Source organism: Moritella sp. F3, from assembly GCF_015082335.1.
In the GTDB taxonomy this organism is placed as follows: domain Bacteria; phylum Pseudomonadota; class Gammaproteobacteria; order Enterobacterales; family Moritellaceae; genus Moritella.
Genome location: NZ_BLRL01000006.1, coordinates 1 through 57,671 on the forward strand (window position 1 = coordinate 1; position 57,671 = coordinate 57,671).

The 57,671-nt window shown below is 38.4% G+C and carries 57 protein-coding genes (1 of these 57 running past the window's edge); 47 read left to right on the forward strand and 10 right to left on the reverse strand.

Features of this window, described 5'->3' with window-relative positions; genetic code table 11:
- The 19 genes from JFU56_RS11460 to JFU56_RS11555 all read left to right on the forward strand — a co-directional run.
- The coding region (locus JFU56_RS11460) for a hypothetical protein (RefSeq protein WP_198437424.1) at positions 1-2,355 on the forward strand (2,355 nt) is incomplete at its 5' end.
- A gap of 586 nt (positions 2,356-2,941) precedes the next feature.
- Positions 2,942-3,247, forward strand: a complete 306-nt coding sequence (locus JFU56_RS11465; RefSeq protein ID WP_198437425.1) for an RAQPRD family integrative conjugative element protein — start codon at positions 2,942-2,944, stop codon at positions 3,245-3,247.
- Between the two features lie 329 nt (positions 3,248-3,576).
- Complete coding sequence (locus JFU56_RS11475) at positions 3,577-3,933, forward strand: TIGR03745 family integrating conjugative element membrane protein (protein WP_198437427.1); 357 nt, start codon at positions 3,577-3,579, stop codon at positions 3,931-3,933.
- Positions 3,934-4,002: 69 nt separating this feature from the next.
- Entirely contained in the window at positions 4,003-4,365 is a 363-nt protein-coding gene (locus tag JFU56_RS11480) for a DUF3487 family protein (RefSeq protein WP_198437428.1), read from the forward strand.
- Positions 4,362-4,988 (forward strand): PFL_4703 family integrating conjugative element protein, encoded by a 627-nt coding sequence (locus JFU56_RS11485; protein ID WP_198437429.1) that lies wholly within the window; start codon positions 4,362-4,364, stop codon positions 4,986-4,988. Before JFU56_RS11480 ends, JFU56_RS11485 begins: the two co-directional genes overlap by 4 nt.
- Before the next feature lie 11 nt (positions 4,989-4,999).
- On the forward strand, positions 5,000-5,785 hold the full coding sequence (locus JFU56_RS11490; protein WP_198437430.1) for a TIGR03749 family integrating conjugative element protein: 786 nt from the start codon (positions 5,000-5,002) through the stop codon (positions 5,783-5,785).
- A 10-nt stretch (positions 5,786-5,795) separates the two neighbouring features.
- Positions 5,796-7,286 carry a TIGR03752 family integrating conjugative element protein gene (locus JFU56_RS11495; protein ID WP_198437431.1) on the forward strand — a complete coding sequence of 497 codons (1,491 nt, stop codon included), beginning with the start codon at positions 5,796-5,798 and terminating at the stop codon, positions 7,284-7,286.
- Positions 7,240-7,635, forward strand: a complete 396-nt coding sequence (locus tag JFU56_RS11500; protein ID WP_198437432.1) for a hypothetical protein — start codon at positions 7,240-7,242, stop codon at positions 7,633-7,635. The genes JFU56_RS11495 and JFU56_RS11500 overlap by 47 nt, the downstream gene beginning before the upstream one ends.
- Positions 7,636-10,407: a conjugative transfer ATPase gene (locus JFU56_RS11505; protein ID WP_198437433.1), complete on the forward strand. Its 2,772-nt coding sequence runs from the start codon at positions 7,636-7,638 to the stop codon at positions 10,405-10,407. It abuts the gene before it with no gap.
- Between the two features lie 74 nt (positions 10,408-10,481).
- Positions 10,482-10,979 carry a DUF1525 domain-containing protein gene (locus JFU56_RS11510; RefSeq protein ID WP_198437434.1) on the forward strand — a complete coding sequence of 166 codons (498 nt, stop codon included), beginning with the start codon at positions 10,482-10,484 and terminating at the stop codon, positions 10,977-10,979.
- Entirely contained in the window at positions 10,976-12,259 is a 1,284-nt protein-coding gene (locus JFU56_RS11515; protein ID WP_198437435.1) for a TraU family protein, read from the forward strand. The genes JFU56_RS11510 and JFU56_RS11515 overlap by 4 nt, the downstream gene beginning before the upstream one ends.
- Before the next feature lie 211 nt (positions 12,260-12,470).
- Entirely contained in the window at positions 12,471-13,805 is a 1,335-nt protein-coding gene (locus JFU56_RS11520) for a hypothetical protein (RefSeq protein ID WP_198437436.1), read from the forward strand.
- Positions 13,806-14,102: 297 nt separating this feature from the next.
- Positions 14,103-15,905 (forward strand): conjugal transfer protein TraG N-terminal domain-containing protein, encoded by a 1,803-nt coding sequence (locus tag JFU56_RS11525; protein ID WP_198437437.1) that lies wholly within the window; start codon positions 14,103-14,105, stop codon positions 15,903-15,905.
- 279 nt (positions 15,906-16,184) lie between these two features.
- Positions 16,185-16,400 (forward strand): hypothetical protein, encoded by a 216-nt coding sequence (locus JFU56_RS11530; protein WP_198437438.1) that lies wholly within the window; start codon positions 16,185-16,187, stop codon positions 16,398-16,400.
- Between the two features lie 448 nt (positions 16,401-16,848).
- Complete coding sequence (locus JFU56_RS11535; protein WP_198437439.1) at positions 16,849-17,271, forward strand: CFI-box-CTERM domain-containing protein; 423 nt, start codon at positions 16,849-16,851, stop codon at positions 17,269-17,271.
- A 16-nt stretch (positions 17,272-17,287) separates the two neighbouring features.
- Positions 17,288-17,845 carry a hypothetical protein gene (locus JFU56_RS11540; RefSeq protein ID WP_198437440.1) on the forward strand — a complete coding sequence of 186 codons (558 nt, stop codon included), beginning with the start codon at positions 17,288-17,290 and terminating at the stop codon, positions 17,843-17,845.
- A gap of 399 nt (positions 17,846-18,244) precedes the next feature.
- Positions 18,245-18,796: a hypothetical protein gene (locus JFU56_RS11545; protein ID WP_198437441.1), complete on the forward strand. Its 552-nt coding sequence runs from the start codon at positions 18,245-18,247 to the stop codon at positions 18,794-18,796.
- Between the two features lie 153 nt (positions 18,797-18,949).
- The gene (locus tag JFU56_RS11550; RefSeq protein WP_198437442.1) at positions 18,950-19,504 is read left to right on the forward strand and encodes a hypothetical protein; all 555 of its coding nucleotides are present in this window, start codon (positions 18,950-18,952) and stop codon (positions 19,502-19,504) included.
- An 88-nt stretch (positions 19,505-19,592) separates the two neighbouring features.
- Complete coding sequence (locus tag JFU56_RS11555; protein ID WP_198437443.1) at positions 19,593-20,669, forward strand: recombinase RecT; 1,077 nt, start codon at positions 19,593-19,595, stop codon at positions 20,667-20,669.
- Positions 20,670-20,693: 24 nt separating this feature from the next.
- On the opposite strand, the gene JFU56_RS11560 is transcribed toward JFU56_RS11555, so the two are convergent.
- Positions 20,694-21,467: a hypothetical protein gene (locus JFU56_RS11560; protein WP_198437444.1), complete on the reverse strand. Its 774-nt coding sequence runs from the start codon at positions 21,465-21,467 to the stop codon at positions 20,694-20,696.
- A 476-nt stretch (positions 21,468-21,943) separates the two neighbouring features.
- Here JFU56_RS11560 and JFU56_RS11565 point away from each other — a divergent pair, with 476 nt between their 5' ends.
- The 10 genes from JFU56_RS11565 (at position 21,944) to JFU56_RS11610 (ending at position 33,217) form a co-directional block, all read left to right on the forward strand.
- The gene (locus JFU56_RS11565; protein WP_198437445.1) at positions 21,944-23,251 is read left to right on the forward strand and encodes a ParA family protein; all 1,308 of its coding nucleotides are present in this window, start codon (positions 21,944-21,946) and stop codon (positions 23,249-23,251) included.
- Between the two features lie 14 nt (positions 23,252-23,265).
- On the forward strand, positions 23,266-24,393 hold the full coding sequence (locus JFU56_RS11570) for a hypothetical protein (protein WP_198437446.1): 1,128 nt from the start codon (positions 23,266-23,268) through the stop codon (positions 24,391-24,393).
- Positions 24,394-25,011: 618 nt separating this feature from the next.
- Positions 25,012-25,161, forward strand: coding sequence for an HU family DNA-binding protein (locus JFU56_RS23240; protein ID WP_198437743.1), 150 nt, complete (start codon positions 25,012-25,014; stop codon positions 25,159-25,161).
- Between the two features lie 306 nt (positions 25,162-25,467).
- Positions 25,468-26,211 (forward strand): zinc-finger-containing protein, encoded by a 744-nt coding sequence (locus JFU56_RS11580; RefSeq protein ID WP_198437447.1) that lies wholly within the window; start codon positions 25,468-25,470, stop codon positions 26,209-26,211.
- Positions 26,212-26,560: 349 nt separating this feature from the next.
- The gene (locus JFU56_RS11585) at positions 26,561-27,610 is read left to right on the forward strand and encodes an AAA family ATPase (protein ID WP_198437448.1); all 1,050 of its coding nucleotides are present in this window, start codon (positions 26,561-26,563) and stop codon (positions 27,608-27,610) included.
- Complete coding sequence (locus tag JFU56_RS11590; protein ID WP_198437449.1) at positions 27,603-28,052, forward strand: hypothetical protein; 450 nt, start codon at positions 27,603-27,605, stop codon at positions 28,050-28,052. The genes JFU56_RS11585 and JFU56_RS11590 overlap by 8 nt, the downstream gene beginning before the upstream one ends.
- Before the next feature lie 74 nt (positions 28,053-28,126).
- Entirely contained in the window at positions 28,127-29,092 is a 966-nt protein-coding gene (locus JFU56_RS11595) for a DUF3150 domain-containing protein (protein ID WP_198437450.1), read from the forward strand.
- Positions 29,093-29,157: 65 nt separating this feature from the next.
- Positions 29,158-30,966: a VWA domain-containing protein gene (locus tag JFU56_RS11600; RefSeq protein ID WP_198437451.1), complete on the forward strand. Its 1,809-nt coding sequence runs from the start codon at positions 29,158-29,160 to the stop codon at positions 30,964-30,966.
- Positions 30,967-31,134: 168 nt separating this feature from the next.
- Complete coding sequence (locus tag JFU56_RS11605) at positions 31,135-32,295, forward strand: toprim domain-containing protein (RefSeq protein WP_198437452.1); 1,161 nt, start codon at positions 31,135-31,137, stop codon at positions 32,293-32,295.
- A 121-nt stretch (positions 32,296-32,416) separates the two neighbouring features.
- Complete coding sequence (locus JFU56_RS11610) at positions 32,417-33,217, forward strand: hypothetical protein (protein WP_198437453.1); 801 nt, start codon at positions 32,417-32,419, stop codon at positions 33,215-33,217.
- An 85-nt stretch (positions 33,218-33,302) separates the two neighbouring features.
- On the opposite strand, the gene JFU56_RS11615 is transcribed toward JFU56_RS11610, so the two are convergent.
- The 7 genes from JFU56_RS11615 to JFU56_RS11645 form a co-directional block, all read right to left on the reverse strand.
- Positions 33,303-33,773, reverse strand: a complete 471-nt coding sequence (locus JFU56_RS11615) for a hypothetical protein (RefSeq protein ID WP_198437454.1) — start codon at positions 33,771-33,773, stop codon at positions 33,303-33,305.
- A gap of 100 nt (positions 33,774-33,873) precedes the next feature.
- The gene (locus JFU56_RS11620; protein WP_198437455.1) at positions 33,874-34,122 is read right to left on the reverse strand and encodes a hypothetical protein; all 249 of its coding nucleotides are present in this window, start codon (positions 34,120-34,122) and stop codon (positions 33,874-33,876) included.
- A 410-nt stretch (positions 34,123-34,532) separates the two neighbouring features.
- Complete coding sequence (locus JFU56_RS11625; protein WP_198437456.1) at positions 34,533-35,027, reverse strand: hypothetical protein; 495 nt, start codon at positions 35,025-35,027, stop codon at positions 34,533-34,535.
- Positions 35,028-35,434: 407 nt separating this feature from the next.
- Positions 35,435-35,710 (reverse strand): hypothetical protein, encoded by a 276-nt coding sequence (locus JFU56_RS11630; protein ID WP_198437457.1) that lies wholly within the window; start codon positions 35,708-35,710, stop codon positions 35,435-35,437.
- Positions 35,711-35,908: 198 nt separating this feature from the next.
- Positions 35,909-36,253: a hypothetical protein gene (locus JFU56_RS11635; RefSeq protein ID WP_198437458.1), complete on the reverse strand. Its 345-nt coding sequence runs from the start codon at positions 36,251-36,253 to the stop codon at positions 35,909-35,911.
- Positions 36,254-36,631: 378 nt separating this feature from the next.
- Complete coding sequence (locus JFU56_RS11640) at positions 36,632-36,880, reverse strand: hypothetical protein (protein WP_198437459.1); 249 nt, start codon at positions 36,878-36,880, stop codon at positions 36,632-36,634.
- Positions 36,881-36,907: 27 nt separating this feature from the next.
- Positions 36,908-37,312 (reverse strand): hypothetical protein, encoded by a 405-nt coding sequence (locus tag JFU56_RS11645; protein WP_198437460.1) that lies wholly within the window; start codon positions 37,310-37,312, stop codon positions 36,908-36,910.
- 380 nt (positions 37,313-37,692) lie between these two features.
- Between JFU56_RS11645 and JFU56_RS11650 the strand changes: the two genes are divergently transcribed.
- Genes JFU56_RS11650 through JFU56_RS11670 form a run of 5 tightly spaced genes read left to right on the forward strand, consistent with a single transcriptional unit; the run spans position 37,693 to position 43,064 of the window.
- Complete coding sequence (locus JFU56_RS11650; RefSeq protein WP_198437461.1) at positions 37,693-38,481, forward strand: hypothetical protein; 789 nt, start codon at positions 37,693-37,695, stop codon at positions 38,479-38,481.
- 1 nt (position 38,482) lies between these two features.
- Positions 38,483-39,064, forward strand: coding sequence for a type I-E CRISPR-associated protein Cas6/Cse3/CasE (locus tag JFU56_RS11655; protein ID WP_198437462.1), 582 nt, complete (start codon positions 38,483-38,485; stop codon positions 39,062-39,064).
- Positions 39,064-41,169, forward strand: coding sequence for a DEAD/DEAH box helicase (locus tag JFU56_RS11660; protein ID WP_198437463.1), 2,106 nt, complete (start codon positions 39,064-39,066; stop codon positions 41,167-41,169). The genes JFU56_RS11655 and JFU56_RS11660 overlap by 1 nt, the downstream gene beginning before the upstream one ends.
- The gene (locus JFU56_RS11665; protein WP_198437464.1) at positions 41,160-41,900 is read left to right on the forward strand and encodes a hypothetical protein; all 741 of its coding nucleotides are present in this window, start codon (positions 41,160-41,162) and stop codon (positions 41,898-41,900) included. Before JFU56_RS11660 ends, JFU56_RS11665 begins: the two co-directional genes overlap by 10 nt.
- 42 nt (positions 41,901-41,942) lie before the next feature.
- Positions 41,943-43,064 carry a FlxA-like family protein gene (locus tag JFU56_RS11670; RefSeq protein ID WP_198437465.1) on the forward strand — a complete coding sequence of 374 codons (1,122 nt, stop codon included), beginning with the start codon at positions 41,943-41,945 and terminating at the stop codon, positions 43,062-43,064.
- Positions 43,065-43,589: 525 nt separating this feature from the next.
- Here JFU56_RS11670 and JFU56_RS11675 read toward each other — a convergent pair.
- Together JFU56_RS11675 and JFU56_RS11680 are read right to left on the reverse strand one after the other, a co-directional pair.
- The gene (locus JFU56_RS11675) at positions 43,590-44,054 is read right to left on the reverse strand and encodes a hypothetical protein (protein ID WP_198437466.1); all 465 of its coding nucleotides are present in this window, start codon (positions 44,052-44,054) and stop codon (positions 43,590-43,592) included.
- Positions 44,055-44,071: 17 nt separating this feature from the next.
- Positions 44,072-47,614 (reverse strand): phosphoadenosine phosphosulfate reductase family protein, encoded by a 3,543-nt coding sequence (locus JFU56_RS11680; protein WP_198437467.1) that lies wholly within the window; start codon positions 47,612-47,614, stop codon positions 44,072-44,074.
- 164 nt (positions 47,615-47,778) lie between these two features.
- Here JFU56_RS11680 and JFU56_RS11685 point away from each other — a divergent pair, with 164 nt between their 5' ends.
- The 13 genes from JFU56_RS11685 to JFU56_RS11745 form a co-directional block, all read left to right on the forward strand.
- Positions 47,779-48,939 carry a DGQHR domain-containing protein gene (locus tag JFU56_RS11685; RefSeq protein ID WP_198437468.1) on the forward strand — a complete coding sequence of 387 codons (1,161 nt, stop codon included), beginning with the start codon at positions 47,779-47,781 and terminating at the stop codon, positions 48,937-48,939.
- A 13-nt stretch (positions 48,940-48,952) separates the two neighbouring features.
- On the forward strand, positions 48,953-49,276 hold the full coding sequence (locus JFU56_RS11690; protein ID WP_198437469.1) for a hypothetical protein: 324 nt from the start codon (positions 48,953-48,955) through the stop codon (positions 49,274-49,276).
- Between the two features lie 78 nt (positions 49,277-49,354).
- Positions 49,355-49,693, forward strand: a complete 339-nt coding sequence (locus JFU56_RS11695; RefSeq protein ID WP_198437470.1) for a hypothetical protein — start codon at positions 49,355-49,357, stop codon at positions 49,691-49,693.
- Between the two features lie 207 nt (positions 49,694-49,900).
- The gene (locus tag JFU56_RS11700) at positions 49,901-50,479 is read left to right on the forward strand and encodes a hypothetical protein (protein WP_198437471.1); all 579 of its coding nucleotides are present in this window, start codon (positions 49,901-49,903) and stop codon (positions 50,477-50,479) included.
- A gap of 705 nt (positions 50,480-51,184) precedes the next feature.
- Positions 51,185-51,775 carry a hypothetical protein gene (locus JFU56_RS11705; RefSeq protein ID WP_198437472.1) on the forward strand — a complete coding sequence of 197 codons (591 nt, stop codon included), beginning with the start codon at positions 51,185-51,187 and terminating at the stop codon, positions 51,773-51,775.
- Between the two features lie 170 nt (positions 51,776-51,945).
- Positions 51,946-52,566, forward strand: coding sequence for a hypothetical protein (locus tag JFU56_RS11710; protein ID WP_198437473.1), 621 nt, complete (start codon positions 51,946-51,948; stop codon positions 52,564-52,566).
- A 439-nt stretch (positions 52,567-53,005) separates the two neighbouring features.
- Positions 53,006-53,737 carry a hypothetical protein gene (locus tag JFU56_RS11715; RefSeq protein WP_198437474.1) on the forward strand — a complete coding sequence of 244 codons (732 nt, stop codon included), beginning with the start codon at positions 53,006-53,008 and terminating at the stop codon, positions 53,735-53,737.
- A 381-nt stretch (positions 53,738-54,118) separates the two neighbouring features.
- Positions 54,119-54,376: a hypothetical protein gene (locus JFU56_RS11720; RefSeq protein ID WP_198437475.1), complete on the forward strand. Its 258-nt coding sequence runs from the start codon at positions 54,119-54,121 to the stop codon at positions 54,374-54,376.
- 74 nt (positions 54,377-54,450) lie between these two features.
- Positions 54,451-54,879 carry a hypothetical protein gene (locus JFU56_RS11725; RefSeq protein ID WP_198437476.1) on the forward strand — a complete coding sequence of 143 codons (429 nt, stop codon included), beginning with the start codon at positions 54,451-54,453 and terminating at the stop codon, positions 54,877-54,879.
- Positions 54,880-54,965: 86 nt separating this feature from the next.
- Positions 54,966-55,256, forward strand: a complete 291-nt coding sequence (locus tag JFU56_RS11730; RefSeq protein ID WP_198437477.1) for a hypothetical protein — start codon at positions 54,966-54,968, stop codon at positions 55,254-55,256.
- A gap of 137 nt (positions 55,257-55,393) precedes the next feature.
- Positions 55,394-55,942: a hypothetical protein gene (locus tag JFU56_RS11735; protein ID WP_198437478.1), complete on the forward strand. Its 549-nt coding sequence runs from the start codon at positions 55,394-55,396 to the stop codon at positions 55,940-55,942.
- A 39-nt stretch (positions 55,943-55,981) separates the two neighbouring features.
- On the forward strand, positions 55,982-56,542 hold the full coding sequence (locus JFU56_RS11740) for a hypothetical protein (protein ID WP_198437479.1): 561 nt from the start codon (positions 55,982-55,984) through the stop codon (positions 56,540-56,542).
- A 530-nt stretch (positions 56,543-57,072) separates the two neighbouring features.
- A protein-coding gene (locus tag JFU56_RS11745; protein ID WP_198437480.1) for a hypothetical protein crosses the window boundary here: on the forward strand, positions 57,073-57,671 show its start. 892 nt of this gene lie beyond the right edge of the window; the window shows 599 of its 1,491 coding nt (coding positions 1-599); it begins with the start codon at positions 57,073-57,075; the stop codon falls past the right edge of the window.

Here is a 57,671-nt window from a genome sequence, read left to right on the forward strand (position 1 = left end):
ACAGCGACGGGTTTCGACATAGATATTAGCTTACCTGCTGGCTCTAGTAGTGAAGTGATTAGCAAAATGATTGCAGTGCAATCTAGTGCGAAGCAAAACGCTGGTAAAGTTCAAATGTCTGTCTCGGCACCATCTTCTGCAATCATTGTTGAATCTATGCTGTCACGAATTCCAGATGCAAGTAACCCAAACAGTAACAAGATGATGCAGGGAATCAACCTTAACAACTTTGACTTAGACAATGTAAAGCACATCGATGCGAACAACATTGACGTGTTAAACATGAAGGTTGGTGAAGACTTGTTTGTATCAAGAGATACGACCATTGGTCGTGATCTAGTGGTAACCGGTAATCAGAAAATCAAGGGTGACCAAACGGTAGCTGGTAACCAAACGATAACTGGTAAGTCAACGTTCAAATCAGATGCGACGTTTGATAAAGATGTTGTAATAAATGGCAAGATCGATGCTAAGGGTGGAATTTCATCTGGTTCAACACAGATTGTCGATGCTGACGGAACGCTGTATGACCAGGGGGTTAAAGTCAGAGACATTTATTCCCAACTTAAGGGGGATAACAAGTTTGATGGAAACAATTCCTTTACTGGTGAAACATCATTTGTTGGTGGTATTAATTCTGTCGGAGACATTATATCGACAGGTGCTGTTAAGGCGTCATCATTTGTCGAAAATGGCCTTAATCTAGAATCTAAATACCTGGGTATTAGCGCCACTGCTGTTAACGCAGATAAATTGGGAGATGTAGCCGCTAATCAATATTCGCGTATTGATCAGCAAAATACATTTACTGCTGTTAACCGATTTCTTAATAATGTAGTTGTTGACAAAAAGATCACAGCTGCTTCCTTTAAGGGCGGTACTTTTGACGGTACAGAAATTAGTGGTACAGAATTCATTGAGAATGGCCAATCACTTAAAGATCGTTATTTAGGTGTTGATGCCACAGCAAAAAATGCACTTAATGCAGATAATGCGGATAATCTTGGTGGGGTAGCTGCAGAAAAGTTCGCTCGTCGAGATCAGTTTAATAAGTTTATTGAAAACGCCGAATTTGAAAAAAACTTAACTGTGTCAGGTTTACTTAATGCTGATCAAGGTATCAAAGTAGGCGGTACAACGGTTATTGATAAAAACGGTGTGTTTTACGATAACGGTAAAAAACTGAGTGATATATACAGTAAACTTAACGGTAATAATGAGTTCAACGGTTCGAATTCTTTTGTTGGAAATACCGAGTTCAAAGGTCGTGTAAATTCAACGAGCACAATTAACGCCGCACGTTTATCTGAAAACAATGTGTTACTGAGTAAGAAATACCTTGGTATAAATGCAACTGCAGCAAACTCTCATCAATTAGGTGGAGTCGCTGCGGGTAATTATGTGCGTCGTGATGCAGAGAATGTTTTCTTTAAAACACAGCGATTTAAAGAAAATGTAAATGTAGATAATGATATTACTGCAAATGCAGTAACAGCACGTACTCTTAGAGCTTCTGGTAAAGTTGTTACTGCTTCAGTTGAAGCGAGTGATGTGGTAGAAGGTGGTGTTTCGCTAACGGATAAATACTTAGGTATTGATGCGACAGCGAATAAAGCCTTAAACGCTGAGAAACTTGGTGACATAGCAGCAGCTAATTACGCTCGTCTTGATGTAGGTAATACTTTTCAAGGTGTTAGCATTTTCAATAGTCAGGGGCAGTTTAAGCAAAACGTTGTTGTTGGAGGCATGCTGACGGCTTCAAGTATTAATGTCGGTGGCGTTGTTACTGCGGCGGACTTTAGCCTTAAAACAGCTATTGGTGGCAAAAAATCATTAACTGAGGCACTAACCTGGATTAAAGATTGTGAATCACAAAAGATTGATGCTTGTAAATCTAAACAGTCATCAACACCACCACCTGTTCAGAACTATGCCTTCGGATTTTATTTAGGTTCATCTGGCGGCGCTCTTTTCACTGCATCGTCTGGTGATAAAGCTAACCGAGTATTACTCAATAAGGCGCACTATGGATCTAGAGTTAAACAAACGAGACGCGTTCGTAAAGGTAGTGGGCGTGAAGGTTACTGGGCAACAGAAACATATTATGTGAATGGAGGTAGATCTAGTGGATCGTACTCGATTAGAAACTCAACGATTAAAGGTGCTAAAGTACAGTGGAAAATTGGTAATTCGGTTAAATGGACTGGTAACATAGGGCAGCAGTATACGCCTCTACGCGGCTTATATAGTTGGACTGTAAGTGTTTTAGACAGTAAAAATAAAGTCATATCTTCGTCATTGGTTAGAATTGGTAACCATGGTTATCAACATGCTAATGGTGGGGTCTATTATTAATGTAATGATATAAATTCAAAACTCTAAGGCCGCTAACATTATTGTTAGCGGCCTTTTTCATGTCTTGAATTAACCAATCTTACAATAAAGAGCCTTTCAATAAACTCTCATTATCACCATTAGCCAGTCCTATCTAGGCGTCGAAAAAACAAACTAATATATAAGCAAACTCCCAATTAAATTCACTAGTTTTTAACACCGAAATCTCAATATTCAGCCGATCCACATTTCTCGTTTTTAATCGTTTATTATTGGTCGTAGTTAACAGTGAGGTCAGGTCAGTGATAAAAATATACATGGTACGTCGAATGACTGCCCGAAAGGATTATCAGTTCGTAGGTCTATTTTGTGTTAACAACGTGAGTATGTTGAGCCGTTCCCTTCGTGATACCGGTGTAGACCCTAAATATTGTGATTCACTATCTCTTAATGACCTCAACGATTTCGCTATAAAATTAGTTGGTAATATACGTAAAAATGGCCGGTTTTTTGTTAGCAACACAATTTTTGACAATCAGGTCGAATCATTGATTAAAGATGGTGATTGGAAGTCCGTTTTAAACTCTATAGAACTTAAGGATGTCGTGTGAAAAAAATATTGGCGTTGGCATTAACATTGTCGTTTGTTAGTGCTCCATTAAGCGCATTGACGTGGGAGGAGGCTGAATATCTCAATAAGCTAAAGCAACACTTAGCCGCCTCAATACCAATCGCTGAAAGAGCTTCGGCTGCCGCATCATCAGGTAGAGTTCATTTTAAATACGGGCAACTAAAAGCTGATTTAGAAGAGATGCAAAGACTAATTAACAATCACCTGAATTCACCACAACTTCCAAGAAGTTTAACGGACCTAACACTTTCATATAGCAGTGTTAGTCGACAGGAAGAATAATTATGGCATGTCATGAGCGAGGTATTGATTACCAACATTGCATGGAAGTCGTGTTTAACACTGGCGGAATAGCAGACATATTTGACTATTACACACTATTTCAATATTCAGGGCTTGCAATCTTATTACTTTTCGGAGCTTGGGTGCTCGGAAATGTCTATGACGCGTTTAGTGCTAGAAATTTATCATTTGCGTATGCAGCTAAGGCGGTGGCCAGGATACTGGTACTAGTGTCCTTTGGCATGTATCTGATGACTGGTGGATAACAATACTAAGCGAATTGAATAAATAACATGAAACCTAACAAATTAATTAACTAGGAAATAACAATGAAGAAGATGATCAATAAACTAAGCGCGAAAATGTTGACTGTGTGTATTACATCCTCATTAGCAACTCAAAGTGTGTGGGCTGCGGGTATCCCCCCTGTGACAGCCCCAACTGGTGGTAACGGTGGTGGCCTCATAAAAACCTTCCAGAATTACATGGGAGATGGGATTTTGCTAATTGGTTTAATGTTGAGTTCGTGGGCTTTGATTCGCGTCGTATCCAATGGGATAACAACGTATGGTGAAATTAGTGATGGTAAGGCTACATACAAGGATCTTGGGACTACCGCGGTCGTAGGTGTGGTACTTGCCTCTGCAACATTCTGGATGGTTACACAAGCAACTGAAATATTTTAACGATTAACAGTTAGCGATTGTTTTAGTGCGTTTTTAACTGAAATCGGATCACGTTAAATAGGATTCAACATGGCAAAACATCACTCCATCCCAACAACGCTGGAACGAATAAGTTATGAACCAGCACTTTGGAAAGGGCTCACAGGAAATGAAATCTTCATAATTGGAGCTGTGAATATCATTCTATTTAGCGTGATAGGTGCGGTAAGTGGTTCATTTTTCGGTATAGGCATTTTAGGCTTTGCTGCAGGCGCACTTTTTGGAATCTTTATGTTGGGTGTTATCGGCGGTAAAATTTCAATGATGAAAGAGTCAAAACCAGCTGAGCTGTTTTGGGTGGATTTCGAACTGAAACTGTTAAAGAAATTTAGTTTTAAAAGTGATTTATTTTACAAACGACAAGTTTGGTCGTTGGAGAGGAACCGTAAATGATGGGTAGCAGATCAATGAATGAACTTTCAGCAAAAGATAAACATTTGCGCGATTCAAAGATAGTGATGTTTATTATGCTTTTGGTTATTTTAGCTCTCATCGCTGCACTGGCAAGTGCTCCATCTCGACTGCGTGTTTATGTTCCGCCTGTGCTAACTCGCGGAAGTGAGATGTACGCCGGTGAAGTACCTAAACCTACTATTTATTCTTTAGCCTATATGATATTTCAAACTCTTAATACATGGGATAAAGATGGTGCTATTGATGGCAAGGAAAATCTAGAGTCCTTTCGTTGTTACATAACAGAAGATTTTCGAGGTAAATTGGAAGATGCTCACGAGCAAAGATTGCAGAGAGGCGAAGCATCAGGCCGTGTTCGATATGTTAGTGAAGCTCATGATACCGGATATGATGAAAAGATGGTAATCCCTAAATCAGCGGGTAAATGGCATGTGCAATTAGATCTTAAATTAAATGAATTCATTAATTCAACTTTAGTCAAACAGGCAACTGTGCGTTATCCACTTGTGCTAGTTGCCGATGACTCAACCCCAAGTTGTAACCAATGGGGTATTAAAATCGCAGGGTTTTACACTACACCTCACCGCATAATCATTAATTAATAGGGTCTATCATGCTGCGTTTTCTTACTTTTATTTTAATTCTATTTGTTACATCGGCTAGTGCTACCGAGGTGATAACGTGGAAGAAAGAGCCGATTAGAATCACCTTGACTAAAGGTAAAGAACGGTTACTTAAGTTTCCGGACCACGTCTTTTACCAAAAACCATTAGCAGTATCGGATAAGGTTGATATCAGTTCTGCGCAAGGGACAGTCTATATTACAGCGAAAGAAGAGTTTGATACGACACGATTCAGATTTCGACTTAATGATAGTCAAAAGATAATACTAGTGGATATTCAATCTGTTGACGCTAGTAATATCACGAACGAAAATGTGATAATTAAACTACCTCAAAAACAGAAGGTATCTTCAGAATATGTTCAGGAAAATGCAACGAGCAACACAACGTCAGGGCGTGTAACTCCAATTCAGTTAACTCGTTATGCAAGTCGTGCTCTGTATGGACCAGAAAGGTTAGCCCTATCTGACAGTCGTATAGCCACACTAGCTGCACCTGATATTGATTTGAGTAATCTATTTACAGGAACTAGTTTTAACACTTTCAAATTATCAACTATTGCTGTTTTTAAAACTGATGAATTTGTTCTTACAGCTATAAAAATTGTTAATAAGTCAATGTTAGAACAGCCCATTGAGTTTAAAGATATTAATGCTGACTTCAGCTATGCAACGCCGCAGCACCTATTTGTAAGGCAGAAAAATGCACCTGGCGACACGACAGTGTTGTACCTCGTCACAGATAAACCGTTAGCAAATGCGATTTATGTTTTTTAAGGAATAATTTATGAATTCAAATCCAATTGTTACTAAGTGGGTACCTGGAATCGTTATTTTAATTTTGATTCTTGTTGCTGTTAGAGTTTCTAAAGGTGGTGACACCAGTATTATAGATGCTGAATCAGGGACTGTAACGGAAACCGTGACCAATGTTAAACCAACTGCTGTTGATTTAACTGAAGAGGGCGATACAGGCTCTGATACATTAAAAACATTGGTTGCCTCAATGAAGGAAATGCAACAAAACATTCAAGAACAAAAAGATGATAAGGCAACTATCATCAATGAAAACAACATTCTACGTAACCAGTTACAGCAAGAGCAGGTTGAAAGAGATGGTATGAATACTAGGATTACCGATTTAATTGGTAAGGTATCTAACTTCTCAGAAAACTTAGAATCTATAAAGGCAAGCGGGAATGGTGAAGGTCTTGATCAAGGGGTAGTGCTTGAAGACGAATATCCGGTTGATAGTCGCTACCCAGCTAACATTACTGCTAGTACGTCAAACACAAGACCAAGACTAAAACCACCTTCGTTTAGTCAACCAGAAAGCACGGCAACACTGGATAACTACTCAAGAAAAGTTATCAGTGGCCTTGATTCATCCGGAATTACTGATGGTTATTCTGAATGGGTAATGCCAATAGATGCGGTTAAAACCACTGATGAAGACGGTAAGTCGACAATTACAATGCCTGAATTTGGAGAGCAAGATGAAATAGTGTCATCTCAAACGTTAACAGCGCAGGAAAAACTCGAAGATTTATTCAGTGCTTACGCCACCATTCCAAGAAATGCAACGCTTTTAGATTCAGTAACACTAACCGCTATGATTGGTCGCATACCATTAGAAGGTAAAGTTGTAGATCCATATAAGTTCAAAGTACTTTTAAGCCGAGAAAACTTGGCCAGTAATGGTATTTTTATTGAAGGTATTGAAGGCGCGGTGGTTAGTGGCACTGCTCGAGGTGATTATACTCTTAAGTGTGTATCAGGTGAAATAAATTCCTTTCTCTTTACTTTTACTGACGGCACGATTTTAAGTTACCCAGAAGGTAATGAGCCAAGTGCCAAATCATTAGGGTACATTAGTGATAATAAGGGGATCCCGTGTGTATCGGGCAAGCTGATCTCTAATGCAGCGTCTTATTTGACTCAGTCAGTTGGCTTAGATGTCTTAAAGGCGGGGGGGGAAGCATATGCTGCAGCACAAACTGCAGTAACAACAAATGGTGGAGATACTACAACCTCTGTACCTGGGAGCATTGGAGAGTATGCAGCTGGTAAAGCACTAAGCAATGGTACCAACACAGTGACAAGCTATCTAGAAACCCGTCAGCAAAGTGCATACGATGCAGTATTTGTACCACCGAATAAGCTTGTTGTTTTACATATGGAAGAACAAATTGACATTAATTACATTAAAAATGGCAGAAGGACTAATCACTATGAAAACCAGTTTTCTAAAAACGATAATTATTACGGCTTGGATTAGTCTTTTAATCGGGTGCTCTTCAAGTAAAGAATCTGTTATACCACCTGTTGATACGACTATTAAAGAAGTATATGAATCACATGCTAACGCGTCAGGGCAGCAATCAATGCGGTTAGCTGTTCAACGCCCGCTATTGAGCAAGGAACTTAACATGGATGCGTATACCTTGCATAATACGCCGAAACCGGATTATAAATTGTTACCAAATCCAACATTGTACATGTTTGTCTCATCAAAATTATCAAGAGACCGCTCACCTATACCTGCATTTATCACGGAATTTAAAATGTACGAACGAGATGAATATGCGCTTCCTCATGAAGTGTCAATAAACTGGGAGCAAAAATAGATGCTTGATACTACAGGTATTCTCGATATGTTAAAAACGCAGGTACGTCAGGCTCTTGGAACGGCTAAGCGAGATAATGCCCGTATCGAACGGGCTGTAACAGAAAAACAAATGGAAGACCTTTACGAAACTAATAAACAGTCATTTATTGATTTTCTTCCATGGATGGAATACCTCAATGATAGTGAGCAATTCTTATTAGAAGACTGTTATTCCGTAGCAGCGGTTTACACTATCAGACCTATCGCCACTGAAGGTGTGTCCGAAGATGACTTGATCATGAAACGCAATGCCTTGCAAGACATGTTTCAAGACATATTCACTCCTAGCGCTGGCGGCGATTGGGTCATTCAGCAATATAGTTATGCTGACACGCAGTTACAAGAATATATGGAAGAAATCAAAGAAAGTATTTCACCTATAGCCCGAGGTACCCAGTTTACCGAAGAATATCTTAAGGTTATGGAAGAATTTTACCGCGGTACAGGGGCAAATGAAAAGGGTATTTTTGAAGATACGCTTGTGACTAACTCGATGTATCGTGGTCACTTACGCCAAACTAAGCTAGTGTTCTACCGCCGTTGCTCCAAAGCACTTCAACGTGATACTGATCATAACCCTCAATCAGAATTAAATGAAATATGTGAAAGATTAGAAACACAATTAAAATCAAATAATATTAAATTTCAACGTGATAACGGTAAACGTTTCTTCCGCTGGATGCTTGATTGGCTTAACCCTAAACCAACATTTGGCGAAAGCAAAGAAGACTTCCTAAATATGATGTCATTTCCAGAAACCAAGGAAGAAACTCCTTATGGTTATGACCTTAGTGAACAACTCTTATTTAACAAACCTGTATCTATTCCAGAGAAAGGCGTATGGGAATTTGATCAAATGCCCCACCGTTTTGTCAGAGCGCGGAGTATACGTCGAACACCTGAACTTGGTCAGCTGTCTGGTGAGGTAAAAAAATCAGAACAGGGTTTCTCGCAATGCTTCTTAGATGGCTTACCTCCTGGTTCCGTTGTCTGTCAGTCTTTTGTTATTTCATTTCAATCAGAAGTCGAAAAACATATTGAAAAAATTGAAAATTCATCAAAAGGTGATTCAAGAGAATCTGAAAATACTTTGAACGCTGTGGCTATCGCGAGAGAATTTATGGATAGCGACCAACATGTTTGTAATGGTAGCTTCGGTGTCTTTATTCGTGCAAACAATGATAAAGAGTTGAAACGCTATACCAACGATGTTTATTCATCAATGGCTTCTAATAGTATCGTCCCATACCCTGCAGCGGGTGATTCATTAGCTACTAATGCTTATTTATTGCATTTACCAATGATGCTTAATCCGACTCTAGCCAATAAAAAGAAATATTTAAAACCCTACTGGGTCCAACATATGATGAATATGTCATTAATGTTTGGTCGTAGTACCGGCTCAGGTAACGCATTGGTTAACCTCTTCAATCGTGGAGGGAGCCCACTTAGCTTCGATTTTATGAACAAGGATAAAAGCTCAAATTCGCACATGCTTGTCCTTGGGCCGACCGGCTCGGGTAAATCTGTAAGTCTAGTAAATCTTATCTTCCAATTGATGGGCGCCTTAAGACCTAAAATGTTCATCTTTGAGGTAGGTAATAGCTTTGGCTTACTTGCTGATTACTGCAAGGATAATGGACTTACTGTGTCGAAAAAGAAAATCACTCCAGGTGGTGGCGTTACGTTGAATCCATATGCTGACAGTCATAAACTATATGAGCCGGTTATAGAGGTTGTTGTAGTCGAAGGTGAAGATGAAGATGAAGATGGCGATGATCAGCGAGATATCGCTGGTGAAATGCAGATCGCAGCACTCTTAATGATTACAGGTGGTGAAGAAAAAGAATATGATCTCTATACTAAAGCCGACAAGTCACTAGTAAGTCGGGCTATCCGTGAAGCAGGTCAATTAGCATATGATAATAACTATGAATTACTCGCTGAGCACATTAGAGACAGGTTGAATTTCATCAGTAGTGATAGTGAACTTGACTCGGACATGCGATCTAAAGTTAAAAAAATGGCCATTAGTATGGATACCTTCTGTCATGGTTTTGACGGTGAAACTTTCAACACTCCATCTGGTGGTTGGGAAGATGCGGATATCACGCTTATTGATATTGCGACATACTCTCGTAAAGGTTATGAGGGGCAGTTAGCTCTTACATACATTTCATTGATGAATCACATTAATGGTATGGGTGAAAAAATGCAGCACGACCCGACTGGGCGTCAGATCATATCTGTGACTGATGAAGCGCACGTTATCACCACAAATCCAATGCTGGCCCCGTTCCTTGTTACAGCGGTTAAAGTTCAGCGTAAACTCGGCATTAGCTCTATTTTAGCCACCCAGAATTTGACAGATTATCCAGATGCCGCAGAAAAACTCCTTAAAATGATTGACTGGTGGATGTGTCTTTGCCCCACCTCCAAGGAAGTGGTGGAAATTGGTAAATTCAAACCACTGACACCATCCCAGGAAAAAATGATGTTGAGTTGTAAGCAGTTACCAAAACGCTATACAGAGGGCATGATCTTATCAAATTCATTGCCAGAAATGCTATTTAGAACAATACCACCATCATTAATATTGGCTCTGGCACTAAATGAAAAAGATGAAAAAGCAGACCGAGCTGTGTTGATGAAAACTCATAAGATATCAGAGGTTGAAGCAGCTTATATGATTGCAGAAGAATTTGACCGGCTCCGCGGTATTGCAGCTTAAGTTAGGTTTTGTCTCTTATTTTTGTTTTGAACTGTGGCCATAACATGGCCACAGTGTCTGATAAGGAAATTATAATGGGTAGTCGGTATAAATTGTTAATCAGTATCAGTATCTTTTTATCACTAATAACAAGCGTAAATGCGGCGGTGCCACCACCATTTCGAATTGAAGTGTTCACCACTAGCATCCAATCTGACCTATTAAACATCCCAAAATTGGAGCGATTAACAAAATCTGATGTTGATGTTTACTTTGTTGATCAAAGCAAAAACCAATTGGACAAGCTTAATAACGAAATGGCACGAAAGAAATTCAATTCTGAAGCTGAAATCGCTGCGTTTATGGATAAATTCAAAAGGGACCCTGCATTTCAAAATAAATTAAAACAAATGACAGAAGGGGCAACTAGTTTTGTTTCTGCCATGAGCTATGGAATTGACAAAGTACCTGCAGTTGTATTTGATGAAAAATTCATTGTATATGGAGAACTGCCACTTACTGCGCTTACGATTTACAATAAAGCTAAAGCAAAGGATGCAGCGATGTGGGTCGATAATAAGGCAACGAAATGATGAGCAGTTTAAGTAAACTGAAAATCCCACTATTAACGATACTTGTTGGTTTCTTAATTGCATCATTCAGTGTTGATAGTTATGCAGTTGATCCATCAGAAACAATTAGCACAGTCAGCAAAGCTTATAGTGATGATGGAGACGTAAACGAGTTAGATCTATTTGAACCCCAATTTAATTTAGAATGCCTCAATGTAGATACATCAAAAGCTATTAAAGGTGTCTGCTGGTGGTATGAAATTAAGTGTTGCTGGGGGGTAGACTTTAACCCAAGTTTTATTATAACCCACTTAATACCTGAAGTTATAACAGAGGTTACCGCCACTGACACGACTCATTTAAGCGGGGCCGTTGGATTGGTTGCTGATGGTTTTAAATGGCTTGAAGAAGGTGTTTGGGGGATGGTGATAAAAAGCATACTAAAATCGGAGTTAAGTAGTCATGTAGCCAATATCATCAAAGATTCGGGCTTTGGTGGTGGTAATAAGGTTGAAGAAAATCGTCATCAGGAGAAAACGGGTACAAAGCCTCATACTAAGACGGAAGGTCGTTCAGCACTTAATTATTATGATGTAAGAATGTTTGCTAATCCTGTTTACCCACTGGTTCAAACCGCCGTAAACGCTATTGGTGGCAATTTTGGTGTGAATCTTTGTGATTCTGAACTTACAATGTACCAACCAGTATTTAGTTCCCGTGCATCACCTGAGTGGAACCTAGGTATATGGGAAGCCGCCAAAACACCATTTAATATAAAGCGAGCAATTGAATATAAAAATATGACGTGGAATATTCAGATTCCAGGGTATGAAGATTTAGCTAATTCTGTGAATGAGGCAGGTCGTAAGGTACCACACATACCAGGAATAACTAGTGGTAAGCGTTGGGGGTGGATTTACCCTCGGAAGGGCTTTATAGAAAATCAATCACCATACCAGGGAGCTGCCACTATAGCACAGCGTGCTGCTGATATTATTGGTGGAGATGGAAGCGGTTTACACGTTGTAGTCACAAAACTTTCCAGAAAACCGCGTACAACGGGTAGTTTTAAGTATTTCAATGTAGATTATATTCATGAAAAACCGGAAGGAACCAACGACAAGAAAAGTGAGCATACGTGGCAAATGCTGTATCCAAAAAAGTCGAATGAATGTAAACGTTTTCCGACTAAGACTGAGGAGATACCGAGTGTTGACAATTCGTATATATGGTTACTATGGAAACGATATAAGTGCTGTGGTGATCGAGGAAATTACATCACAGCAATTGAATGGGGATAATAAGTTTCCATTATAATTTTGAGTCGTTCGAAATAAATATAGCAGGGTACTGAATGGTATCCTGCTTGACATGCTAATTAGAGAAGCCATTTTTTTCTTAATAAATTTTAACTACTTCCAACACCCCACGAAATCTCAATATTCAGCCATCCCACATTTACAGACACTGCTTTGATAGTATAAATAAATCTTAGCAAAATGGCGTTCTATCATGAAAAAACCAGTTCTGAGCATTGCACTTTGTGGCGCTATGCTTTTCAACGCGTCTGTAATGGCAGTTGATATAAATTCTACGCAAAATAAAAACTCACAATGGTCTGATTGGTATGTTGGTGCTAAAGCTATTATTGAACCATTTAGTTCAAAAGATAAGATGAAGTTTGGTTTTAAGGTAGTAGACAATAGTACCTGTGGCAATTTCGATATGGAAACATCATTTAAAAGTACATTCAGCAAGGCTAAATTTAAACAAATATTAGTAAATCTCGAAGTCGGGATTAAAGCTTCAGTAAGTCCAGCTTCTCTAATGCAGATGGCAATAAAAAGAGCTAACCCTGATTTATTCAGTGAAATCCAAAACTTCATGGCACAGGCTCAATTCGACTTTGATAATTTCACTAAAGCTTGTGAAATGAGTCAAAACTTTCTACTAGACAATGCTGGTGGTGCTTTGGATGCCTTAAATCAAAAAGAAAATTTTGCAAAAGCAAAAAAATATCTAGCTGATACTACCTTGGCTAAAGCATATACGGATAATAAAGCCAATTTAGGAAAAGCGGGGATTAAGTTTGGTGCAACAAGTCTTGGTGGCAGCGAACCAGATCCAAAAACAGGTCAAGTTCAAGGTCCTCTAAATGTTACCGAAGAGTTTACTCGTGTTGGTTACAATGCTGCTTTAGGGCGCGATGAAAAAGTTACTGCTGCGGCAACAACGGATGAGAAAAACTCAATTCCTATCGCGAAGATGTTTAAATCTCCAGCGGAAGTCAATAAATTTGTAACAGAAATAGTTGGCGAAACTTTTATAAAAACTAAATCTGGTATCGAGACTGAAAGTGGCAAAGGTATCGATGGCTTGATAAAAGCTGAATATGAAATACTTAAAGATCTAATAAACGAAGTATTTCCTCCGATGAACGTCTTATACCCTTCAAGTACCGTGATAAACAGGAAAATCGATAAAGTAAATGATGCCTCAGCATACAGCAAGCTCACCCGTAAATTGTTTGATGTGTTGAACGAACAGAACTCGGGTATAAGGGATGGTTATGTAAACTCAATAGCTGAAGATATGTCTCGGTCAAATATGGTTAAAAAAGTTTTAGAAGCTAAACGTATCATTACAACAGCAATGCGTCATCAGGATGTATCGCAAAATGAATTACTGATGAAAGAAGCCAGAGAGCGTTTAAGTATATTAGATAGTGAGATTGCACGAATGAAAGAAGAAGAAAATCTTAAGTTTATAACTTCAGGACGTACTACAGAAATTTTGTATTTAAAAGAGCTAAACAAAAATTCTAATTCACCGAGTTATGGAGGCTAACATGAATAAGTGGGTTAAGACTGCAGCTTATTTCAGTGCGATGTGCTGCCTTTCATTGATAATTGTTTTTACTTCGGTGATGGTGAATGAAGATACAGATTTCAAAGTAATATTTTTTTACATTCGAATCACGATGTATCCAATAAGTATTGTTGCGTTTCATTTCTATATCAAAAGAAAGTTCGGTGATTATAGTATGAGACCTGAGATTAAATATAGGGTGAGACGCTTGCAATCTGTGCTTGTAGTTTTGTTTGTTCTATTTGAAGTGATACAAATAATGCGAGGTACCAGCTTATGACAATGTTAGTGAACACTGCAATGGAAGCTTATACTATTACGCTAGGTTTTTTCCTGAATAACAGAATTTGGGACCTGTTAAATATGACAGGTATAGCTTTTATCCCGATTATTGTCTCTGTTGTAAAAGCTTTTGGCCAAGCATCTGCAGGGGGGGATGATGAAGGGAATAAGGGGATTCAGGCCCTAAAGCGCGTTGAAGTTGATTTTATGCGGATAATACCTGTGATGATATTGTGTGTTTTCCCGTTAGGGCCAGAAATGAAGATAGATACGATTAACTATGCTTCAACGACATGTGCCGAGGCAAATATAACAAACAGCATTACAGGTGGAGGCCTTGATTCTTCAGTTTCAATGTATAATAAAAATACAGGATATCTTCTAGATCCAAGGCAGGGGAACGCCACTATAAGTACTGCATTACAAAGAACAGATATATCAATCAACGGTACGGCAGCTCGACCTCAGTTATGGTTTGGATTAGTTCAAAATATGTCAACCAGAGGTGCTAACGCACTTATCGCAACTATACCTTGTGAAAGTGACATCGTGGGTCTATCAATGCAAATTGCAAGTACAAAAATGAAATCGGAGGACATGAACGGCTACACTGGCGAATTCGCAAAGCAGTGTTATATACCAGGCATCGCCCTTTTAGCTAATAAAGCACCACTTACTTTTAAAGCAATAGATGACAAAATTTGGGTGGGTCATGATGAGTTCACTGGTGTTGTCGATGGAATATATGACAAAATTAGGATGAAATTATCACCCGATTACTGGGGTGCTATGATCGCACAAAGTGGGGCTGGTGCTTCGACTAACCCCATCGATCAAGTAGAAAATTTAAATTACAGTAAAGGTGACGCTCTCACAGACCCAACATGCTCGGATGGCTATAAAGTATTGAGATCATTCCTTAAACGAGACTTCAGAAAAGAGTTAGATGACATTATTAAAGATGACTTAAAAATTGCCCGCTCTGCTATGGCAGGAAGTATGATGCATGCAGGGCAAACTAAAGAGGAGTATTTGGAATATTATCAGGTGGATCCAAGACATGTTGCAAGTATAAACTTCGACGCAGAGAAAAATTGGCTAAACCAATTGATTGGTCGTTCTCTGCTGAATGAGGCTAAAAAGAACAATCCAGGGGAAAGTATTAATATAGATGGCAAAACAAATAACAATGCTTTTGATGAAAGTGTAACTTTTGTTGGTGATTTGGCTACTATATTTCTTTCTGCAGAAACCTATGGAGCAGGTCTAATTGAGGCTAGGGTACAAAAGCTAGCGATACCAATGTACTTACTCTTAATCCAAACTGTGTTCTTCCTTGCGATACCTATACTAATGGTTTTCAGTGGTTACTCTTTTGGCATGGTGTTGACTATTACAGTTACAATATTTGGACTGGAATTTATCATGGTGATGTTTGAAATTGCCCGATGGTTTGATTTTACCCTTGCAAGGCTAACGGCTGCAGGGTGGGGGAATATAAGTGATACGAGCACAGTCATATTGAAATTGGTTCAACTTGATCTCAGCTGGAAATCCTACGTCATATTACCTGTTCTATGGGCGACGTTACTCGGAACTGTAGGCTTTATTACGCACATTACTATGGGCGGTGCTGCACTAGGTAACTCAGCTGGACAAGGTGCTGCAAATGCAACGAAAGCTGATTTGACACAAGCAAAGAAAGATTCAAAGAGTGGTGTTAAAAATATGCGAGATAAAGCTAGAGCCAAAGGTAGAGAAGCGGTGGACAATTACAAAGCAAATCAAGCAAAGTAAAATCAACCAAATCTTAACCCATAGTGATAACTTATTACTGTGGGATTTTTGATTAGCAATGAATCTTTATAAATATTTATAATAAACTGTACTTCCATAAAACACCTGTTACTATATTAATAAGTAACAGGTGTTAATTGGTGGTAGGCAGAAATACTGAATACAAGTACCAATTTTTCAGTTACTTCAGTTTTTATGGATTATAATAAGCTAGGTTCATAGAAGGTAACACTCCTTTTAGCCTAAACCACACTTTCAGTTATACCGCTAGGAGGGTTAATGAGTGTTGAAAACAAACAGGTAAATAAGAATGGTTCATTACTGCAAGGCTTGATTGTTGTTTTGATATTCTTAATAAAAATACCCTTCAAATTAGCATATCTATTTTTAATGTATGTTGTACTTGGTGGTTCAAGTGCCCCCGTCAAACCTGTTGGAGATAGGCGACAATGCGTTACGGGTAAACCTCGTTCATTGGACAACGATAACTGGTGAGTTCCCACTTTCAATAATTGCAGCTCCCCTATGTCTATATTATAAGATGGCCGCTTGATTGTGTTTTTTGAGAGATAATGTACATCACAACATTCTACCATTGTTCATTTTTTTCTTAATTCGGATTTAATCTAAGTGATATAATGTGTCCTAGTTACACCTGAGCAAGTGATTAGTTGATAGCTTATAAAATTGTATCGGCCAGAATCTAAACCTCGCGACTATTGGATCAGCTGTTAGACCCTCGTTTTTTAAAGTCGATCTTGGTGCAGATTCCCATGCTTTTTGTTAAGTAATAAATTATTTGTAACCGGTTAAATATATTCATTTGCGAATAATCCTGCTCTGCAGGACCTTTAGTGAGTGTGGTATCAAGTTATTGAACTTCTTGACGAGATTATGTCGAGTATATAACCTGTTACTACCCCTATTAGTAACAGGATTTGGCTTGAAAAATAATAAATATGTAAATGCTAGTGATTGTGGCAAAGTTGCTTATTGTCCTCAAAGTTATGCTTTGTCCAAAAAACATAAAGTTACTGATAAGTATATTTTAAAAAGACAAAAGCACGGTAACCAAGGTCACGCTGAGTTAACTAATACAGCTCTTGCTATGTCGAAGGATAGCCGGTGCTTTATTGCAACCTACGCATTTGGTGAAGACAGTGCTATCACATGCGATTTACGCTTGTTCAGAGATGAACATTTAAAACCCCATCTTATGGGCCGAGTATTTATCTCAATATATTACGCTTTATCACCTCTCTTAATTAGTCTCTGCAAGCACTCTGTACGGTTTAAGTTTTTATCTATTCTTCTTGTCCGTAGTGTCCATAAATATGCCTGTAAACGACTAGGAGGTCGTCATTAATATTCCTGCACCTATATTGGGATTTTTAATCTTAGTTATAGCATTAGTTATTTTTATAGTCGGAGTAGGTCGAGTTCTTAAGTTAATTAGCTTCATATATTTCGGACTAATTCGTCTTAGAAAAGGGGATAACTATTATCCAGCAACGCCTTTTGGTTTTAAAGGTAAACTAGTCTATTCGGATGAAAATATAAACGCTAAAATATTTAGGTCATCAAAATATCTTGTCCAGGCCAAGCCTGATTTTATTTACGAAACTGCTTATCAAAAATTTACATTAGTTGAGTATAAGGAACGTAATGCAAAAGTTTATCTGAGTGATGAAATACAAATGCTAACGTCAGTGATAGCTGTAAGAGATAGTTTTAATATTACTCATGGATACGTTGTTACGGGTAAGGAAAAAAAGGGTGGAGTACTGCCTGATAGTGCAACTATTTATGGCCAAGTTAAACCTTACATCATTGAAGCCAGAAAAATTAATAAGTGTGGTAAAACATCAAAATCTTCACCTGCAAAGTTCAAATGCTTAACATGCGCAATGCGTAGTTCATGTGAGTTTAAAATATCTTAATAAGGTGAATAGGCCAATTTAAACGAGAATAAATGTATTGACTTTGTTCTTTATGGCTTTAATATTAAAGAATACACGCACAGGCTAAGCGTGTTGAAACGCCTCACTTTCAAAAATTTCTTCAATTAGATTCAACCTTATCCAATTAATTTCCGTGTAATCGGTAAACAATTCAATTTAACCACTTAAAACAGCTTTGAGTTGTTGCTTTTTTACATCCGTATTTTAGCAAGTGTTCAAACCTGTTTTGTGTGATTTTTTCACCAAACGTCAGCTTAATAGACACGTCGCTGACAACGTGCTTGCACGGTCTTATTATTAAACCGCCATATTGGCAAAACCAAAATGTTCAGGATCCTGAACTAGACCTTTATAGGTCACATCCAAAAGGAATTAATCATGGGTTACCAAGCTCTATTACAACTAGTTGTTGCTTTTTTAGTTTTAAAATTTGTTTTTCCTAAAATTGCACGATATTACTACATTATGAAATGGCACATGAAAGATGACCTCGATACCGCTTCTAAAGGAGCTGTTGCAAAGGAACATCTTGCTGATCTACGTGCTGAATCTGAAGAAAGTGAAGCGCCTAGTGTTTTACCATGTGACTCACAATCTTTAATTCCAAGTGTAGCATCTGGTGTTCAAACTAAAACAACTGTTGCTAACCAAATCGAACCTGAAATTACTGTTGTTTCCAGTCCTGAAGTTGAAACTAATGATTTTGAGACTCAGGACCTGAGTACACCTGCATTTCTACGTTGCGGGAATGGTGAAGGAATCATGGCTAGAATAGCTGCTCAAGCTAAGAAAGTTGAGCCGCCTGTTGTTGAGGTATTTAGTCATGCTAAAACTGCAGCAAAGCAAGTTGCATCAGCCACTCAACTCACCCAAAGTGAGACGAACTATACCTATAAAGGTTTTGGAACCCTGGAACCATCACGTTTCTAGAATAAAGAAAGAAGGGCATTACGCCCTTCTTTTTACTTTCGGTTAATTACCTAAGACTTCACAATGAAATTTTAGGTAATTGTCTGTTGAAGACGATTAGTTATGAGGAATTTACTACCTCGCCTTCCAACACTTCCAAATAAAGGAATGATTATGAAAATTGCATCTGATGAAAACATTGGCGCATTAAGCGGACGTATCAGCTTTACTAATATTAAAGACGGAAATGATGGCCCTTGGGGTTCTATTGGCGTCATAACTGATGACTCCTACCAGAACAAAGATAAAGTAAAAGTTGAGCGTTATCAAGCCATTACTGTTGAGGTGAAAGCTCATACGTTACTAGCTCTGACTGAAATTCTAAATATAGGTGACTCAATTCATTTAAAATACGTTCTGCGAGTTGATCAATGGAAAGATAAAACAAGCGGACTAGATCGTAAAGCACTTAAACCACACTGTACGCAAATTGTGTCTCACACTTCTAAAGCAGCAAAAGACCTCCTTAAACAGGCAGGCCTGATGAAAAGTGCACAACCGCAACAACCGCAACATCCGCAACAACCGCAACAACCGCAACAACCGCAACAACCGCAACAACCGCAACAACCGCAACATCCGCAACATCCGCAACATCAAAACAACGATGCAGGATGGGGACAGCCTCAGCAACCCCAATCGAGCTACGCACACGAAAAATCCAAATAAATCTCTAATTTAAACTTAAGATCAACCTCAAAGCAGTACTGATATTTATCTGTGCTGCTTTTCAATTTTCCAATTAAGGAACATTCAAATGAAAAAAACAATCATAGAAATCATGGGCGTGAGAACGTTGAAAGAAGCACGCGATGAGATAAAACGTGTTTTATTTCACAGCTATAATCATGACCATTGCCCTCATGGTGTCGAGGTTACTGAAAGCGATGTGAATCGTGTAGTGGCCTTATGTGAGGCTTACTGTCTAAACCCGTATGAACGTCATTTGTACATCGAGCATAATGATAACGGTATGCTTGAGCCGATACTAAGAATTGATGGCTGGTATAAAATAGCTACAGCTCATCCTGATTATGATGGCTTTGAGTTTTTTGAATCAGAAGCTGAAACAATAATTGATTTGAGTGATTTCAGTGAGAATATGAACATACCTCCTCGAATAGACGGGGAAAAAAGGACTGTTCACAATTTCGTTGGCTGTAAGATTTTCAGAAAATCGGTAAAGCATTCACCCGTTGTTAAAACATATTTCGATGAAGTATTCAACTCACAATCATTAACATGGTTAACACACCCTAAAAGAAGACTTCAGCAAAAGGCATTTGCTGAAGCTGCACGAATAGTTTTAGGGATAAACATATTTGAAGCTGGTATGGCCGAATTATCAGAGTCAGTTTCTAGTGCACGAGTGCAGGAAAAAGATGAACAAACGCAACAAGTAAAGCCGCAAGTTGTTAAGGTTGAGGTTGAAGTAAAGGCCGCTACCGGTATAAGTGGCATGAACGTTTTGAACCTTGGGGAATTAGAGGAAAAAGTCGCTTCAATTAATGCTAATAAATCCTTAAATGAAGTTAATGTTAAAACTGATTCTAGTGTTGAAACTGTGACTAGCGTTGAGACCGACTCTATCATTGAGACAGTTGCTATCGTTGAGACAGGTGCTATCGTTGAGACAGGTGCTATCGTTGAGACAGGTGCTATCGTTGAGACAGCTGCAGATGTCGAAATGCCAACTGAGTTAATGAATTTTATTTATGGTATAAAAAATAAAGCTTTAGAAGGAAATTGTTTGGATGAAGGTTTAACCTACTGCTTAGAACAGGAAGGCGTCGAGCCATACGTTGATCAAATTAAGGCTGCTTTTGCAGCTTAAAATAAGTTATAAATATAAACCTGGTCATTTATGATGGTCAGGTTTTTTTATAGAACGAAATCTAGTTGATTTGTTCAGTGCCAATAAATATTGATCAAATAAATGAAAATCTGGAGTGGTGCGCAAGGTAAGAAAGTTATTTTGTAAAAGTTCTCGATCACCAAAATTTGCTTTAAAGCAATGATCACGACCTTCAGTGATAAGTATTTTATCACTGCGAGATAAGATGTTATTATATGTGTCACCCAGTGAGGTTAGGTGCCTTACCAAATAAGGTACTAGTTCTACTTTAGCGTAGCTAAACTTATCGAATAAACATGAAGAAATATCAGATCTTTTCATGCGGATTATCAACCCATTAATGTTTAGTTTTGTTACTTGTCTACTTGCCCATTCAATCAGGCTTTCATCGACAACAAAACAAGAGTTAATAACATCTGGATTATCCAATAGAAATTTAGATATTAAATCCCTTGCTTTTATTAGTAGGTCATCATTATAAATCTCTGAAGATGATGGTTCTAATTCGAAACCTAATTCAGAGATTTCCACACCACTTTCATCAACGATAGAAACACTTGTTTTCATGCCATGAACATAAAAACAATGATTTTCACCCATAACACTTTTGGTTAATATGTGGAAATATGCAGTTTTGCCTTTGTTAGTAGGTTGGCTTACTGATTGAACTATACGTTCAAATATATCCTCATCGGGGTTAAGCAGTAATGATGAAGATGTCATAGAGCTGTTAATATCCATCATTAATTGCATAAACTTATGATTGTCGTTGAGCATGCTAGCCCTTTATACATATAAGAAGTAGTTTAAAATCGCGCGAAGATAATGCTGGAAATACAATAGAACGTCCATATTTCAGTGAAAGTTTGATTTCACTTGCTAAAACCCGTAAAGTTGACTGAGACATGATCACTCCTAAGTGTCATTGTTTAATTGATCTGCAAGCGCTTCCAACAATTACAGATCAATTATGTATTAAAATGTGATACCTCAAGTTTGCGTCAACAAACTTGGGGTATTTTTTTGTCCAAATTACAAGCCTTAACAATGAATGTAATTAGAATGCATTAACGTGGTACAAATTCAGTATATAGCTGTATGTTTAGTATTACAATAAACTTTACCAAATTAATAAAGTGGTGCGTGTTTATTAAATGCACTTAAATTTATCATTTTGGTAAATATACTGGCCGAGGGTAAAGTTTGTTGCTAAGATGATGATCATTAAATATATATAATGGGGTTGATTACCGATGGAAGATGGAAATAAAAATTTTGTTGATGCTTACAATGACTTCTCTGCATTGATGAGTCAAAACTCAGGCATGTCAACTCGTAAAAAAGTTTTACTTGCTGAAGCTTTAGATAGCTCGAACCAAGATGAGACAACAACTAACGAATACAAAACGTTCCATCACGGCCTAAATTATACAGACATTGCCGAGTTGACTCAGTGGTCATCAGTTACCATAAAAAAGAAGCTCGATGCACTTATTGATTTACCAAGTGATCACCCCCATAAAATTCATGATGAAGAGTTTAAAAAACTTGGTAGAGGTTGGACATTTACACGAACAGCTGTCTATAAATTTTTCGATTTCTATCAAATATTGATGTCACACAGCATGTTAAACCCAGGCCATAAAGCAGAAATAATTAATGTTGAAAATCACAAAGGCGGTGTTGGGAAGACCATAATAGCATCTCATATAGCTGTAAATCTGGCGCTGAAAATAAGTAAACGCTATAAAATTTTACTAATTGACCTCGATCCTCAAGGTAGTTTGAGGCATTTTTTCAATTCTGACTTAGCTCAAAAGTCCGATAGTGATGAGATATTCAGTGCTGCGGATATAATGTTGGAGTACGGATTTGATGCTTATAAAGACATGGCTGAATCAGAGGCTGAGTTACTTGAGTACCGCCGTGATTTCATATTTTCAAATGCAATACAAGATACATATCTGACTAATTTAAAAACTATTGTCGCATTCCCAGAAGATATTGAGTACAACGCTAAAGCGTGGTCGCGAACTTTAGTGGGTGATATGACACCTGCAACAGACCTTTATGAACGAGTAATTAAGCCTATTGAAAATGATTTCGATTTCATAATAATTGACACAGGACCGCACCAAGATCCTCTTGCATGGACCGCTTTGTGGGCTCAAACGGCGCTTATAATACCTTGCACACCAAAGCCTCTTGATATGCATTCAACGAGTAACTTTATCGAGTCTTTGCCTAAGTTCTTCAAAAACGCACCAGTTAAGACTAGGCCTGAAAAAATGAGTAAACTCGTTTTTACTCTTGTTGATGGTACAAACCCTAAGCATTCAGATTACCGCACAAAAACAAATATGAACCTTGGTAGTAAATATTCATTCATGCCATTTATACCAGAAGCACGATGTTTTGAAAATGCATCTAAGCAGAGTTCTACAATATACGAACTACCTACAGCTAAATCTCAAACCTACGTAAATATCTGTAAAGCGTCTCTTGACCATATTGTTTCGGATATTGAATACATATGTCTTAATGACATAAAGAATAATTAGGCGGTAAATACAACATGAACAATAAAAGTGGATCAATGTTTAGTTCGAGAACTAAAGATGCTAAAGCTCAAGCTAAAATGTTAATTATAAAAAAGGTTGCGGGTAAGTCGTACCCTTGTGATTTGATTTTTGTACCGGCCGAGGAATTTGAGCGCATTGAGAAAGATCCTATAAATCCGAGGGACCAAGATTCTCTTAAATTTGAAAGTTCTGATAGTCAGTTTGTAAATGGTTTAAAAGAGTTTGGTCAAATAACTGAGGGCGTTGCGCGGTATAAGCTTAATGAACAAGGTGAGCGTGTTTATAAGACGATCACACTTGCAAATGGTGATAGTGTTGAGCGTTCTATCATAAGTGTTATTGATGGCTTAGTGCGATTTGACGGTGTGAAAAAAGGCGGTTTACCGGAATACAGTGTTGCCGTCGGTAAGTTTGATGATGCGGCAGCAGAAATTATTATGGCCACGTCATTTGACCCGCATCGGGTCCTTTCATGTTTAGAACTTGCTGCGGTTATTGATAACATGCAAACAAAAGGCGGGAAAGAATACTCACCAACAGAACTGGTTAAACTGCTTCCATTTAAAAAGGACCGCGCAACGATATCGATTGCTAAAAAAGCATTACTATTAGCGAAGTCACACCCTGGTATTTTCAGCGTTTTCCCATCCCAACCGCTGGTTGGTAAAACGACTATTAACCAAATGAGTAATATTGTTTTGCATGTTGGTGCAACGTTTTCTAATAATAAGAGAAATGAATTTTTCGAATATATCAACGAACTTGCAACAGACCGTTCTTATTGGGGAAGTAATAAGATAGAAATAAACAGTGATGAGGAAATGGTCACCTCAAAAATGTATACTAAAATCCTCACTGACATCGCTAATAAAGCTAAATACAAAAAGCCTAAAAAAGTAACTGCCAAGGAACCAAGATATACAGAAGTCGATGATAACGTTTCATTCTTTGTCGAAAATATTGGTACGGATGGTAATGATAAAATTGTTGTGAAAACAAATATTGTTATAGAGATGATCAATCAGGACGACAGTGATTTATTGGTTAAGCTCTCGTCAATCCTTTGTGATGAGTCACTGGACGATACAATTCGTGACCAGTTAAAAACATTGATTAGTTAAAATGAAGAATAGTTCAGCTTGTATATACTTGCTGAACTATTCATCTCCCAAGACACATTCCCCCCATTTAAATTTACAAATTCAGCCAACTTACCTGTGCAGTGAATTCTTTGGTAGTATTAGAACCACTTAATCGTGGTTGCTTTGGCATCCCCCCTACACCTACAACTTGGGAAGGTAAAAAGTGTTAATTAGAAAATACGCCATTTTTAGTCGGAATCATAAGTTACTACATTCGATCATATGTATAGTAGTTATGTTATGTTTAGCCTCAACTTTAACTGTTTCAGTTCATTCTGAATCTTTACGTCTACTTGCCGTAACTCCTTTATTTTGCTTTCCGTTAATTCTTTTCAGCCGAGCTGCAAAATATAGAAACTCATATTTAAACCGGTAACTCAAACTTGAACTCAAAGTTATAAATATCTGAATTTAACTAACTCCGTGAGGGTTTGGCTGGATGATTAGGAAATAAAGGATTGTTACATGAAACCAAATGTATGGACTAAATTGAGAATTGCTAAGGAAATTATAAATCCAATTGCTGAATAACACAGCAAGTTTAGTCAATCTGTTGGATGCAACTTTAAGGCAGATAACAATAAATTTTTAGCTGGTATTGATGTACCAGTCAAATATTCTGGTCGATTAACTGTAATATATAAAGAAGAAAGGCCTGGGCGTAACCCAAAGACGGGTGAAAAGGTTCATATTAAAAGGAAAGCTTATGTACACTTCAAACTTGGCAAGGTTTTTATAATAATTTAAATGCCGAAATCTCACTCAAAAGACTTTAATACACCATCGAATCAATAATATACGTTGTCTAATTTTGGTCCAGAGATCGCTCAATAATAGTCTGCACACATGAAATAAAGTGTGCTATATTTAACAACACTCTAAGGCTTAGGAGTGTAATCAGCCTCACTACCAAATTTAATTTTACCTATTAAGACTGTGACGACGTCACACCGTCAGTTGTTAGCTATCTCTTTATTAATGAATTCCATCCTAACCAGATATTAAAAAGAATCAATCGATCAATTTTAACTGGATTGCGATTGCTTGTTTTTGATGTTTACATCAATTTTGGCAGCATTAGGTTTAGAGCTGCAAGCGATTATCGCCACCTTAATTTCAAACCACCATCAGGTAAAAATCAAAGGAACACTTATGTATATCAATAAATCACTCAGAATTAAATATCAGAACGATATTCGGGAATTCTTACTAGATCAAAACAGTTTTAACGGTGTAGATTTAAGAGAGTTTGGCATTGTCGCCACTGTGCTTAAATTAAAATTCAATGTAGAAAGTAATTTATCTTTAGTGAATGTGGTTCAATCCATTAATGATAGTAATTTGTCATCTCTTGATAAGGCAAGGTATTCCAGTGTTGCTGGTTTGCTATTCTCGATGAAAGAAGGTGTGCCTTATAAGTTCACTGAATTTAAGTTTAACTGTCAACATTGTAATAGTCCTGTAAACGCTGCGCATGGTAGCAAGAACAGTAAATATGTGTGTAGTGGTTGCGGAGCTAAAGTTGGTATAAACAGGGTCAACTACTGGCCTCTTGGGACACTTGCTCTGAGTGATGTTAGTTACGCAAGAGTATATTGTCATGAACGTATCGATGCGTTGTGGGGAAAGTACGAAATATCGCGGAACGCAGCTTATGCTGAAGTTGCACGGTTATTGGGTATTCCACGCCCATTGTGCCATATTGGGTTGATTGAATCACTACATGAAGCAGGGCGATTTATCGCGGCTACTGATAGTTTGAGGTTAACCCTTGATGAGAAAAATGCAAATTGCTAAGCATTAATCCAGAATCATCATGATTCTGGATTAATAACTTGCAACAGCACAGATAGTTCTGTAAATTTATTATATTGCGTGCAAGGCTAACACGCTGAGAAGCCTCACTTCTAAATATTCTTTTTTCCAAATAAATCATAAATTTTGATTTGCGTGTTTACACTTACCTTGGTGTGAGTAGTCATATCCAGATTTTCGATTTTGTTGCTCTGAGCAATAAATTGCTGAAGGCCATTAAACAGCATGCGTATCACGCTGGCCTATTTCCAATCCTGCATCCGAAACTGACCAATTTATGGTTTCGTTAGCGAAGCAACTCAAACCAAACCATCCAATTAAGGATATTTTTATGCTGAACCAATTCTCTTCGCTTGGCGAAATGAAACCGGACCGTGTAATGGCGCCTGCAAATGATTTATTCGGGATCAAATCAACCATGAGTATTTCTATTTGGAAAAATGTATTAAATCCATACATACCAAGGATAGATAAAAATTATGTATTTCAAAATGACCTCCTAAGAGAGCTGTTAACGTGGCTTGAAAAACCTACAGATGATGGTTTCTGGCTTTACGGTCACCTTGGTACGGGCAAATCTAGCGTGTTAGAACAGTTAGCCGCCAGAATGAACCTTGCAGTTTATACTCAAACCGGTAGCGAAACCATGGACATGGAAGAGTTGATTTATACCACTTCCTTCGAAAATGGAACCTCACGAATTAATTTAGGATCTTTAGCGAAAGCGTTTACATATGGTGGCTTGTTCATTTTCAATGAAATTGATTATTGTCAGCCTCACCACATTGCTGCTCTTAATGACATTTTGTCTGGAAATACATTAACCATTCAATCGAATAGCGGCGAAATTGTAAAGTTGGAGAAGCATCCTTGCTTTTACTTTTCTGTTGCTAGCAACACCAATGGTACCCCTGATGAGGATGTACCAGTTGAATATCATGGTACCGGTCCAATGAACCCAGCGTTCAAAGATCGCTTCATCTTCTTCAAGCTTGATTATTTAAAACCTGAAGACGAATTAAAAATTGTTTTGAATCGTGGTTTTGAAGAAACGGTGAGCCGGATGGAATTTAACAGTGAAAAGCACAAAGCTGATGTTCATGCTAACTACTGTTTAACTTTTAAACCAGTGATTAAAAACATGATTAAGGTTGCAAACGATTCACGTATTGCTGTTGAAAAAGGTAAATTTGACCGACCGCTTACTCTACGTTGTTTGAAACGTTGGATACAACGCGGTGTTGCCTGGCAAGGTGCCAAAAACATTTTGCATCTAACTGCTAAAGGCGCATTTCTAAACAGTTTATCGTCTGGACAGAGGGTCGTCATTGAGCAGTTTTGTGCGGATCGATTTGGAGACGAATGGAGTTACGATGAATAATTCAAACGAGGTTACTCGATTAATCAATCTTTATAGTGATTCTGCTTTTAAAGATAAATTAGAAATTGCTGTATCAGAGCGTTTTGCATCATTTAATCAAATTTTAATTATTGATCGAACTGATGTTTTAGTTGTTCCGATAGCAGCAGGTTTCTCGCCAGACGTTTACGGTAAACTAATCAATGAAAAAATTAAGTCAGCTTATGCTGAGTTCTTTCTTATTGAGAATGAAGTTAGCCGAATAATCAACAATGAAGATGCTCCTCATCTTCTTAAACTCAACCCTGTCAAAGGTAGTGAAGAACTTATTAAACTAAATCTTGAGGGTAAATCCGTCAGTTTTGGTGATTTGGGTTCTAGTACTTCTAAGCATCAATGGTTTTTAAATTTCAAGCGAAGCGGTAATTCACACATGGAAAACCTACTCGCAAGAAACATTTAACACCAACCTTAAATCGTTCGATAGCTCCCCATCTTTATGGCGGGGCCATACCAACTCATCCAATAGGATATTTTATGACAACAAAAAACACTATATTTAGTGAAAATATGGTCGTCTATTATATGGCGGTTTCCATTACAACGGGAAAGATGAATCTGATTCCAACTGATTTACATCTTCCTGGTGATATTGATGCATCAGGGATAGTTAAATTAGGTTCAAAGCAAATATTTAGAAAAGAATCACTCAAAGTATTTGCAACAATCAAACGGAGAATTACCGACTACCTTACTGCACGCGGTGTACGTTACCAAGGTGGTATAGCGATTCCCCGACCAAACAATGGTGAAGTAAGGGATTTCCTTGAATTGAATAAAGAGGAATTCTATAGAGCTAAAGACCTATTGCTCAGCCAGTACGATACCTTGAAGGAGCAATTCTTTAAAGATGTCAAAGACTCTATGCCTGACATGTTGGAACATATAATTCCGTATGTTATGACTAAGGACTATTTGAACACTCAGATCCAGTTTGCGTATTGGACTGACATTGAAGAAGAAGGCTCATTTGGTGAAAGAGTCATTGACAATGTTGCTGACCAAGCAAGAGAGTCACTTAAAATATTGAAAGACAGTAAAGTGTATAACGCAAAATCTTTGGAACATCTAACAAAGATACGAGATAAGCTTCAGGGCATGTCTTTTGCAACACCTTACGCAAGTACCATCGTTAATCATATTGATGGATTTGTGAATAAACTTCCTAAAACAGGTAGGTTATCACAAGAAGTTGTTCATGATTTAATGAAAGAACTGTCTTTCCTGAGTGACCCTAGCAACTGGGATGCATTGAAGGCTTCTGTTAAGGTTGAGGACAAACCAGAAACTGGTGAAGTTATAAAACCTTTCAACTTCAGCACACTAAATATTGATGATTTTCATCCCGCTAGTAAAGTAGCTGATGAAAAATTCAACCTAGAAAACTTCCATCCAACAACGCTTTCGAATCTCGTCCCGACTACTCGGTACTCTGATTTTTAGAAGCCACCAGCCGAGCGAAATTTAATTCGTTTGGCTAATCAACTATCCATTAGGATCTTCCAAAAATGACAAGTTCAATATTAAATGCTATGCCTATTGTGGCTTCGACTTATGCCGATCAGATGGGTGTAAATATTGTAGTTTCTAATCAAGCATCAACTGATGGTAAAACTATCAATACAGTGTTGGATGAAACAAATTTGGCGGCGAGCTGGGGGTACTTATGCCACGAAGCCGCGCACATAAAACATTCGGATTTCACTATACAAAGTGATCTTCAATTCAGAAATGAGGTTATCGGCGCGAAACTTGCGAATCACCCTATATTTTTTAGTCTGGTGAACATGCTTGAAGATAATCGAATTGAATTTTTATTTATGCAGGAATACCCAGGCATGAATAGAACTTTCAATGCAATGAACCAACACCTGATTGATAAAGGCTTGTGGAGTGTTGACGTAAACGCTGATGCACCAAATGCAGTGTCGCAACTGTTGATGATTTATCCTGCAGGTCATATGGCAGGGCTAAATTACGGTAGTTGTACTGAATTATCAAAACAGTCCTTTCAAACTTTAAAAGATGTTATAGGTATTACTCACGCTAAATGGGTGGCTAATATCGCGATGTCCTCGGTCAAGGCTAAGAATGAGAGAGAGTGTGCGGTACTAGCGGCTAAGTTATTACAGTACATGTTAGACAACACACCTCAACCAGATAAAGCTAATAAGCCTACTGATAAACAACAAGGTGATAGCCAGGCTGGTGATCAGCAAGGCAATAGCCAAAGTGGTGATCAGCAAGGCAATAGCCAAGGTGGTGATCAGCAAGGCAATAGCCAAGGTGGTGATCAGCAAGGCAATAGCCAAGGTGGTGATCAGCAAGGCAGCTGCCAAGGTGGAGATCAGCAAGGCAGTAGCCAAGGTGGTGATCAGCAAGGCAATAGTCAAGGTGGTGATCAGCAAGGCAATACCCAAGGCGGTGGTCATCAAGGCAATAGCCAACCTATCTGTAATGAGACGACAATTGTTGATTTTACAGATAAAGGCGAGCTAACTGCAGCTATCTTAAACGCTTCTGAAAACAAGGATGGGATTTCAAAGAATGTTGTTATGGCATCTACTTTGTTAAAAGCAAAACCTCTCACAAGGGGCGGTATTGTACCTAACTTCAATTTTGATGAAGAAAAAGCAAAGTTGTTATTGCTAGGCAACAAAGTGAGATCTTTCATTAAAGCCAGATCACAAGATAAGTGTCTTCCAAGTCGTACTGGTAGAAACTTAAATGGCCGCAAGATTGCAAAAATAATGCAAGGTTGCAAACGACCATTTACAAGAACGATTATCGGTGACAGTACTTCAACTGGCGTATATATCTCATTAGATATATCGGGCAGCATGAATCGTCAAAGCCGTATCGAAATTGCAAGAACAGCAACCGTGGGCATTGCTCATGTTATCAACAGCATTAAAGATGCGAACGTGAGTGTTTCTGCGTTCAACGATGAAGTTAAAGTCATTAAATCATTTAATGATCAACTGCAGAGCCGTAAAGGCGCTTTTGGTGTCAGAGCTGGTGGTAACACCAATATGATGCCAGCGTTGCTTCACGGGGTTAAGGAGCTGTCTAATTGCAAAAAATCGCGAAGGATGATGATCATCATTACCGATGGTAAAACATCTGACTCAAAAAATGCAGCTTCGACTGTATCTGCCATCAAAGCATCAGGTGTTGATGTTCATTGTGTTGGAATACAGATGAGTGGTAATAGGTCTGTCTTAGACCAGTTATTTACTTCTTCAGGTTGGGTGAACATTAACTCGGCGGATGAATTAAATAAGGCATTGTTCAACATTGTTAAACAATCACTTTAACTAAGAACAGTATCCCCGATTAATCGGGGTGCTTATTTATGCCTTTTTAATGAGAAAGTATAAATAAGTATCTTCCTCGGAAGTTCTTAATCGTATAGGGCTTTATAGCGATGAATAGCCCCGCTAACAATCCGCCTTTATGGCATATTCAATTTATAGGAATACAATATGGTAACAACAACAAAAAAGCGTTATTTAGACGCTGCAGATATTAAAGATCAAGCTCGAGGGAACTGGATGTATTTGTTCTCAACACTAACTGGTATTGGCAATGCCGCTGATAACTTCAATGGAAATGGCTCTAGTTCAGGTTCAGCTAATGCAAGAAGTGCTTGTCCTGTTCATGGGGGCAATAGTAATAAAGCTTTTTACTTCTTTAACGACTCAAACGAAACTGGCGCTGGTGGTTGTAATTCCTGTGGTGTTCATTATGACTTTGACCTCATTATGTGGGCTAATGGCTGGGACTTTCGTCGTACAGTCGAAGCAGTTGCTGATGCGCTTGATATTGATGAATCAGAAAGAAAGCGTAACTACAAACCTAAGCCACAAGCTGAAATTAAACCGAGAGAATTGACAGCTACAGAGCTTGAGAAAAATCTCAATTTAAAAAACAAAATGAGCCAACAGTGGAATGAGGCTTATCCGTTAAATAAGGGTAAGGCGAAACCAGCAAGGCTATATTTCAAAAATAGAGGATTGGGTGATATTGGTCTATTAGGTGGAGAAGTGCGTTTACATCCAGGATTAAAATACTGGGTGGAGGACAAAGACACCAAATTTGGCTATAAATCACTTGGTACATTTCCTTGTATCATTTCAACAATTCGAAATAAAGACGGTAAGCCAACAACGCTTCATTATATCTACATCACAAAGGATGGAAATAAAGCAGACGTACCATGCTGCAAGAAATTAGGCACAGCACAAGCTGGAGTATCTATTTCTGGTGGCTGTATTGCTCTTTCTCCACCGTCTCGTGTGAAAGGTGTTGCTGAAGGTCTTGAAACCAGTATCGCGGTTGAAAATGCCACTAAAATGCCTATGGATTGTTGCGTTAATGCCTCAATGCTGGGTAACTGGGAGCCTGATAACAGTACTGAAATAGTTTTTATCTGGAAGGATAAAGATAAACCGGACTGGAGAGGCATCCGTGCAGGTGAACGAGTATCAAATCTTTTAAAAGAAAGACTTGAAAAACGTGGTATCAAGGTGTTTATCATGACCCCTCCACTAAATGAAGACGGTGTGGACTGGTTAGATGTATATAATCAGCTTGGCGTTCTTGGGTTTCCTGAGATAGCTAAAAAATGGCTAGACATCGAATAAGGTATGGCAGCACTCATTGAGAGTGCTGACTATATAAATCAAGCGGGTAGCAATGGTGCTACTTTGTTTTAAATTTTAAATTCAAAACGCCAATTAAGGCAATTCAAAAGGTAGATTAAAAGTGGATATATTCAATAAAATTGAAACGAAATTAAAATCGTTAAAATTAAAAATAGCAAATAACGAACACTCAAAAAAATTGATGACTGCGGATAACAAAGCGCAAAGTATATGGGAAACTATGAAGTGGGGAAGTGTCTTATATCCTATCCTTATGATTGGGTTGGCATTACTCATCGTTTTTAATACATTAATTATTTATCGGTCATTCAATGGCACTGCAACTGATCTTCAGATGAAAATTTTAATGTGTTTGTTTTTTTCATGGGCGATTCTTTTTGCAATACGCAAAGCTGATATGACCATGACAGGAAAGAAATCATGGTTATCAATGAAGAAAGAACAGTTCATCAAATATGTTATTGGCAAGCTTGAAGGTGATGTAAAAAAACATGTTGTTAAAGCATTGGACGTTATGTCTAAATGCAAGAAACTAACTAAAAAATTTAGTATTGTTCTTAATTTATTAGGACTATTAATTTCTTTTGTTTTGTATAACATATCTTTTGATGTATCAGCTATTTTCGCAGAACTCTTGCAGTGGCCTTTATCATATACAGTGGTAATGAGTATTATCTTCTTAGTAATAGAACCTGTCGAAATTGACTTCTCATTAATCGATGTCGATTTTAAGGGTGAATTAGATAGTACAACAACAAGCATTAGCGCTTCTTCTGGTGAGAATTCTTTCACAGGTAGTACAGATGGTGATAATGCAGTAGCAGAAGCAAATTACGGTGACAAATTGGTTGTTAAAGTCGATAAAGATGGATCATCTATAACTACAAAAAATAATGACTAATTCAACATAGAAAACAAAAAAAGGCACCACGGTGCCTTTTTTCTTTTTTCTTTTTTCTTAAGTTACTACAATAAACATTCCAATCCTATTGTATACGCCACTTGTAGACTAATTCGTCTTGTTCTTCTTCATCTTCTTCAAACCATGGTGATAGTTCAATTTCGTCTTTCAATGCGTTTCCTTCGTTAAAGCCATAGGAAATGCAATCAGTAATGAAATTGAAATCCATGCTTGGACGTAATAACCCGTTAGCTTTGAGCTTGGCACCTTCGATGTCAACATCGATATTTACACCAGGCTCCCACTTGGTATCACCACGGCAAATTATTTCGTTCTCAACCGTAAGCTTAAAATAACCTCTTTTACCTAATGGGTCGATAACTTCAACCATGAAGAAACCTGGTAGACTTTCATACTGTGATTCGTTGATTAAAGGTATATGCCCATCATAGATAGGGTATGTTTTGCCTTTGGTATCTTTCCATTGACTGTTTTCTGCATCAAAGGTAAGAATACGTGTACCATTTTCATAGTAGTAGTGCATTTGAGATGTCATGTTTGAATTTCCTATTAGGAAGTTTGGAAGTAAAGCGACAATAACGTCGCTTGTTAGGTAAGCAGGGCGCTTACCGTGTTGGATTTGAGAAAAAAGTGATTTAACAAATAATAGAGTTAGGGTAAACAGTCCATAAACTCGTTAATTGGTTATTCCATTCTTGTCCGTTTTTAACTTTGATTGAGAATCCTTTGATACCATGTTCTCGGCAATGTTTAACTGCATGTTCAACGCACGAACCAAGTGATAGTCTGCCGTCCAAAAACAGCACGCAGCCAGGACCTTTTTCTTCTGTTAATATTGTACAGTTTTCAATTTGTCTAAAAAACTGAATGTATTGACCTTTCATAAGATAGCCTTTTGGATAGTTCCTGATGGAGGTTTGAATGTAATAGGGCGGTAAATACCCTTATTTTGGTTGTTATGTGAATTAGTTAAGTAAAAGCGTATGCCTCAGTGTTATTAAAGATTTCCAATATTTCAGATTCAGTGCAATCTACTTTATCGCTCTCATCTAAAACGTTTTCACAAACATAATTATCGTAAAATATCCATACGCCGTATTCAGGATGATTTACTTTTTTTGTTATGTCCATTACGCAAAATAACTTACTGAACAGGAAGAAAGTGTCGGTCTTATTCACTTGAGTTACTTTATTTAACATAATTTGAACCTCTTGTTTTGTGGCAAATGATGTATAGAGTCTCGGTATGCAGAACTGCAATGACCGAGATCTAAGGTTTGAATGTACTTATGGATTAAGCAGCTCCAATGCAGTTTAAAAGTCTACTGTATTCATTTTCAGGAAAGATTACTGGGTCTATGCACCACGGATGGTTTAGTAAAAATTCCAAATCATCCGTATCATTCACTTCATAATCGCCTTTACCTTTAGTGTAAAACCATAACGTACTACATTGGTATTCACTTGGAGTATGTTCCTGACTACCAAAATCATCGAAGTGTTCCCATCGGTAATCACCTGTAGCTAACCAAACGCCTTTGTGGATTTCAGTTAAACCATTAGCCTGTGCCTGTTGGAACAATTTAATTGCATCATAAGGCTGACCGTCGTGGTCTAATACCCTCTTAGCTTTAGTTGATTGATCATTTACTTCCAATTCACTAATTCGTTTTTCGTATGACGCGATGTCAGCTTTACAGTTAAGAACATAGCCCTCGTTCAAGCCTTCCATTTTGAGGGTGACCTTCAATAGGCGTATGTTTTCTTTAAGTTGGTCAATATGATTCATTAGGAATATCCTTGGATTGTAAGTGAGGCAGTAACAATGTTACTCGCTAGAAAATGCCTGGGTCTAGCTATCGATGTTTGAAGTTCAAACACGCGAATAGAGATGGACATTCTTAATAAGAAAGTTCATTTCTATTCTAATGAATATATCGATGCGGCGGTTCTTATTCGGATGTAAAGCAAACGTAATACTGGAGTAAGTATTAGTGCATTCGTGTTGGGATTAAGACTAAGTAAGGCTGTTATTTGAAAGTGAGGGTTTTTTAAAGTCCACAAAACCCTTGGACTGAACCTTTATATTAATTCAGTGTATTTTAATTGCAACTACTGATTGGAGTAATAGTGAAAGGCTCCAGAAAGTGCTTCTATGTTGTGTCAGGACGACACTAATGCCGACCTGATGATTATCTAACTATTACTGACTGCTTGCTGCAATTCAGTGAAAGAGGTTAAGAACTGACTTGATGCTTGCTTTAGTTCATCAATTTTCACTTGTTGTGATGTAAATACAACCCGTGAAAACTCAATTAGATCAAGCGTAGATTCATCAATCAATTTTAATGGCTCTCCGCGAAACCCATTTATTTTGTTATCCAAATCAATTTTAAGACTTCTCTTTAAGAGTCGTTTTAATTTCTCAGGATATCTTTGTAGCTGATTTACGTCTGCAGTAGATAGCTTCATGGTTTAATGCCTTTAGTTATGCCTAGCTTGCCCAACAATACTGCAATGAGGATGACTGAAGTTTCTCTACCAAGATAACCATATAGAGTGATCTCGTAAGTGGATGTATATTCCATTAATAGAGACACGCACGTTGTAATCAACAAAAATAATATAAACTTTATTTTGTTTGATTGAGATAAGTTCATATTAGCCACCTTATAGATTGCAGTGATTTTCTTTGAGCCAATTCAAGGCAGCGTTACCTTCAACTAATGAGTTTAGGATATTACCTAAATCACCTAAACCATTAGCGTTGAGTAAATCTACTGCTTGATTAAATTTAACTTCATCAGATGAAATCTCACTAACTGAACTGGTGATGTAGTCTTCGATTTTGCCAAACGCGTCATCGCATATGTCTTGCATACTAGGTTCATTTAAAATTTGAAGTACAATTTCGTCAGGGTTAGAAATGAGAACCGCGATATCTGACTTTGCTGTCACGATATTGGTATCTGGATTGGATGTATCAGTTTTATTTTGAATTGTTGTATTTGTCATAGTGGTTCCTAAAATTGGATAGTTGTAAGTGAGGCAGCAACGATGTTGCTTGCTAGATAAAAGCCTAAGGTCTAGCTATCTGTGTTTGAGATCAAACACGAGAACAGGTATGTACGCTCTTAATGAGTGCTCATATCTTTTCCGGTGAATTAGTTTGTGAAGTTCTTTAAAGATACTGCTCGTGAAGCTGAAATCATTCAGAGAATGGCATAAATTGGAAGTGAGGGCTTTTAAAGTCAACTAAACCCTTTGACTGCTACATATTTTAAATTAATTCACTTTGATTGCAATAGCTGGTGTAACGCTGAAGTTGTACATTGTGATTAAACTGAAAGCAGGGTGATGTTGTCACCCTGCTAAATTTTTAAACTCTACTTGTTATGTAGTATGTAATTGGAACTCAATATCGACCTTTCTAGCAAGAGTTTTACACTCTACATTTGAAAGTATAAGTTCGTCTTCATCAAAAGTACCAAACTGGATTTCAGAAAATCCAAGCCAGAATTCTTTGCAGTTGAATGATAATGAAACACCGGTTGTTTTAAGTTCAATTTCATCGGCTTTATAGCCATCTAATACAATGGACTTACTACTATTACACAGTAATACGAACTGTTCTTCATCCATGGGTAATACCCCTTGAGATTATGGTGTTTATTTGGAAACAGGTTGGCAGATGTTTTTCGATAACTGCTTAAGCTGATCATTTGTCAAAAATAATATAAATTCTTCAAATTCAAACACGACATCATTGAACTCAAAATCCATTGGCATGGCTTGGTAATCACGAACAGAGTCATGACAAACTTCATATAATGCTGTTTGGAACGCATTGAAATCGAAGTCTGCTGGATTATCATCTGACTTTAAATCGACACTTGTAGATTTATATCCTTGTAACGCATTTTGAAGTTCGTAAGCAACCGAGTCAACAGTTGCCAAGGTGCATTCACTGCCACTCATCGCTATCAAGCGGCCGTTGACGAATAGTGCATTACATCTCTCGTTATTCTTCTCGTTATTAATTTCTAATTTTGAGATTGTTAGTGAGTCATTCATAGGTTTTTCCTAAGTTGTAAGTAAGGCAGCAACAATGTTGCTCGCTAGAAAAATGCCTGGGCACTAGCTATCGATGTTAGAAGTTTGAAGTTCAAACACACGAATAGAGATACACTCTCTTAATAAGAAAGTTCATGTCAATTCAGATGATTTGATTTAGGTGGTTTGCATTTGGAAGTGAGGGCTTTTTAAAGTCGAATTACCCTTGGACTTATGCCTTAATCATAAATTAATTTTGGCTCGTTGCAATAAGTAAATTAGTTAATACCGGTACTTAGGTGAATTAATCTATTTAAATCAATTGCATTATTTCAGAAATGCCTTAAAGTATTTTATTGAAATAAGTTATAGTTGTTATACAAATCGGAAAGGTTAATGCAATGGACCCAATTGATTATTTATGGAAAAGACTTACTGAGCCTCTGGGTGATGAGATGGTCTTGCAGGAAACTAATGGCGATGACGTAACGTGTTATTGCTGTGACCGGAAATCAAAATACTGGGCAACTGATTCATACGTTAACCGTCAAGACAGTTACCTTAAAATGGACGTGCCGGTGTGTGCGCCATGCAACGCGTTATTTCTAGGAACGCAAAGACTTGGTATTGAAAAGGGGACACCTGAAAAACCCGCAGGTTTCGGTAAACTCGGCATGTTAGCTGGGTGTGGTTTAATTGTGACTGCAAAAGAAAGTATCATTCTAACCAATCCAGGTTGGCATAAGCGTATCTCTTATTCTGATAACGTGTTGTGTCGTTTAGAGATGGTTTCCGGTAAAAGTGCGTTTGAATACACAGTCGCGCTAATTAAAGAATTGGAACCTGCAGACTTTCCCGTTATATACATTTCAGATTTAGGGCGTAAAAAGGCTGAACTGGTTAAAAACCTTATTTTGACGTCAGATAGCAAAGTGCTTATATCGTGCTCTGCGAATGGCGCAGCGCGAATCGATCTTGAACTACTGGATGAATTACAAACATTCGCGGTCAATGACAAAAAATCGTGGACCAAATTTAAAAAGTTTATCAATGATGCTTCGAATGGACGGATCTCTCCTAGCGATGAAAAACTACAAGAGTTTATGGCTAGCTCGCCGGAGTCTTTACGTCTAGCGCGACTTCTGCCTGCAGACCCACATGAGAAATTATCGTTAATGAGGATTGTGTAACATGTTATATGAATACATTTTAAATTCTGACTTAGATCCCAATGCTGTTTACAACTTACACCAAAAGGTCATGGATCACTATACGGCTGGTGGTGATGCGATAGTAGAAAGTGGAGGTAATAAGCGTCCCATCTGGCGCTCAATGCCTAATGAAAATGGTTGTATGTTGCTAGTGAGATCATTGGCTAAACCTTTATCTGAAACCCCGAGTATTTCATCTCGGGAACTACTACATACACTCAATGATGAAGTAAGATTTAACGTCCGACTGAGTTTATCTGAACGCAAGCCTGTTTTTGATGACAATAATGTGAAAATCAAAACCACTGAAAAGATAGTGCATAGAGATAATGTTCATCGGTGGCTATCTGATCTTCTATTCAAACATGGTCTGGAATTAGAAAATTGTTCGTTAATATCAGAATGCAAAATTCCGATGAAAAAAAAGAAATACTACATAATCGCAGCAGACTTTGTCTTCAATGCCAAAATTGTTGATCTTGAAAAGTTTGAGTATGCGTATAAATACGGGATCGGGCGCCAGAAAGCTTTCGGGTTTGGATTATTACTTGGAGGCAAGTAATGAAGTCAAAATTAATCGAGTTGGTAGATCTGGTATTTTCACCTGCAGGTATTTTGGTTACTCAAATGGGAATGGAGTATCGTTTTGAACAGCATCGTTATGCTTTAAATGTCTGCGCTTGGTTAACTGCAGATGTTGGTAATCCAATAGCACCTCCTGTTGCTTTGCTTGAGGGTGAAACAGGTATCGGTAAATCACTTGCCTATACGTTACCATTGATCATGCACTTATCATTGACTGGCAAACGTGCTCTTATTTCAACGTATACGGTAAACTTAATCCACCAGCTGACGCATGACCTTAATTTTATAAAAACAATCATGCAGCAATTGTCATTACCAATGATATCGGTGAGTCAACGCCTTGGTGTAACGCAATACGCTTCACCATCTATCATTGACCAGTTAGCTAGCGAATTGTCTAATGAAGTTATCAGTACTCAATTAACGGACTGGGCAGAGAAAATACGGACGTCTTATGGGCTTCATATTTACACTAGCTGGTGGCATGAAAATATCAATCTCGATTTTGATGGTTTAGGTTCCGTCAATTTCAGCTTGAGTGATACAAGTGTTGAGGATGATTTTCACTGGTACTGTCATGATTGCGAGCAGTCCCAAATAGCTCAGTTAGTTTTGACATCACACGCAGTTACCGTTTTAGTCAGTAAAGGCATGTCACTACTTAAAGCAGAACTAAAACCGTTTGATTATTTGATAGCGGATGAAGCAGACCAATTAGGTGCTGTGGCTGAGAGTTTGAGTGAACATCGAATGCAACCCACACGGATGATTGCATCTCTTAATCAGAGTAATGATGAAGTTAAATTTCCGAAAAAAGCACTAAAAAAAGCAACCGATGCTTTAAACGAATTTCAGTCATTTTTAGATGAGTTAGGCCAAACAAGTTTTGCGAATAAAGATCATGTGATTGTTGATAGCATGGTAAGTGAAACCAAAGACTTGTTAGCTAAAAAATCAAAGTTACTAGTAGCAACACTTAATCCGATTCTCGTTAAAGTGAAAGAGTCACAGAAAGCTGTTGTAATGGCTGAAAAATTAGAAACCTTTTGTGTAAGCTTAGTGCAAATGGCTACGCATTCAGAGAATGCCCCACAGAAATGTATCGCGTGGTCGAAGATACACCGCCGAGCTTCATTAGCGGCCAGTAACCCTTTTGCTGGTTTAAGTATTAGCCGATGGATTAATGGTATCAGTGAACTTCAACAACCTGTACGTATGTTACTAACTAGTGGTACGCTTTCTATCAGTAAAAAATTGGGTATTGAACGGTATAATAGCTTGCGTATTCAACTTGGTATCGCACAAGACCAAATTGGTTTGCATGATCGTCACTCACCAAACAACTATGGGTCAATCAAGTTCGTACTGGCTGATGAAACAACACCTAACCCCTTTGTTGGACGTGATCGTGAAAGAGGGACCTCAGATGATGCTTCGTATAATGATGGGTGGTTAAATTATGTTGTCGACATGCTAGTGTATAGCATGAAGTCAGGCCGTACACTATGCCTCTGCCCATCATATAAAGAAGTGGCCGAACTTGCAGATCGAGTTACTGGTGCTGCAGATATTGGTTTCCATTTGCCTGGTCGTAGTTTAGTCGACTTAATGAATCAGCTACAACGTGGTGACATCAAGGCCATTGTTAGCCCAAGTGCATGGGAAGGCGTCAGTATCAGATATGCTGATGGTAGCCAACTTTTAGAATGCATCATGGCAACAAGATTACCTACAGCCGTTCCCGATGGTGCCGTGGAAGCTATATTCATTGCAGCTTATGCTGAGCGTGGTTATTCACCTGAGAGCGCCAAAGCTGCGCTTCATTCCAAAAACAGAGATATAGCACTTAGACGTTTTAAGCAGGGATTGATTGGTCGAGGTGTTAGAGCCATTGATGATTCAATCATAGCGTTGGTTGCTGACCCTCGTGTAGGGTTAAATGCTAGATACAAGCTTGATGGGGTGATCCCAGAACGCTTCTTTAACGATTATAGTAACGCGGATACATTCTGCAGTAGTACTTGCGAAACTAATATTACAAATCATAATCAAAGAAATCAGGAGGTATTACTTTGGTTTTAAATAACTTTAAACCTTTCGAACTGATGTTTGAGGTGGGATCTCCAATCATACTGGGTCGCCATCCTATTCATCTTGATGGTTTACTATCAAATTTGTGCTACAAGCACACGGGTTGCCCACAAGAAGCACTGACCATGTTGAAAGAACTATTAACTTGGGATGGTGAACATCAAATATATCATGCGAGTGCAATGGCATTTGGTGTACATGCGGAGCAGGGGATCAGTGCTACAACGCGTAACTATGTTGGTAACATGAAATCAGGTAAGCAATTGCGTGATGATCTTATTGCGCCGACAAAAGTAACAAAGCAAGGTGTTAGCAGTTACCGCAAATTGCAAATACTGGGTGGACCTGAGCGTAACCGTTTAAATAAGCATGCTGCTTATCACTCACCGTATGTAATTTTCCATGGCGTTGGCGATATAACCAAAATTGAAGCACTTGTTCGTTTTTATTGTACACGTCTTGGTGTTAATGCAAATTCGGGCTCAGGTACGATTAAAAGCTTTAGCATTCGAGCAATTGAGACTGACCTGTCATTGATTGATGGTACAGGTACCCATGCTCGCAATATGCCTGTTGCTTTATTAAAACAAAAAACAGGTCAGGTTTTAGTTGGAACTAAGATGCCCGTTGCAGCTCCTTATTGGCGCGGCCATGACAACTACACTGAAACAATGGCCATAGCTGTTCCGCGGGTTCGTCGATTGTTAGTAAATGACTTTTAGTATTTATTTAAAAACCAATTTGTAAAAAGGATTTCCATTATTATGAATAATACATCTCGCCAACCTATCTACTTTCGTGGTCACACAATTGCTGAAAGCGCGTTAGCTACATCACGTCCAGATGATAATTTCTTTAGCCCAAGTGGCTCAAAAGACATGCCACGGTTACCACGCTTAGGTCCTAAAACAGATGCGTCACCCGTTTTTTATCCTGGCACTCAACTACGACACTTAATGAGAGAGGCATTTTTAGAGATCAGCATTCAGGCGAATGAAGGTAACCCGCTTCCACTAGAAGAACATTTCATGATGATTCAGGGTGTTCCAATTGGTGCCTTAGCTAAAGAATTAAGCGGAAAAGACATGAGCGGAGTGATAGAGCGCGAAGACGGGCTCCGTGCTACTAATCCACTTATTTCACTTGGTGGGTACTGGAAGTTTGCTGGTACACTTGGTGTTGATGACTGGCTACCGGTAACTAATGGCGAAGCTGTTCACTATGTACATTCTAAGATGCGTGCTTTACCACATCAACGTAACCCAAATCTAGTTGATTATCTGAATGAGAGTGATGTGGATAGAATTACACGGATCATGCTTGAAGATGGTGAGATTGCACGTAAAGTCCGTGCTTTAAATGATCAAATCAAAGTTCTAAAGAAAGGTTATCACGACTTGAGTAAAGCCAAACAAAAAGAAATTGGTGATCAAATTAACGTAATTGAGGCGGAAGTTGCCGCGATTAAAGATGCGAAAGAAGGACCTACGGAAACATTAGTAAGACCGGTAGAAGGATATGAAGCAATTATCCCTCAAACGCGTCTACGTAGTGGCATGAGTGTTGACCGTTGCAGTAAAATGGAACTAGGATTTGTTTTGTATGCATTGCGCCACATTGCTAGAAAACCTTATGTTGGTGCTCACTTTGCTGATAACAAAGGTGAGTTTTCATTGAATTGGGAAGTTAATACCTGGGGCAAGAACCGTCCAGTTCCTGAGAAATTAGGTCGAGTGGAAGTGGGGTTATTACGGTTTGATATTTCAGAGGAAGGCGAAGATAAAGTTTTAACTAATGCTTTAGCGTTAGCAGAAAAAGCGATACGATCACCGAAAGATTACGGACTAGATTTTTCTGTGTTCGACCCGACATACATCAAAAAATAATTTGTTTACCCTATGTTCTATCTGCATAGGGTTCCCCACAAGGGGGTTAGCGTTTATACTTGTTATATTTTCCCCACAAGGGGGTTAGCGGATGTGATTTTTTCATTAAATGTTTACCTACAAAGTAATCCCCAACTATATGGGGGTTAGCGTTTATACTTGTTATATTTTCCCCATTTTGGGGTTATCGGCCTAATGAAAATATATCCCAAATAGTTAATAAGTATTCCCCGCAAGGGGGTTAGCGGTGTAATCTATCTGATGATATTGTACCAATAATGTGTTCCCCGTTTGGGGGTTAGTGATAAACAATATTGATTCCTAATGTAACCTAATAAGTTTCCCAAGATGGGGTTTTCGGAGATGCGCTATGCGTAACCGTGTTATTAGGAAGCATTCCCCGCAAGGGGGTTAGTGGTAACCTAAATCTCGAAATGGTTCCAGCTATACTAGTTCCCCGCAAGGGGGTTAGCGGATCGAATTAAAACGGTTTCTTGATGGTTTCTAACTTTCCCCGTATGGGGGTTAACTTGGCAAAATGAAGAGTTCAACAATGGCTTTTTTTGCAAGGATTTCGATGTTTATATAGCGTTTAACTAACCGGTTAACGTTTGATGTTTCTAAGCCATGCTCATTAACCACATCAATTTGCCGGATCCCGTGGGACTGAAGTTGCACCAATTGGTTTATAACGGCCTCATTGGGAGTGCGCTGAAACAACTGGGTAACAAGTTTAACGTATTCATCATCACCAGACTTTTGTGGTGACCGACTTTTCAGTTTTGACAAGACGCGGATCTTATTATGATATGTAGCAAGTGAAGCTTTCACATCACGCCTAATCTTCCAATCTATCTCATTTAAACCATCTTCATCAAACCCATTTAGTAGGGCCTCATTAACAAGTTCTGCAACAACTGAATTACGATGTTTTCGTGTAAATGATTGCAGCATTTCAATGCCTTTGAGTGTTAATTTTGGAATGCTCATTTCACTTGTCATTATGTTTAACTCGCTTTAGCTAGATTGTGTTGTGGTGATCTTAGCTTTGCGATTAAAGCCAGCTGTCCTGCCATTAGGCTGTTAAGTTTACTGGTTTTCGCTTCTAAACTCACGTTAGAAAGTGATCTTCTTTGTTGAGTCGCTGCAGAGTTGACCGCTGTTGATATGAATGATTCAAAACATGGATGGCCATTTAAATTTAGCGCGTCTGAAGAGTGCTCCCAACCCTTGTTCGCCTCAATGTAACGATTTTCTATTTTATCCGGAGTATTAGACTCGGGACGGTCACCAAAAACCTCACAAACGTAATGTAACTTCTGCATATAAGATAAACGTTTAGTTAAGCCATATCCTACTAAGAATGAATTCACCCGTTCGTGATTCAATGCTATCCAGTTGGCTAGAACATCAACTTGATCTGATACGACTGAACTTGCCTGCACTTGCCCTCTATGAAGAGAGACACTACCAACTTGGTTTGCGATAGTGGTACTAAGTTTGTTTAGCATCTTTTTTGGTACCGCGGTAAACGCCTCTATCTCAGTATGTAGTTCCTTAATGCTTACTGTGAACGAGCGTGATAGGGCTTGTTTACTGTCATAATCACCATTGATGGCCAACATCTCATTTTTTGTGGCCAGGGTAGACAACATACCATCGACACTGCCAACGACATGGGAGAATTCACGTAACCAAACATCTATTTTAACTTGGCGAGAACGGGCATCATTACCATGGCATATTGGAGCAAACATGGCTGCAGCGACATAAGCTTTGGCGATCTGCTTATATTGGTTGACGAACTCAGTCAGGCGCACGTTAACATTCTCAATTGATAGTCTGCAGTTAGCTGATGAGCACTGGCTAGATAGCGCTATTTGCGACTTAACTAAGCGTCTACGTTGATTACGTAAATATCTAACTGCCAGTAAGTGTTGAACCTTTTGCGCCCTGTGTGCCGTCATAGAGATGACATTAGGTGTGTTTTCAATTTCTCTTATCGACTTGTTTGCAAGGCTGAACAGTCCAGCCGTAAAATATATCTCAGTTCGCTTTAGTGTTTTCAGTAAATATGGTTCAAATTGCGGTGTTGCTGTTAGACCTGTGTTGTTAGTAAGATAATAAACAGGATCCGTGCCTTTGTAAGTTCGCATTGACAGGCCAGAGTTACGCGAACTTGATAGTGACGCGTTATGTAGGGCAAGTAATTTGTTCCATCCGTCTTGTGCCAACCAGTCGTTAAACACTACATCATCAAATACAAAGCTATTATTAATTTGTTCCGCATTCAGATCTTGAGTCTGGTGAATGTCGATGGCGCAATGTCTTGTCATGGCAAAATCGGGTAACCAATATTGAACAGTTTGTACAGATTGTTCCTCTAGAACTGGTTTCGTTGAAGCATTGTATACACGTAATGATGCACGCTCTGCAGTGTGTGTCTCTGTTTTCTTATCGTAGCTACGTTTTCTAGCAGAGAAATGTTTACCTAGTTCCACTTTTTTACGGAGTGCACCAAAGCTGCGAACATCGCTGATAAATACTTGCTGGTTATTGAATGCATGAACGCTGGTTACACCAAATGTTGTTTTTTCTGCTTTTTGTATTTCCAGAATATCCGCAACACTCATCGCCGAAGTCGCTTTACTTTCAAGGTAAGTGTTGAAGTCATTACGGCCTAGGACCATCAATTCATCATGCAAAAGCTGATTGTTGCTGAGGTCTATTTTTTTATTAGTTGCAACATCCTTGGCTTTGATGATCTCACTATTATTTCGAGTATTAATTTCGTAGCTCAGCTTAAATGCACGAGTGTGCTTAGCCTTAGAATTCGATTGCAATATCACACCGCCAAGAGCATCAAATTGTACATCCTGTTTTTGCCAGTGATCGCACAGTGTGAACGGCAAAAATTGTTGCAGGTGTGTTTCGTTGAGCTGGTGGCCGTGAGTTTGTTTAAGTGCAGTAAATGATTGCTTGGCAGGTTGAAATAACTGGGCAACGAATGCATCCGGTACCACGTTGTTTAATACTGATTTGTCATCCCACGGCAACAAACCTTTTAGTGCTCTTTGCTTATTCAACTCAGTGTTAGTAAGTGGGAACGGGATACGTTTACCATTTTTCACTTGCTCTAAGATGGCAACAGGACGGTAAGGTAGGGCAGAAACACCGTGAAGTCCCCAAAGCAGTGATAATAAAATAGCGTGCTTCTCGGTGAACATTTCAAACATTGGCTTTTGCAGCAAGCGGTTTACGTACATTGCTTTGTATTGCATCTTCACATCCTCGGACAGTGTTTCATCACTCATAATATCAACAACGCCAACATCAGTGTCTATGGCGCCAGCGTTGTATGCTTTGACGAACTGAGTGTGTGTATCTCTAGAGTCAATTGTAATCTGTGCCGCGAACCACACCATTTTTTCAAGCGTTTTTGCACGTAAAACATTCGGTTGGAGGAACACGTTATTATTCGTCATAGGGTCGTATGCTCTGGCATGAAAGGCTCGGTGACCCATGTCACTTGATATTCTCTGCAAATAGTCTCTAAACCTTAATGTAGAGTCACCAAACCTTGCCCATCGAGGGTACTTTTTCAGTTCGATAGAACTAGTATCTGAATTTACGGCACCGCAAGTCACACAGCCAAATCTGGCCACTTTTCCGCAGCCATTTTGCTCTACTTTCTTTTCACTGTCGATAGCAACCACTTCGCATACATCACTAGTGCCTTCGCCGTAAATAGCCACCAGCAGACCGAAATTATTGTCATAAGCCGCGATACGTTGGCCAACAAGCGTGTTGATAACTGGTTTGTTTCCGGCGTGATTTAAATAATTAAATACATCCGGTGCAGACCAATCTGAAATCGGGGCGAATTTATAGACCTTACTGGCTTTCTTGCAGGTATCTGCGTTGATGTTATCAATAAGTTTTTGCGCTTTGACTGAGCGAACGCCTTGGCGAAGCATATTATGTGAACGACGGGTACTCTCATCATGGCGTGAACCAGAAATACTGATCCAAGTCGCTTCGCGATATTGCTTAGGCAGGGTTGCTTTGATATTACGTAATGCACGGATACCTGTATCGATTTTCCAGATGATCGAACAATCCATGCTTCTACCCGAACTTGCTGTCGCAGGTAATTTCTGTGCACCGGCATAAAGTATCATTAGCTGATCTTGTAAGGGCGGTGAAACAACTTTCATTTGTAAATTAATATTGAGAGACGCGCAATAAGCCTTAAGCTTCATGATGACCCATGGTGCATATGTCTGAGTAGATTCAGATTCAAGCAGGGTATCTATATTGATAATGACTAAAGGGTGGTCAGTTGAAATTGTGCCATCGGCAATACAACGGCGCATCGCTTCTACAGCTGCGTTAGTTACACAGGAACTGTCTTTTCCTGAACTATACCCAATCTGCATACAGTAGCCCAGGTGAAGCAGTGCTATGTATTCTGCAATTAAAGTTTCACTTAATAAGTAAGCTTCGTTAGCCAGTTCAGATTTAATTGTACCCAGATCAAAAATATTCATAATACCGCCCTTACATCAATTGAGTTAACTATATAGCTATCAGTTATACATTGCAATGCTGTTACGGCAAATAAGGTTGGGTGAGTAATTTGGCGGGAACGGTTGACACAGTCTAATTTTGAGTTTAAATTGAAACTATCAGTTATACATTGCAGAGGCGCAAAATGGTAAACACTAAACTTAATATCCCTTCATACACAATATCAGCTAATGATGACCTAGCTTTTCCGGTATTCGAGGGTATAGAGGGTATCGGTTTTACTTACTCTGCAAAAGTCACATACGCTCAATGCGTGGCACTTTCCAAGCTTGAAGATGAATCGATCCCTGAACGCGAACGTAATCAGCGTAATGCAGAGAAATCTCGCATGAACGCAATTGCTGATTATCTAATAAAGCGTGACAACACATTATTCGGTCAACTTATTCTGGTGGTAACTGAACTGCAACTTACTGACTTAATGGTGTGTGAAGGTATCTCTATCAAGCGTGGTGTCATTCCAGCATTTGCTGACCGTTTGTTTATCGATGGCCAGCATAGGGTAGGTGGAGTAGGAGTTTCTTTGATATCGGACCCGTCACTAGCGTCTAGACATATGGATCTGAAAATTATAGTGGTGCCAACGGCTACTATTCGTGAATCAAGCACCTTTGTTAGACAGATGTTCTCAGACATTAACTCTAAAAGTAAAAAAACCAATAAATCACAAAATCTACACTTTGACAGTGAATCAAGCTTATCGCGTTTTTGTGATCACATTTTGGATATCACAACGCAATTAGGCGCACCATTTCAACAGGCTATATCACGAGACGGCAAGATCAAGCACGGCCAGCTTTATAATTTCGCAAGCGTATCGGACTTTGTATCGATCATGATCGGTATAAGCGGAGAAACCAAAATCAATGATTTTTTAGCCGACCAATCTAATTATGATCTGTATTTGGTTTTGATATCTCAGTACTTCACAGGTTTATATGCACACTTAGAATTCGAAGAAATGCAGAACATTAAGATAAAAAAAGACTGGAAGCACGCGATAGATTCGAACGTATTAACGTGTGTTATCGGATTGAAGGCATTAGCTTATGTAGGTCGTTCGCTGGTGGAGGACGCTTTAATTCAAGAAAAATCAGAATTAGACTTATCAGCGCTAAAAGCACTAAATAAATTGCCATTAAATGATACAGGTGCGCAGCTTTGGCTGGATAAACAAGTGTACAGCATGGTCGTAGGTAAAGTGAAAATCGTTAAGTCATCAGAAAAAAGATTAGCCCTTACACTGTGCCAAGGGATGCGCGTTATTCCTTGTGGCGCAATATAACGGAGACGGCATCATGACAGCATCAGTACAAACTAAAAAAATGGATTTGAAAGCGATCAAATGCCCAACCGCAATGGTTTATATACGCAGAGCCATTGAGAACGCGGTTTCACAATCATTCACTGGTCACGTTGAGATTATCACTATTGAACCAAGTGTTGAGCGAGACCTGACTTATTTCCTTGCATCAATTGATGGTAATGCGTCAATCGTTAAGGTAATAAAAGAACCTTTGACAGATGATTTACGAAATGATTGGTTATCGTCCGGAGAAGCATTACCGGCTGAAATAGAAAATATAACCGATAAGATTCATCTGACCGTGGAATTTAAGTAAGCAATACCCGTCGCAATGCGACCAGCGTTAGTTATGAAATTAACGCTCACAAACCAACTAATAAGTTAAGGAAATATTATGCGATCATTAAACAGTTACTTATTCGGCCCTTTGGCGCCATTAGTTTCCGCTGCATTCGTTGTCAGTGGGGTATTCCTATTCTCAGATTCAATCACCATGTCATGCCAGCAACCTAAAGTTATAGATTTTGTACGCCAGTATGTTGTGACAGCTCCAGTAGATATGCTTAACGATGGCGTTGATTGGGCTTTCACGAAAATGGAAGCCGACAAACCATCAGTACTGCAGGTCAATATTCAATATAGTGAAACGGCCACTAGTTTCTCTAAGAAGTCCGTTTGCAATTCAGGTGGGAATCTCGGGCAAATTACCAGCCTGTTTATTGTTGCTAACTAAGGGGGTCAGTTCAAGTACATCATAGGCATTGTCACTGTAGTAAATAAGTTCTGCTGGTGGCATTTGAGGAAATAAAGGCTGAATAAACTCGCTTAAGACTAGAAATGATTTAAGCCATCCAGTTCTCGAGTTCTATTTAATTAAATTAGAACGCAGTTTTTTTCTGGTGGCTAAAACAATAATTATCAGATTAACGTGGAGAATGAAATGAAAACCATTGTGAAATTACCTATTACTCACGGTGACATAATAGTTGCTAATATATCGAAAGAATTCAATCTACCAGACTTAGATCCTAGTGGTATTTACGTAGAATTTAAGTTGAATGACACTTTAACGGTTGAACGGGCTCTGATTGTTAAATCCATTAATCTTGATACAGGACTTGTCACTTTAGTGCACTTGCTTGGAAAGGGTGTTGGGATTAACGATGTCGACGCTAATGATGTATTGAATTATGTTGAAAGTATGAAAATCAATGGCTGGGATGTTGAACTTAATCATAGTGGTGTAGATGATTTAGTAACTTCTCAGAATAAACCCTATGAGAAGATAGGTCCCGCGGCACCTACTAAGAAAAGGTTGCTTCTTGAATATTGCTTTGCGGTGTTTGCTGCTATTTGTCTTCAATTATTAACACAAGCTTACTTGTTAGATTGGACTTACTCCGTTCAACTATTTGAACACGTAACTTCATCAACGCTTGGTTCTGCAAGCATGTTGGTGCCAATCATGTTTGTTCGATACAAGTTGAAGTTAAAAAAATCGCTATCTTGTGCCACTTAAATAGGCTGTATACAACAAACATATTGCATGCACTACTTAGTGTAAACCATACTCACCATGTACAGCTTGATGGTGAGAACCTTCAAAGTTACTCGGTTATGTTTCCCTTCCAATATCAAAATTCAGCCAATCAAGATTCCTCATTAAAAAACTAATAGAATGGATTTCTGAATCAGTGTATTCATATGCGAATTCTTTCTTAAGGGTCTTCCGTTGATGTAGTAGAAGTTTCAGAACTAAGAATTATACATTTATTAATTAAAGGATGAATTTATGGATATTTTCGGACTTAATATAACTAATATAATTTTGTTTATTGTCCTTCTGCTACTAGTGATGGAGTCGATGGTGCATACATGAGAGAAAAACATTACCAAACCACTGAAGTTTAGGCTATATCTAAATCTTGATTAAAAATTGATTTATATATAGTATTTCAATTACGCGCTAGGCTCAGCCGTTGAAACGCCTCACTATCAAATATTAACTCAAATATCCTCATAATATTCCGTGACGTCGTCACACTCCCAAATTGATAACTGAAACTGGTATGCCATATTCCTGTATTTAAACCTAATTCGGCATCCCTGTTTTTGTGATCTTTGATCACAGCAAGTCAGAACCAGGCTAACCACTGACACATGCTTTTGCATGGCCTTACTTTTAATCCGCGATATATCGCAATACCCCAAAAGGTACTTCACTATGAAAACAGTATTTTCACTTACATATTTCGAATGTCCAAAATCAGTAATGAACTTAAATGATCAAATTATTGGGCCTCAATTGTTTATTAATAAAGATAATGCAATAGGACGGCTCTATGATTACGTTAAAGCGCGTTTAACTAACGGTCTTGATGACGTTATGAAGCTGTATATCGAAGAGCGTAACTGGGATGATTCAGTTTCTGATGCATACGTATTTATTGAAAATTCTAACACTCAAGAAATGCTAGCATTATCAGAGTATTTCTTTGATTTTATGAAATGTGACGATACGCATGTAGGCTTTAAGATAACTGAATTGCCAGTAACTTCTTTTGAAGAACAGCTCTACAGTTCTAATGCTATTGAAATTAACGGTCACTTCAGTCGTCACTACCATCTTGCATCACCTGATGAACTACTAAATAACGATTATGGTACTTTGCTAGATGTTAAATGTGTAGATAACTCTTTTCGAGAATTTCAATATGAATTTTCTTTCGAAAATGTGAAAGATGCCACGTATGACTCGCGTCGTAAACTGTGGGTCGTAAAAGGGCTAGACGTTAAATTGTTCTGCTATTCATAAACATCAATTTCAATTATCACTGTGGCACACCTTGTTTAGCCTTGTCACACTGGCGTCACTCGTGTGTCGCTTGTGTTGCTTGAGTGACAACCGAGTGTCGCGACTACATTACTTTGTGGTGTGGTACCAACTTCCAACTTGCCATTAGGCCATCCAAAATAGGTAATAATATGGATTTACGAACTTTAAATGCATACACGTTATATGGTGTTTACACTGATACAGACACGCTCGAAAGAATGAGCGAAAGTATTCAATTCCCAAAGGCTGTATATGATCTAGAAATGTCAGAACATGGTGTCATCGCAGATAACACAGATGAAACTTGGAATGGTTCTGCTCGACCTTTCTTTGCTCAAGGACAACTTGATTCATTGGCTGTAATGTTGAACCAAATTGATGAAGTTGAAGCAAAGGTCGAAGATTTTAAAATTACGATCTACAACGATGCTTCAGGGGAACATGAAGTTATTTCATCTTGTGAAGGAAAATATGAACTGTCGGGCTGGAGTCTTTTTAAGTTCGATAAAGCGGACATATGGAATCGTATCCAGTTTTATAATTGGGAAATTAGTGACGTGGCGAATCTCATTATTTGGCTTGAGGCTAACGATGCTGGTGACTACGAATCTTATAACGACCGCGAGTTTTCACAGGAATCAGATGAGTTGAGACGACTTGCATATATGGCAATTAAATCAATTAGGCATACATTCAACGTGGTAACTTTACACGGTCTCATTGAGAAGCATGAAATATTGAAATCATTGGTAGATGATTTCAAAAATTAACAAATTAACAAATTAACAAATTAACAAATTAACAAATTAACAGTCGCCTCAATTGGGGCGCTGTCATTACTGCAGATTTTCATAAGCATGCTTGAACTTCGCTCTCACTAGGAGAACCAATAGTGGCGTAAGATTCTTAATGAGATGAAGCTTGTTACATAACAGGTTTTAACATAGACTAAGTGAATACGCGCTAGGCTCAGCCGTTGAAAAGCCTCACTTCAAACACCACTCATATTGAGAATCACCACATCTTGTTGCTTGTCACCAACTCCATATCTGAAAATTGTTATGCCATATTTCCGCACCTGAATTAAATTCGGCATACCTGTTTTGTGATTTTAATCACCAAGCGTCGGCTCCAGGCAACCTACCGACACATGCATTTGCATGGCCTTATAACCAAACCGCCTTTATAGGCATCCAAAGGACAATTACCATGACTAACAATACAAATCTTGCAAAATTGATAGCATCAGGAAACAGGGCTTTTCGTAAAGCTAACAACATTTCTAGTGGAGACGATTTTTTTGACGCGACAGTTAAACTGCCTACCTACAATGATCGTGTACTTGATGTTATGTTTACTTTTGATTCTGATAATAAAGAAATCCCAATTATCATTGTTTCATATAAGAGTAGCGAAGAAGTTGTAGATTATGAAAAATCGGAAGTGATTAAAGTGACTGGTATTTTTGGTGTTAGTCAATGTCAACAGTCACTTGAAAATGCAATACAGGAGTTGGAGTGTGGCGGTGTTGAGTCACCTAAAACCTTTTATGCATTTTTTCATTTCATTGGGTATGTTAACGAGTTTATGGCTCAGCATACTGTACTGGGCTTTAAGAGTGCAGCACACCAATTCAATCGTAAATGGCGAACTAATCAAATGAACGATGTGTTTGATAATTTCGACGGTGCATCGAGTGATAAAATGGGACTAACATGGTTACGTGATTTCGACTCAAGCTTGAGCAAAAATTTAGCTGGCGCTAAGTGTGATGAATCTTTAGATCTGCTAATCCACCTTCAAGATGATTTTTTGGGTAATTTGACAGGTTCAAATAAGCCCTATGAAAATTCAACGCCGCCGTTGCTTCAACGACTTGTTGAGGTGCACGGTAAAGATAAAACGGCCTCTATACTTACGAACCTGATTCTTAAACTATAAATGCCAACTGAGTAGTTAACTGTTGCCTCCTTTTTTGGGGGCAATACTTACCTTTTGAACCCATTAATTGAGTCTGTTTTTTAAACCTAAGATAGATATATTCAAATAAAATAATTAGTACCGGCTAAAGCTGTTAAACGGATACCTCAAATACCTTTCAATGGTCTCATTCTGTACTGCCATGGATTCGTGACGTCGTCACACTTAAATTAATTATCTTAAACTGGTATGCCATATTTACGGCTATAAAGTAGATTCGGCATTCCTGTTCATTGTGATTTTAATCACTGAGCGTCGACCAGGCTAATCAACGACACATGCATCAGCATCGCCTCACTTCCAAACCGTCTTTATAACAAGACATTATTCAAAAGGTACTTTATGACAACTTCCATCACGGAACAGCTAAAACCAAAGTTAATCTCCGCTGAAAATTTCAGTGCGATTAAAGTCAATATTCTTGTTGAGAAAACTCCTACTGAAGATACTTACTTAAGGGGTTGGGCAATTAGGGATAAACGAAATAATAAGCTCATCAGCATGCAGGATGAGTATTTTTATTGTTTGGCTAAACAGCAAAGCGCTCTTATGGCGATTAAAGATGGTCTTTATGAAGGTTTTACTCATTTCGATGGATAGAAATTACTAACCTTCCATGCACTTGCATGACCAACTAACAAACCACCTATTAGGTTAACTTAAAGGACTAATTTATGGACCTATTGAGCATGAACAAAAGTGATAATAAGCACTCGTTATTTTGTGATGTATTTTTTTCACTTGATATAGAGTTTGATCGCAATATAGAACAAGAAGACATCGGCCTTAGCACTGTCACGATCGAGCATCCTGATAATCGAAACTATGTGTTAGATGTTTCTCAAACATATCGTGAAGGTAATCGCCTACGCGCAACGTTTGACAACATTGATGAGCAAATGGGTGAATATCGAAAGGCATTAGGTCTTAACCCGTGTAAAGATTTAACGGTTGATGACCTACATGATCACAACGTGACTTCAACGATGTTCATGTCCTTGGGATCGGATGTTGAATTTGTGAAAGCAAAACTTCATTACTCCGATTGCGGTGGGCAATACCAAATTAACACTCAAGTTAGGGTCAAATCTGAACCACTATAAATCCATCAAGTGAAGACTAAGTAATATTTTAACTTCACTTAATTCAAAACCGCCATTTTGACATCATTCAAAGGGACATTTCCACTATGGAACAAACAACAACTATTACTGTTCACGGTACCGCTAAACATGACGAAATCAAAATCATCGAGATACCAGCAACTTTAAGACTTGAAGTGCCGAGTTGTACTTCTGATGAAGACATCATTAAATTGGTCCAAGGCTGTGCGTCAAGCACAGAGGGTACTATCACTGGCTCAAAAAGCGAAGTGATTACCAATGTTCGAATGTTTGAACCGGAACAGCTTGCTAAGTTAATCAAGCATTCTGATGTTTGGGTTTTCGACCTTGGCAATATTAAACTGGAAACTGCTTAAGTCGCTCAACTTAATAACTTCTACGGCTACATATGAACCGTAGAAGTTACTTTACTATTAAATCACCCAACGGTATTCAACCGAAGTTCGCCTTACAGCGACGGGTATCAAGTCAATCCTTTAGAGGAATTCAAATTATGATAAATTCAATCGAAGAACTGAAACACAACGGCAAAATCAAATCAGATATCTTGACAGCTTTAATTAACATGTTGGTTAAAAAGGCTTTGTTAAAGCTTATGGATCCAATACATGAAGCACTATGTGCTGAAGCAATGGTTAAATTCAAGCCGGTCTACATTTTAGATGGTTCTGGTACTAGTCAAGATAAAGGAACGGCAATGACCAATTTTGACCACCTTTATTTGGCGTCAGATGAAATTGCCGGAAAAATATTTGATTGGCATAAATCAGAGTTAGTAAAAAAAGACTTTGAAGCAGAAGAACCTTTTTGCCCTTACTTGGTAGCAAAGAATGCATTGTTCAACTGTGAATCCATGTTGATTGATGTAATGGCTGAGTATACAAGTGTTCGCAGCTCAAGCCCGAGTATGACACTAGAACTGCGTGCTAAGTGGCTGAATAGAATCGTAGTGCTATTGATTTCTCTTGCCGAAGATACTGGCACTGAACTTAATATATTTAAACACCCACAAGATGCAAAGGCATTCCTTGCTTCAATGTGATTTCAACCCGCCAATTTTGGCAACTAATAAGGCAATCCAATGGAAAACGTAAATATTTTAGACCTATACGGCAATAAAATCACTGTAACCGACATCGAAGCAGCCATTAAACAGGCTAAAGGCGGTTCTGGTATCGACGAAATAAGTCAAAGACCTTTTAAACTTGTAAATGGTATTTCACGAGAGATAGAGGACCGTGAAGATGAGTATTCAACAGTCGGTGAATATTGGTCCGATGCACTAGTCAAACTTATCAATCTAAAAACTGGTATCAAAACAACTTGCGTCTTAACCTGCAATAAACACGGTTTTAATGACTATGACATTTTAGAGCACGAAACAATTCGCCGAGCTTGCGTTCCTCATGGGATCAAAAAAGGCGAAACGTTCAATGTCTATTACGATGAAAGTAGTAAATCAGGTGTCATTTGGGGTGGTGAACTTATTGAGTCACTTCATGATGCAACTTTAGTTTTTAATGGCTATGGCGTTCGTTACAATGCTTTGTATAACGAGTTTCAAGTTACTCATGATGAGGTCGGTCGATGTGAAGAGTTTTCCGAACTTAGTGAGGCTATTGAGTACTGTAAAAAAGGTTAATTATAAATAACCAATGCTTTAAATAGGTTCCCGTGTTGGGGGCCTGTTTAATGCTTCTTTTTCTTCTAGTTATCATGTTCGTGTCACTCTCTCCCCTTTGCAAACAATTTACTTCCAATTGACGATCCAGTCTAACCAAACCCAATAGTGGTAGTCTTGTTACGCTGGATTTATTTTTATAAAAGTTGTCTATTTATTCTTTCGATTAAAAGTGTATAAGTCTTTTCAATGCGCTACCATTTATATCGTACCAAGTACGGCGTTGTTGTATTTGATACAAACAAATAATAATTGGAGCATCAGTAAACAACCGAACTCACATCGATATTCAGCCAAACCACATTTTAGTTATTCAGTTATATATAATCAATCTATTGATAAAATACTGGGTGGTTAGACATCCTCTCGGCGCTGCATTATGCCCAAGCAAATCTGAATCAAACCAATTACTTTCTTTTACGAAGCTTGACCGATGAACAGCTTTGTATGGAAGCAGCAGACATACGTACAGGTCAAGTGGAGTTATTATTATGAAGCGTATTACCGTTTCCACAGCGCACTTTGAGCAAGCAAAAAAGCAAGCTTATGTTGTTCGAGAACAGCTTTCTGAACATTTATCTTTGGGCTTTGATGAACTGAAGAAAACAGAGTTCTTATCTTTATGGGTTTCGGCGATAGGTTATCGAGATTGGGGCGAATTTCAGTCAATTACCAATCACGCCAATGTCCAATGCACAAATACTTTAATCATCACACCTATATCTATGCCGGTACTGGTCGATTTTTTCTCACGCTTTGCAAGATTATCATCCGAATCAGTGATCGAGTACGCTCTGCTAAAGGCGTGCACTGCAGAAGAGTTGAAATTGTTTGACGTTAGTCCTGCGGATTTTACTGAATCAGACACAATCACACTCGCGCTAATGCCTAATGGTCACATCAAGCGTTTAACTGATAAGTTATGGTGGCGACATAATGGGTATTCTCTCAATGTAGATCGGTTAAAGACGGATGTCCTTGCGGAAACTAAGAGGGAACGTAAGGTTGATGAGCTAACTAAATTACAGGCAATGGAAAGCTACGCAGATTTTTATCCAAATTCAGGCACGAAATTTGAAACAATACTTAA

Excerpts from the sequence above, each read along its gene's own strand:
- JFU56_RS11475 (WP_198437427.1), top strand. The coding sequence starts at position 3,577 with ATGAAGAAGATGATCAATAAACTAAGCGCGAAAATGTTGACTGTGTGT.
- JFU56_RS11480 (WP_198437428.1), top strand. The coding sequence starts at position 4,003 with ATGGCAAAACATCACTCCATCCCAACAACGCTGGAACGAATAAGTTAT.
- JFU56_RS11485 (WP_198437429.1), top strand. The coding sequence starts at position 4,362 with ATGATGGGTAGCAGATCAATGAATGAACTTTCAGCAAAAGATAAACAT.
- JFU56_RS11490 (WP_198437430.1), top strand. The coding sequence starts at position 5,000 with ATGCTGCGTTTTCTTACTTTTATTTTAATTCTATTTGTTACATCGGCT.
- JFU56_RS11495 (WP_198437431.1), top strand. The coding sequence starts at position 5,796 with ATGAATTCAAATCCAATTGTTACTAAGTGGGTACCTGGAATCGTTATT.
- JFU56_RS11500 (WP_198437432.1), top strand. The coding sequence starts at position 7,240 with ATGAAAACCAGTTTTCTAAAAACGATAATTATTACGGCTTGGATTAGT.
- JFU56_RS11505 (WP_198437433.1), top strand. The coding sequence starts at position 7,636 with ATGCTTGATACTACAGGTATTCTCGATATGTTAAAAACGCAGGTACGT.
- JFU56_RS11510 (WP_198437434.1), top strand. The coding sequence starts at position 10,482 with ATGGGTAGTCGGTATAAATTGTTAATCAGTATCAGTATCTTTTTATCA.
- JFU56_RS11515 (WP_198437435.1), top strand. The coding sequence starts at position 10,976 with ATGATGAGCAGTTTAAGTAAACTGAAAATCCCACTATTAACGATACTT.
- JFU56_RS11520 (WP_198437436.1), top strand. The coding sequence starts at position 12,471 with ATGAAAAAACCAGTTCTGAGCATTGCACTTTGTGGCGCTATGCTTTTC.
- JFU56_RS11525 (WP_198437437.1), top strand. The coding sequence starts at position 14,103 with ATGACAATGTTAGTGAACACTGCAATGGAAGCTTATACTATTACGCTA.
- JFU56_RS11530 (WP_198437438.1), top strand. The coding sequence starts at position 16,185 with ATGAGTGTTGAAAACAAACAGGTAAATAAGAATGGTTCATTACTGCAA.
- JFU56_RS11545 (WP_198437441.1), top strand. The coding sequence starts at position 18,245 with ATGGGTTACCAAGCTCTATTACAACTAGTTGTTGCTTTTTTAGTTTTA.
- JFU56_RS11550 (WP_198437442.1), top strand. The coding sequence starts at position 18,950 with ATGAAAATTGCATCTGATGAAAACATTGGCGCATTAAGCGGACGTATC.
- JFU56_RS11555 (WP_198437443.1), top strand. The coding sequence starts at position 19,593 with ATGAAAAAAACAATCATAGAAATCATGGGCGTGAGAACGTTGAAAGAA.
- JFU56_RS11560 (WP_198437444.1), bottom strand. The coding sequence starts at position 21,467 with ATGCTCAACGACAATCATAAGTTTATGCAATTAATGATGGATATTAAC.
- JFU56_RS11565 (WP_198437445.1), top strand. The coding sequence starts at position 21,944 with ATGGAAGATGGAAATAAAAATTTTGTTGATGCTTACAATGACTTCTCT.
- JFU56_RS11570 (WP_198437446.1), top strand. The coding sequence starts at position 23,266 with ATGAACAATAAAAGTGGATCAATGTTTAGTTCGAGAACTAAAGATGCT.
- JFU56_RS11580 (WP_198437447.1), top strand. The coding sequence starts at position 25,468 with ATGTTTACATCAATTTTGGCAGCATTAGGTTTAGAGCTGCAAGCGATT.
- JFU56_RS11585 (WP_198437448.1), top strand. The coding sequence starts at position 26,561 with ATGCTGAACCAATTCTCTTCGCTTGGCGAAATGAAACCGGACCGTGTA.
- JFU56_RS11590 (WP_198437449.1), top strand. The coding sequence starts at position 27,603 with ATGAATAATTCAAACGAGGTTACTCGATTAATCAATCTTTATAGTGAT.
- JFU56_RS11595 (WP_198437450.1), top strand. The coding sequence starts at position 28,127 with ATGACAACAAAAAACACTATATTTAGTGAAAATATGGTCGTCTATTAT.
- JFU56_RS11600 (WP_198437451.1), top strand. The coding sequence starts at position 29,158 with ATGACAAGTTCAATATTAAATGCTATGCCTATTGTGGCTTCGACTTAT.
- JFU56_RS11605 (WP_198437452.1), top strand. The coding sequence starts at position 31,135 with ATGGTAACAACAACAAAAAAGCGTTATTTAGACGCTGCAGATATTAAA.
- JFU56_RS11615 (WP_198437454.1), bottom strand. The coding sequence starts at position 33,773 with ATGACATCTCAAATGCACTACTACTATGAAAATGGTACACGTATTCTT.
- JFU56_RS11620 (WP_198437455.1), bottom strand. The coding sequence starts at position 34,122 with ATGAAAGGTCAATACATTCAGTTTTTTAGACAAATTGAAAACTGTACA.
- JFU56_RS11625 (WP_198437456.1), bottom strand. The coding sequence starts at position 35,027 with ATGAATCATATTGACCAACTTAAAGAAAACATACGCCTATTGAAGGTC.
- JFU56_RS11630 (WP_198437457.1), bottom strand. The coding sequence starts at position 35,710 with ATGAAGCTATCTACTGCAGACGTAAATCAGCTACAAAGATATCCTGAG.
- JFU56_RS11635 (WP_198437458.1), bottom strand. The coding sequence starts at position 36,253 with ATGACAAATACAACAATTCAAAATAAAACTGATACATCCAATCCAGAT.
- JFU56_RS11640 (WP_198437459.1), bottom strand. The coding sequence starts at position 36,880 with ATGGATGAAGAACAGTTCGTATTACTGTGTAATAGTAGTAAGTCCATT.
- JFU56_RS11645 (WP_198437460.1), bottom strand. The coding sequence starts at position 37,312 with ATGAATGACTCACTAACAATCTCAAAATTAGAAATTAATAACGAGAAG.
- JFU56_RS11650 (WP_198437461.1), top strand. The coding sequence starts at position 37,693 with ATGGACCCAATTGATTATTTATGGAAAAGACTTACTGAGCCTCTGGGT.
- JFU56_RS11655 (WP_198437462.1), top strand. The coding sequence starts at position 38,483 with ATGTTATATGAATACATTTTAAATTCTGACTTAGATCCCAATGCTGTT.
- JFU56_RS11660 (WP_198437463.1), top strand. The coding sequence starts at position 39,064 with ATGAAGTCAAAATTAATCGAGTTGGTAGATCTGGTATTTTCACCTGCA.
- JFU56_RS11670 (WP_198437465.1), top strand. The coding sequence starts at position 41,943 with ATGAATAATACATCTCGCCAACCTATCTACTTTCGTGGTCACACAATT.
- JFU56_RS11675 (WP_198437466.1), bottom strand. The coding sequence starts at position 44,054 with ATGAGCATTCCAAAATTAACACTCAAAGGCATTGAAATGCTGCAATCA.
- JFU56_RS11680 (WP_198437467.1), bottom strand. The coding sequence starts at position 47,614 with ATGAATATTTTTGATCTGGGTACAATTAAATCTGAACTGGCTAACGAA.
- JFU56_RS11685 (WP_198437468.1), top strand. The coding sequence starts at position 47,779 with ATGGTAAACACTAAACTTAATATCCCTTCATACACAATATCAGCTAAT.
- JFU56_RS11690 (WP_198437469.1), top strand. The coding sequence starts at position 48,953 with ATGACAGCATCAGTACAAACTAAAAAAATGGATTTGAAAGCGATCAAA.
- JFU56_RS11695 (WP_198437470.1), top strand. The coding sequence starts at position 49,355 with ATGCGATCATTAAACAGTTACTTATTCGGCCCTTTGGCGCCATTAGTT.
- JFU56_RS11700 (WP_198437471.1), top strand. The coding sequence starts at position 49,901 with ATGAAAACCATTGTGAAATTACCTATTACTCACGGTGACATAATAGTT.
- JFU56_RS11705 (WP_198437472.1), top strand. The coding sequence starts at position 51,185 with ATGAAAACAGTATTTTCACTTACATATTTCGAATGTCCAAAATCAGTA.
- JFU56_RS11710 (WP_198437473.1), top strand. The coding sequence starts at position 51,946 with ATGGATTTACGAACTTTAAATGCATACACGTTATATGGTGTTTACACT.
- JFU56_RS11715 (WP_198437474.1), top strand. The coding sequence starts at position 53,006 with ATGACTAACAATACAAATCTTGCAAAATTGATAGCATCAGGAAACAGG.
- JFU56_RS11720 (WP_198437475.1), top strand. The coding sequence starts at position 54,119 with ATGACAACTTCCATCACGGAACAGCTAAAACCAAAGTTAATCTCCGCT.
- JFU56_RS11725 (WP_198437476.1), top strand. The coding sequence starts at position 54,451 with ATGGACCTATTGAGCATGAACAAAAGTGATAATAAGCACTCGTTATTT.
- JFU56_RS11730 (WP_198437477.1), top strand. The coding sequence starts at position 54,966 with ATGGAACAAACAACAACTATTACTGTTCACGGTACCGCTAAACATGAC.
- JFU56_RS11735 (WP_198437478.1), top strand. The coding sequence starts at position 55,394 with ATGATAAATTCAATCGAAGAACTGAAACACAACGGCAAAATCAAATCA.
- JFU56_RS11740 (WP_198437479.1), top strand. The coding sequence starts at position 55,982 with ATGGAAAACGTAAATATTTTAGACCTATACGGCAATAAAATCACTGTA.